Source organism: Streptococcus infantis (assembly GCF_047463655.1).
Classification (GTDB): domain Bacteria; phylum Bacillota; class Bacilli; order Lactobacillales; family Streptococcaceae; genus Streptococcus; species Streptococcus infantis_Z.
On sequence record NZ_JASHDM010000006.1, the window covers coordinates 1 to 57,671 of the forward strand.

The following is a 57,671-nucleotide window of genomic DNA, read 5'->3' on the forward strand; positions in this document are numbered from 1 at the left end:
ACAGTTTGATCTTTCGCTGTTGGAGTATTCTTGTCTGCATCTGTAGCTGGTGCACTTGGATCTTTTACAGTTACTTTAACTGGTACTTCATCCTTAGAACCATCTGGGTAAGTCACAACGACTGTAGCGTCTTTATCACCTGGGGTTGTTGTATCTACTGGTGTCTTGAAGTCTACGGTTGTTCCTTCTGGAAGATCACCTACATTACCGATTGAATCTTTGGCAGATGGTTTATCTCCTGGTTTAACAGTTTGATCTTTCGCTGTTGGAGTGTTCTTATCCGCATCTGTACTTGGATCTACTACTTTAACAGTTACTGGAACTTCATCCTTAGAACCATCTGGGTAAGTCACAACAACTGTTGGTGTTTTATCGCCTGGGATTGTTGTATCTACTGGTGTCTTGAACTCTACTGTTGTTCCTTTAGGAAGATCATCTACATTACCAATTGATTTCTTAGCGTCTGGAGTTTCACCTTTGTTTACAGCTTGCTCTTTCGCTGTTGGAGTGTTCTTATCCGCATCTGTGCTTGGATCTACTACTTTAACAGTTACTGGAACTTCATCCTTAGAACCATCTGGGTATGTTACAACGACTGTTGGTGTTTTATCACCTGGTGTTGTTGTATCCACTGGTGTCTTGAACTCTGCTTTTGTTCCTTCTGGAAGCTTGTCAAAGTTATCAATTGATTTCTTAGCGTCTGGAGTTTCACCTTTGTTTACAGTTTGCTCTTTCGCTGTTGGAGTGTTCTTATCCGCATCTGTGCTTGGATCTACTACTTTAACAGTTACTGGAACTTCATCCTTAGAACCATCTGGGTAAGTCACAACAACTGTTGGTGTTTTATCGCCTGGGGTTGTTGTATCTACTGGTGTCTTGAACTCTGCTTTTGTTCCTTCTGGAAGCTTGTCAAAGTTATCAATTGATTTCTTAGCGTCTGGAGTTTCACCTTTGTTTACAGTTTGCTCTTTCGCTGTTGGAGTGTTCTTATCCGCATCGGTTGGTTGTTTGGCTTCAACATTGATTTCTTTCCAACCAACTGGGCTTGAGTACTTGCCTTCAACGATGTTCGCGATAGCTTTGGCTTTACCTTCTTTGACTGGTTCTTTCATCTCAAGGACGATAGTATCTGTGAATCCGTCTGTCGCGTATGATTTCACAACAGCTTTTGATTCATCTTTCGCATACCATGGTCCATCGATTGAATCACGTTTAAGAGCAACTTCGCCAGCTTTATTGGTATCTTTATTCGTATAACCTAGATAAGCCATACCTGCATCGTGTGGTACTTTAACAGTGATTGTCTTAGTACCTTCAATCAAGCTTTGTTTGTCAGATGATTTTTCATCTGGTTGGATAGTCGTTTCACCTAGACCGACTGGTACTTCTGTTTCCGCACTTGGAACACCATTAAGCGTTTGAGTAACGGTAACTTTATCTTTTGGAGTCAACTGTGGTTGAGTAGTAATGTTACTGTTCAATCCTTTTGGAAGAGTCGCTGTCCAAGTTCCGTCTGCTCCAACAGGTACATTTTCAACAAGTGTGTTATCACCTGACTTGATGGTAACAGTTGCACCTGGTGTTCCTGTACCTGAAATGGTCTTATCAGTTGAACTTACTCCTGCTCCAGGCATATTATTTGCAGTTGCTGGAATAGTTGGAGTTACTACTGGGGCTGCTGGACGAATTTTAAAGACTGAGTCTTTTGGAAGTTCATCTGTACTTCCATCGTTATAAGTGACAATAACTTTATCACCATTCACAGCGACTGTCTTAATCTTATCGCTAAATGTAGGGTTAGCACTTTTAACTGCTTGTTCTAGTTCAGCAGCTGTTGGCGCATTATCTCCTACAAGTGGAGTTGTTGGCGCTGTTGCGGTGTATTTGAATGTTTGTGGTTTCCACATGAAGCGGATACGTCCAAGCGCACCTTTTTCCATTGGTGCTCCAACATGTTCATAAGCTGTGTTACCAGCTGCATCTTCTGCAAATAGGTAACGAGTAAACTGACCATTTTGTTCAGTGTAAGTATTTGCTGGGACTTCACCTGTCACATGGATAACAGCTGGGTTGGTTTCAGTTGCCTCCGTTTCTGTCTTGATGCGATCAGCTTTCAAATACAAGGCTGCTCTTGAACCACCACCAAGATAGGAAGTATCTTCAGTTCCTAGGCCTTGACGGTTATCAGCTGGCATAGCCAAGTAAGCTTTGACAATCTTACCTGAATTATCAGTCACCTTAAGTTCAATATTGTTTGTTTCACCTGAATAAACGTAGATTGCTTGATTATCAGCATCATCATAAGGAATGTTCAATACTGGACGAACTGTATCACTTACTGTCGCTTCCTTGGCAACACTTGGTTTTGATTCATTACCTGCTGCATCAGTTGCTTTGGCTGTTACAGGACCTGCTGGAATATCAACTTTTGGAGTAATCGTTGCTTTACCATTTTCTCCTGCAGTTGCTTCACCGATCTTGTTGTTGTCTTTATCGTAAAGGGCTACGGTTGAACCTTTTTCTGCAGTTACTTCAACTGGTGTCTTAGTGCCTGCTTTACCTGTAAGGTCTGTGTTCACAACTGGTTTGTCTGGAGCAGTTGTATCTTTTATAGGATTAACGAGATATGCTGCTGCAACCTTATCTGTTGACTTATCAGGATAAGTGATGGTAAGGTTCCCTTTTTCATCCACACTGTATGTCGCATTTGCTGGAAGACTTGGGTTAGCAGTTTTAACTGAGTTGATGATCTTGCTCTTTTCATCTTCACTAAGAGTGTTAGGATCTGCAACATCTACTTTTGTACCTGCAACTGGCTCATACTTCTTAGCTGACTCAAGAACAGTAACTTTAAGATCTCTCGTAACTACTGTTCCGTTTTTATTACGGAGATAGAAAGTGATTACCTTTTCAGTTGCAGGTTGATTCATAGAAACTGTTCCACCGTAACCATTTTCTTTAATCTTAACATTCGCAGTACCCATATTAGGGTTATAGACACCCGTTGGGGCCAGCCCCCCTATAGCCGTAGGATTTTTAGATGGATAAAAACTGGCAATGGCTGAAGCAGCAGCTGTTACCTTAACATCAACCTCATCTCCAGGATAAACGGTAATATGTGATTTAGAAATGAGAAGCCTAGTGTATGCATCACCACTAACACCACCATCCTCAACAGTCAATGGTGATTTTGTAACCGTAATCGGTGCACTCTTAGCTGACTCTTTACCACCTGCTGGTGTTGAAGTAGCTGTAATTTCTCCTTCTGGAAGGCTGTTTGTAGGGTGAACAGTTGCTACACCTTGATCGTTAGCTACCGCTTCACCGATCACAACGCCATCTTTGTTGTAAAGTTTAACAGTTGAACCTGCTGGTGCTTTCACTGTTACATCAGCTGGTGTACTTGCTTTACCTGCCAAGTCATTGACAATTTCTGGACCACTAGTTGCAGTTGCGCTATCCACTGCTGGAGTGTTTGGTTTTGATGGTTCTGGTTGTGGTTGTGGTTGTGGCTGTGGCTGTGGTGCTGGAGTCTCTTCTTTTGGAGCTTCTTCAACGTCACGTGATTGCCATCCTTGAAGACTTGAGTAGCTGCCTTCTTTCATGTTAGAGATAACTCGTGCTGTTGTTCCAGCTTTCATATCTTTGTTCAAGGTCAAGTTGATCGTTGAGTAGTGGGCTCCTTGATCACTTGAAGCAACACTTGCAAGTGCACTGTTTGTTACTTGCCAGTTGCCTGGAACAGCATCACGTTTAAGCACAACTTCTCGAGCATTGCCATCTGCGTCCGTAAATTGGAAATAAGCTGCTCCTGCATCATGCGGTACTTTCAAGGTAACGTTTCTATCATTTTCAACAAGATTATTTTGTTGTTTTGATTTAGATGATGGAACGATCTCTGAGTGACCTAGAGAGACGTTTACAGGTGTAGCAGCACTTTCTACTCCACCAACTGTTTGGCTAACGCTGATTTGACTCCCAGGAACCAGCTGTGCCCCACCAGTAACGTTACTATTCAAACCAATAGTAATTGGGAATGACCACTGTCCGTTCTGTCCAACTACGGTACTATCATTAACAGTTTTACCCTCACTCTTAATATTGATGCGGGCACCTGGTGTTCCTGTACCTGTCAAGACTGTATCTGTAGAAGCTATAGTAGGCACTGTAATCGTGTCATTTGTTTGGGTGTAGGTGTTGTTGACTCCTGGTTGTGGTGCAAGTCTTGATGAAAGATTGATACCGACTTCTGGGAAGTCTGAAGTACGATTTTTAACAGCTGATGAACCATTCATCCCACCATTTTCTAGTGAGTTTTTTACAATAGCTGTTGCAAAACGAGCAAACAGATTGTGACGGGTCCCTTTAGTCACTACACTATAGGTAAGCGAATCAGGAACTCCTCCACCAATGTATTTATAATGAGACGCCAAAGCTTTGTGATTGCTCATAGCAGGGAGCTTTCCAAAATCTTTCTCAACGTAATAATCCTCATTCAGACGTCCAGCATTAGGACCACGGTCTACGACAGTAATACTTTGAATTGTATCATCTGATGCGACCACCAAGCCAGCAGCTTGGTGATTCTTATGCTGCGGTACAACACTAATTGTCCAAGTTGTTCTGTCTCCATCCACACTGTAGCGAACTGACTGAAACTGCTTGACACCCGCACCAGCAAATTCACCTTCAGCGACTGATCCGTCAACTGAACGGTTTGCTGCACGTGAACTTAGATCACGTTTGCCTCTTGGACGAGCTACTTCAGTTTCCGCTACTGCTGTTTCAGCTTTATCCTCTGTCGCTTCAGCTTTAGCTTCAGTGGCTACTGCTGTTGCTTTTTCTTCTTTAGCAGCAAGTTGAGCTACTGCCTCTTTGAGACTAGCGACTGCTGCATCCACTTGGTCTTGGCTAGCTTCTGCATTTGCCAAAACATTTTGTGCTTGTTCAAGTGCTGTGTTCAAGCGAGAAAGAGAGTCTTCTGTCTTTCCTGCTTTGTCCAAGCCTTTTACTTCTTCGACCAACTGGGTCAAAGCTTCTTTGTTAGCTGTTTTAGCAGTAGTGTTTTCCGCTACCACTGCTTTTCAAACTGTTGCTGGCTGAGTCTCTGCCACAGCAGCAGGAGCTTCATAAGTCCCCATTTCTCCACCATATCCAGGCTTAGCCTCTTTAGCTTTTGAGCCACTCTCAACTGTAGATTCCGATGCTGTGTCTGCATGGACCGTTTGAATAGCTAAGCTAGCTCCGACCGCAAAAACAAGCGAACAACCAAAAAGGAAATGTTTTCCTTTTTTAATCATACGCCAGTTCTTCTGCTCTGCATTTTTACGATTAAAATACATTCTTATCTCCTATTTATTTTTTATTAGAGTCGCATGTGTTTTACATACGTTGCTATTATAAAATATGGTATCAACATAGTCAAGTTTTTTGCTCCTTTTAGAAAAAAAAAAAACATTTGATGCAAATAATTTCCAAGTTTTCGATTTTTTTAGTAAAATTATTATAAAAATTGATAATTTATAAACGAATTTTAAAAATTTTTTCCGAAAACATGCTATAATAGAAAAAAGCCCTGATAATTGTTTTTATCTTTTTTTGTTTATAAGACTTTATATTTCCAAGGAGTATTTCCCATGAGAGAACTATTATCTCACAAAGAACAGAGACAATTAAAAATTCTAGAATACTTATTTGAGAACCAAGAATGGATTCATATTGACACCTTGGCTGATATTCTAGATTTGAATGGACGCATCATCAAAAGCGATATCAAAGAAATGCGCGAGCAACTTTCGTGTTTTGATATTCTATCATCAACCGCTGGTATCATACTGAGGAACGAACATAATTTTGGTATTGAGCGAATTTATAGACACGTTTTGCAAGAGTCTGTTAATTTTCAGGTACTCAGAGCTTTCTTCCTATTAGAAGAACCATTTACTTTCGAGCACCTAGTTCAAACGCTTGACATTTCTCTTCCCTCACTTCGTAAGAAGGTTGCTGAAATCAATAATATTCTGCAGTCAAAATATAAATTCAAGCTCAAGGTGACGCCTATTTCAATTATTGGAGACGAAAGAGACATTCGCTTCTTTTTTGCCCAGTATTTCCATGAAGCCTATGGTTTCTTCAAATGGCCATTTCATCTGTCTTCTGAAGATGTAGAGGAAATTGTGACTTTTCTTGTCAAGATAACAGGCTATCCCATCACCTACCAAAATATGCTTCAGCTGAAGACACAAATTGCAGTCAATCTCCATCGAGTAAAGATTTTACCGAGACCTAAAGAGGAAATCGAGTTTGACCCTCTTCGCCCTATTTTTAGTCAACTTTCAAACTTCCAGCAGGAATTGCAATCTCTTGGTGATCGTCTTGGAATCACACTCGATTTTACAACTCTTGACCAAATTTTCAGCTCCTATACTCAAGAGGAGATTTTCTTCACGGTCGAGGATTTCCTAGAGGCGCGGAAAGACAATGAGAAAGTCGATCACTCCTATCACTCAGCTCGAGATGTCCTAGACAATCTTACCCGACAGTTTGATGTCCACTTTTCAAATACCGATCAATTGATTTGGCACTTGCATAACACTGCATTTCTAGAACGTCAAGAAATCAACTCAGAATCTATCATTTCTCATAATAAATCTTATGCAGTGAATAAGATTAAAAAGTTCTTCCCAGATTTTTACGAAGCAGCTAGTTTTGAAATGATGCGCTATAAGTCTAGCTTGGGACAAAAGGATAAACTTCACGCTGTAATCCATCTAGTCTATACTCTTTTAACCCACGCAACTGATCTAATGGAACAACTCCTAAAGCGCCAAACTAAGGTTCGTGTTCTTGTTTTGAGTGAGTTTGACTTTGCCCATCCTCAGGCCTTGATTTCACTTTATCAATTTTACACCTCTAAAAACATTCACTTTGAAACATGGGATAAAGAGACACTCAATGTTGATGAAATCATGGAAGCGGGTTACGATGCCATCATTACAAACTTTGATATTGAAGGATTGGTTCATCCGAAGCTCATGAACGTCGGTCGCATGGCTAATCTACAAGTCGTCAATGAACTCAATACTCTTTCCATTGGTAAACTTTAAAAATAGCCTCTGTTTTATGACCAAACAAGCAGGCTAAAACAGATATAAACGCATAATGTCAGGCATCTTAAAAACTTGATATTATGCGTTTTTACTTTCAAAAGTGTAGGGAAATGAAATAAAAGCCAAATCAATCGGGAAATTCATACTCAATGAAAATCAAAGAGCAAACTAGGAAGCGAGCCGCAGGCTGTACTTGAGTACGGCAAGACGCAGCTGACGTGGTTTGAAGAGATTTTTGAAGAGTATCAAATCAATTTCTTACAATTTTTAAGAACTACATCCTACTATTCTAAAATCAGTCAACTATAGATTCGCACTTGTCGATAAAATTTTGCTCATTTACAATAATTTTGTTGTATGATAGATTGAATATAAAACACTATAGTAGATTGAAATAAGGTATGAACAATTCGATTAGAAAAGTCAAACTAATTTCTAGAAATATTTTTAGCAGTCGTAATCTACTATTCTAGATTCAATCCACTATACATTGTGAATTCTAAAAAATTACTAGAAATTGACTTAAGTTCTCTAGTAAATTTGTTGAGATTTTATTTCTTTGAACAATGAGTCTGGGACAAAAGTCCTAGCCTCTCAATTGTCTTTGGATTGTCGGGCAAGACGCAGTGGTTGAGTGGGCTCTACTACGCTGATTTCATCAGCTTTTACAGCCCTACTCAACTGTGCGGAGGTGGGACGACGAAATCGAATTCTAACGAATTACCGATTTCTGTCCCACTCTCTAAAAACTTTTTCCTTGATTTGCTAAAATACAGTCAGATCCATTGATTAGTAGGCACATTTCAAAGTTTATGCTTAGACTATGATATTTCTTTAGTAGGCTATCAACAAAAAACCGTATTGATTTTACGTGAGTATGATTTTTCACAGAGTCACATTTCTTTTCTACAAAATCAAAGAAAACGATTGCATAAACTGTTACTACGTGCTATACTAAGATAGAAATAAATGATAGGAGAGTGTCTATGAAAAACACGTCATCTCAACCAGATAAAAAAATGATTTACAGCATCCGTTCTCTGAAAAACGGAACTGGCTCTGTCCTTATTGGAGCAAGCTTTATCCTCCTTGCCCTAACAGCACCTTCTGTATCTGCATCTGAAACTAGTCCTGGCACACAAGAAAATGTAAGCGCTATTAATGCGAACCCAGCTACTACAGAAACCAGCCAAGCTGAGGAAAAAACGCCTATTTTGGCCCCAAAAGATGCAAACGCTTCCCTAGAGTCTAAAACATCTGAACCAGTAGCAGTTTCTGAAACAACTACAACTGAAGCTACTCCAAGCCTTCCAAACAATAAAGACGATAAAACAGAAGTATCAAGTCTAGCCGCTGAGAAAGCTTCGCCAGCAGACACTGTATCTGAAACCCCAATCGCAGACAACTACTTCCGTATCCATGTCAAAAAACTTCCTCAAGAAAACCAAGATTCGCAAGGTCTTTGGACTTGGGATGATGTTGAAAAACCATCTGAGAACTGGCCAAATGGCGCCCAGTCTTTCAAGGATGCCAAGAAAGACGACTACGGCTACTACCTAGATGTCAAACTAAAAAATGAGCAAGCCAAGAAAATCAGCTTCCTCATTAACAACACCAAAGGGGACAACCTTACTGGAGATCGTTCAGTAGAGCGCCTCTCTCCAAAGATGAATGAAGCTTGGCTAGATGAGGACTACAAAGTCCACAACTACCAACCTCAGCCAGCGGGAACGATCCGCGTCAACTATTTCCGCACCGATGGCAACTATGACAAGAAATCCCTCTGGTACTGGGGAGATGTGAAGACTCCAAGCAATGGTGAATGGCCTGACGGTACAGACTTTACTGCAAGTGGAAAACACGGACGCTACATCGATATTCCGCTCAATGAAGCCGCAAGAGAATTTGGATTTTTACTATTAGATGAGAGCAAGAAAGGCGATGATGTGAAAATCAGAAAAGAAGATTATAAATTTACTGACCTGAAAAACCATAGTCAAATCTTCCTTAAGGATGATGACGAAACCATCTACACCAACCCTTACTATGTACACGATATCCGTATGACTGGTGCCCAACATGTAGCTAAATCTCGTATTGAAAGCAGTTTTTCTACCCTAGTTGGGGCTAAAAAAGAAGACATCCTTAAACATTCCAACATCACTGACCACCAAGGAAATAAAGTGACAATCACAGATGTTACAGTTGATGAAGCAGGTAAGAAAGTAACCTACATCGGTGATTTTTCTGACACTCAAAACCCTTACACCGTTGCCTATGATTCAGACCGTTTTACAACTCGTTCAAGCTGGCGTCTCAAAGACGAGACTTACAGTTACGACGGTCCACTCGGTGCAAATCTTAAAGAAGATGGCAAACTTGTTGATCTGACTCTTTGGTCTCCAAGTGCCGATAAGGTTTCAGTTGTCGTCTACGATAAGAAAGATCCTGAAAAAGTAGTCGGAACCGTCGCCCTTGAAAAAGGAGAAAAAGGAACCTGGAAACAAACTCTGAATGAAAACTCTGGTCTTGGCATCAGCAACTATACTGGCTACTACTACCAATATCAAATCGAGCGCCAAGGCAAGACTGTTCTCGCACTAGATCCTTATGCTAAATCTCTGGCAGCTTGGAACAGCGATCTAGCAAAAACAGATGCTGCCCATAAAGTTGCTAAAGCTGCTTTTGTAGACCCAGCAAAACTAGGGCCGCAAGACTTGACCTATGGTAAGATTCGCAATTTCAAATCTCGCGAAGATGCTGTTATCTACGAGGCTCACGTTCGTGACTTCACTTCAGATCCTGCCATCGCAAAAGATTTGACTAAGCCATTTGGTACTTTTGAAGCCTTTATCGAAAAACTAGACTACCTAAAAGACTTGGGCGTGACCCACATCCAGCTCCTTCCAGTCTTGTCATACTATTATGTCAATGAATTGAAGAACCAAGAACGCTTGTCCGCCTATGCTTCAAGCAATAGCAACTACAACTGGGGTTATGACCCTCAAAACTACTTCTCATTGACTGGTATGTACTCAAGCAATCCTAAGGATCCAGAAAAACGTATCGCAGAATTTAAGAACCTTGTCAACGAAATCCATAAACGTGGCATGGGTGCTATCTTAGACGTAGTTTACAACCATACTGCCAATGTCGATATCTTTGAAGATCTTGAGCCAAACTACTACCACTTCATGGATGCAGACGGGACACCTCGTACTAGCTTTGGTGGTGGTCGTCTAGGAACAACCCACTACATGTCTAAACGCGTCATGGTAGACTCTATCAAGTATCTAGTTGAAACCTATAAAGTAGATGGTTTCCGTTTCGATATGATGGGAGATCATGATGCAGCTTCTGTCGAAGAAGCTTACAAGGCTGCACGTGCCCTCAATCCAAATCTCATCATGCTTGGTGAAGGTTGGAGAACCTATTCTGGTGATGAAAATATGCCTACTAGACCTGCTGATCAGGATTGGATGAAACATACTGATACTGTTGCTGTATTTTCAGATGACATCCGTAACAACCTCAAGTCAGGTTATCCAAACGAAGGTCAACCTGCCTTTATCACAGGTGGTAAACGTGATATCAATACTATCTTTAAAAACCTCATTGCTCAACCAACCAACTTTGAAGCAGACAGTCCTGGAGATGTTATCCAGTATATCGCAGCCCATGATAACTTGACCCTCTTTGATATCATTGCCCAGTCTATCAAAAAAGACCCAAGCAAGGCTGAGAACTATGCTGAAATTCATCGTCGTTTACGACTTGGAAACCTCATGGTCTTGACAGCTCAAGGAACTCCATTTATCCACTCTGGGCAGGAATATGGACGTACCAAACAATTCCGTGACCCAGCCTACAAGACTCCAGTAGCAGAAGATAAGGTTCCAAACAAATCTCACTTGTTGCGTGATAAGGACGGCAATCCATTTGTCTATCCTTACTTCATCCATGACTCTTATGACTCTAGTGATGCTGTCAACAAGTTTGATTGGACCAAGGCTACAGATGGTAAAGCTTTCCCTGAAAATGTCAAGAGCCGTGACTACATGAAAGGTTTGATTGCTCTGCGTCAATCAACAGATGCCTTCCGACTCAAGAGTCTTGAAGATATCAAGGAACGTGTCCGCCTCATTACTGTCCCAGGACAAAATGGTGTGGAAAAAGAGGACGTAGTGATTGGCTACCAAATCACTGCTCCAAATGGAGATATCTACGCAGTCTTTGTCAATGCGGACGAAAAAACTCGTGAATTTAACTTGGGAACTGCCTTTGCCCACCTCAGAAATGCTGAAGTTTTAGCAGATGAAAACCAAGCAGGACCAGTCGGAATTGCCAACCCTCAAGGGCTTGAATGGACTGAAAAAGGATTGAAATTAAATGCCCTTACAGCTACTGTTCTTCGAATCGCTCAAGGCGGTGCCATCGTTGCCCCAGCTGTGGAAGAAAAACCTGAGTTTGATCTCTCTAGCTTGGAAACCGACCAAAGTCAAGCCCAAAATCTAGCTGCAAAACCTAAAACTCAAGAAACTGTTGTAGAGACTCTGTCTCAAAAAGTCCTGCCAAACACAGGTACTGAAAAACAATCTACTCTTGTTCTTGCAGGAATTGGTCTCCTCACTTTCCTAGGACTTGGAAGTTTCCTCAAGTCAAGAAAGGAACAATAAAAGCAAGGACTCTATAAATCCAGCAACTTGATAGAAAGACATGTAAAAAGCGGCTGGGATAAAAGTCTTTAAAATCAGAAAAACGCATATTATCAGATGTTAAAAAAACTTGATAATATGCGTTTTATTGTGGAAAGATTTATACTCAATATTCTACTAAAATTATGTTTGTATCTCGCCTCTTCAGATTTTAAAAAAGGTTCATTTTGATCAATTTGCTTCAATCTCTTTCTTTTACTAGAGAAAATAAAAAACTCTTAAAATAGCATTATGTCAACATTTCTAAGAATTTTTACTATATAGTATCCAACCTCTATAAGAGCAATTTTTTATTACTGATAGGGTATGTCTACGTTTTGCCTCTTTCTAGAAGCTCTTATTTCTCCATCCTTGCTTCTGCATCTGCCACCACTTGAGCAAGACTGGTTTGGCTCAGCTCCTGCTCCATGGCTAGCTGAATCTTTTGTAATTTCTCATCTAAAACCCCATGGATGTTAGCTCCTACTGGACAAGCTGGATTTGGATTGTCATGAAAACTAAAGAGTTGACCTGTCTTTCCTAGGCACTCAACTGCTTGGTAAACATCTAAAAGACTGATATCCTCTAGGTCTTTGATAATCTCTGCTCCACCAGTTCCACGCGCAACTGAGATCAACTCAGCTTTTTTTAATTGAGACAAGGTTTTACGGATAATAACTGGATTGACTCCAACACTACTAGCTAGAAAATCGCTAGTCACCTTGCTTTCCTTCCCTTTTAGAGCAATAATGATCAACATATGGGTCGCGATGGTAAATCGACTTGAAATTTGCATCCTCTTCTCCTTTTTTCATCAGATTAGTTCCTTCTTTTCTTAAGTTTATTATATCTCTTCTAGTTGTAATGTCAAGAGTTACCACTAAGCCAGTCGTCCAATTCAACATCATGTCCTTGACTCTGAGCGATTTCGTGCAACAAGTCCTGATTGTGGGTATGGTGAATCCCATTAACCAAACTTTCATAATAAACTTGGTAGTAGGGTAATTGTAAGTCTTTAGCTAGCTGTAATTCTGCCTCAATATCATAATCGACACGACGAAAATCAGCATCTTTTAAACCTTTTTCGTCAAATTCTAAGATCATGTATTGGGCCCGCAAGTCTTTGCGTAAATTCCCAGATAAAAAGAAGGGTTGCCCAATCGAACCTGGATTTAGGATAAGCTGGCCACCACTACCATAGCGAAGAAACTGCTGATGGATATGACCATAAATGGCAATATCGCAATCTGGATTGGTGACAAGACGATCAAAGTCTTCTTGCTTACCAAGATGAATCAGCTCTCTTCCCCAGTTTTTATCAGGCAAGTGATGGCTAATCCCTAGCTTCAGATCTCCAAACTGGCGGTGCACTTGCAAGGGATAGTTCTGCAGCGCCTCAATCTCCTCGATGCTGATCTCTTCCATAATATACTGACACTGGCGTAAGAGGTAACGATGGCTCGGTCTGCTTTCATCTAACTGACGATGGCAGGCGCGCCAAAGACTATCTTCCCAATTTCCCAGAACTCTAAGAGTAATGGGTAAAGTGTCCAATCTCTGGAGAATATTTTTTCGTCCTGTTCCAGGCATGAGGATATCTCCTAAGAGCCAATACTCATCAACCTCCGCCTTCTGGGCATCTGCCAGAACAGCCTCTAAGGCTGTTGTATTGCCATGTATATCTGATAATACTGCGATTTTTGTCATATCTTTTCCTCTTAGCTTTTCTATTTTTATTATAACAAACTCCAAGTCAAAGTCAAAAAGCACTTATCTTTTCTATCGTTTTTTACTTTACTTTTTTAGTGAAAAGGATTACAATGAAGGTAATAAGAATGAGGAGGTTTTTGCTATGACACAACGCTATGAAAATATCATGGTAGCAGTTGACGGTTCTAAGGAAGCTGACTTGGCTTTCATCAAAGGGGTTCATTCAGCACTGCGTAACCAAGCAAAACTAACGATTGCCCATGTTATTGACACACGTGCTCTTCAAAGCATCTCAACATTTGATGCCGAAGTTTACGAAGAATTGCAAGTAGAGGCCAACGATTTGATGGCGGAATACGAAAAACGTGCAAAAGATGCTGGGCTCACAGACATTAAAGTAGTTATTGAGATGGGAAATCCTAAAACTCTCTTAGCTAAAACAATTCCAGACAAAGAAAAGGTTGATTTGATTTTAGTTGGGGCAACAGGACTCAATGCCTTTGAGCGCCTACTAGTTGGTTCTTCATCAGAATATATCCTACGCCATACCAGCGTTGACCTTCTCGTCGTTAGAGATAAGGATAAAACTTTGTAATAAAAACAGAAATGAGGTTGGGATTTTTCTCCTAACCTCATTTTTTTATAAATTGTTGATGTCGTAGTTAGAGCTAGGAACTCAAAATATCATTCCAGGCTTCCTCTGCGATCGCCTATTTTTTATCTTCTCTTTCCTTGTGGCGTTCATAGGCCTTTATCTGGCGCTCAATCTCCTTTTTAATAGCAGGCTCTGGAGCGTATTTTTCTTCCCAGTCATCTGGTTTTAGGATCTTGTGGGTCACTGGATCAAAATGAGCTTTTCCATCAGGGAACATTTTACCCATATTTGCTTGATGGACAATGTCAAAAATCCGTTCTGGATCCACCCCCATCAAAACAAAGCTACCATAGGTGAAGTATAGGGTGTCAATCAAGGCATCCACTTGCCCTACCAAATCTTGCTTCGCAGGTGTCTTCTTGACTACTTTCTCTGCTGCCTGATCCAGCGCTTGGTGTAGCTGTCCAACTGCCTGTTCAAAATCTTCTTCAGAAGAGCTAGCAGCTCGAACAAACTCCACCAATTCTTCTATCTTAAATCCTGCTCTATGGGTGGCACCTTCTAAGTCCCAAGCTTGTGGCTCTTCTTGAGTTCGTTCATCCATCATGTGGTGGAAGGTCTTGACCTTATTAAAATGGTAATCACGACTGACAAAGACTTTTTCTGAAGCCAGAACACCAAAATGCTCTAAAGCTTTGTGAATCCCATCTTGCTGGTTGCTGGTTGTGATATGCTTAGCGACTTCCTTGACACTGCTACTACCATTGCCCATAGCGACTGACATCCCAACACCCGCCAGCATCTCTAGGTCATTGTCCGAGTCACCAAAGGCCATGACTTGATTGAGATCAAAACCATACTCTTTTCCGACACGGCGAATGCCTTCTAGCTTGGAATTTCCTTGGTTGATGACATCAGCTGCAAAAGGATTACTACGAGTCAATTTCAAGTCTTGAAAATCAGCTGCTGCTTTCTCAGATTCTTCTGGCGTCATTAGCATCAAAACTTGATAAATAGGCTGATTCATCAACTGGAGCAAGTCTTCTTCCTTCTGAGGAACAACCTTACTCACCATTCGATTAAAGGAATGACTAACCGTACGAGTCAACATAGAGGGGACAAAACGACTCACTCTTTGTGAAAAAGAACCTAGGCCAAAAGACATGATTTTTGAACCCAGCATGGCATCCTTGGTCCCCAAAGCAATTTCCTTGCCCTCTTTTTTAGCATAGGCTATCAACTGCCGTAAATGAGATTTGGAAAGAGGACTTGTAAACAAGACTCTGTCTTTATTAAAGATATATTGGCCGTTATAGGTTACAGCAAAATCCAGATCTAACTCTTCCATTAAATCCTTAACAAAAAAAGGTCCTCGACCTGTCGCTACTCCAACAAGCACTCCCTGTTCCTTTACAATCTTAATCGCATCCTTAGTGGATTTCAAAACACTCTTGCGATCGTTGACCAGTGTTCCATCGATATCAAAAAAAACAGCTTTGACTTCCATCCTACCTCAATCTCCCCTTTTTGTGATACAATGATTATACCACATTTCAGAAAGAGTGAGTAAATCATGCCTAAGAAAATCCTTGTTTTACATACGGGTGGTACTATTTCCATGCAAGCCGATGACTCTGGTGCTGTTGTGACTAGTCAAGACAACCCTATGAATCATGTATCCAATCCACTTGAGGGAGTTGAAGTCCATGCTCTCGACTTTTTTAATCTGCCAAGTCCCCATATTAAACCCAAACATATGCTGTCCCTCTATCAAAAGATCAAAGAGGAGTCTGAACATTATGACGGTTTCGTGATTACACATGGGACAGATACCTTGGAGGAAACTGCCTATTTCCTTGACACTATGGAGGTTCCTCACAAACCAATCGTGCTAACAGGGGCCATGCGTAGCTCTAACGAACTTGGAAGCGACGGCGTCTACAATTATCTTAGTGCCCTACGCGTCGCGAGTGACGATAAGGCTGCTGATAAGGGTGTCTTGGTCGTGATGAATGACGAGATTCACGCTGCTAAGTATGTGACCAAGACGCACACGACAAATGTTAGCACCTTTCAAACGCCAACCCACGGCCCTCTTGGGCTCATCATGAAACACGAGATTCTCTACTTTAAAACAGCTGAACCCCGTGTTCGTTTTGACCTAGATAAGATTCAAGGCTTGGTCCCTATTATCCCTGTCTATGCCGGTATGACAGAAGAACTCCTCGATTTACTTCCCGTTGATCAACTGGATGGACTTATTATTCAGGCTTTTGGTGCTGGAAATGTTCCCAAGGAAACAGCACAAAAATTGAACGCCCTTATCCAAGAAGGACTCCCAATCGCCTTGGTCTCTCGTTGTTTTAACGGGATTGCCGAACCTGTCTATGCCTACGAGGGAGGTGGCGTTTGTCTACAAAAGGCTGGTGTCTTCTTTGTCAAAGAGCTCAATGCTCAAAAGGCTCGTCTCAAACTCCTCATTGCTATCAATGCTGGCCTTAGAGGGGATGAATTACGAGCCTATATGGAAGGATAATACTCTTCGAAAATCAAATTCAAACCTCGTCAACGTCGCCTTGCCGTACTCAAGTACAGCCTGCGGCTAGTTTCCTAGTTTGCTCTTTGATTTTCATTGAGTATAAAAAAGTCGGTGAGATAGAAATTACTAGATCAAGTCTTGTTTTCTAGTTCACTCCGAGAGCTTCCAACCACCAACTTAATGCTTGAACTATTGACCAAAAAGTTTCTGCTACTAAAAAGCGAGGTCGGGATTTTTATCCCGACCTCTTCTTGTTAATCTTTACGAGTTGAATGACGTTCTACCAAACCATGTGGCAAAAGAACTTCACGCTCTTCTAACTCTTCCTTATGCATAATCTTTGTCAACATACGCATACTAATAGCACCGAGGTCATACAAAGGTTGCGCAATGGTGGTTAGGTTTGGACGAGTGTAACGCGCGATTTGCGAATCATCACTGGTGATAATTTCAAAGTCTTCTGGTACAGAAACTCCCTTGTCAGCAAGTCCGTTCAACACACCTGCTGCCAGTTCATCTCCTGTTACAATCGCTGCTGTTGCTTTAGAAGAAATCAAACGTTCTGCCAAGGCATAGCCATCGTCATAACGGTATTTTGATTCGAAAACAAGACCTTCACTGTAGTTGATTCCCGCTTCTTTTAAGGCATCTTTGTAGCCAGCTAAGCGAATCTTGCCATTAATATCATCCACTAATGGTCCACTAACGAAGGCAATTTTTTTGTTTCGCTTCAAAAGATGACGGACTGCATCAACTGTAGCATGTTTATAGTCAATATTGACACTTGGAAGTTGGTGTTCTACGTCTACTGTTCCTGCAAGAACGACAGGTGTGCGTGAGCGTGAAAACTCTGAGCGAATCTTCTCAGTTAAATGATAACCCATGAAGATAACGCCATCCACCTGTTTAGAAAAGAGAGTATTGACCACAGATACTTCCTTTTCATCATCCTCATCACTATTGGCAAGGACGATGTTGTATTTGTACATCTCCGCGATATCGTCAATCCCTTTAGCAAGGGCAGAGAAATAAGTATTTGTGATATCTGGAATGACGACTCCAACTGTTGTCGTTTTCTTGCTTGCTAGACCACGTGCTACTGCATTAGGACGATAATCTAGACGTTCAATAACCTCTAAGACTTTCTTTCGAGTATTTTCTTTAACATTTTTATTGCCATTGACAACACGGCTGACAGTCGCCATTGACACTCCCGCTTCTCGGGCAACGTCATAAATTGTTACTGTATCATCTGTGTTCATTCCGTTTCCTTTCTACTTTGAAAATTTTGTTTTCATGATTCCACTGTTCTCATTTTACCACTAATTGTAAGCATTTTCAAGCGTTTGATGAAGATTCGTTGAAAAAATTTCAAAATCATTCTCATATTTTTAAAGGTAGTTGACTTTTCTTGATTTTTCTAGCAGTTTGCAGTATGATAATAAAAAAATCAATTAGGAGATAGGGATGGCTTTTACAGATTCTCATAGACGATGTGCCAGTTTCGGTGTGGTGACCAATTTACCCGACGATGTTATCGATTCAATCTGGTTTATAATCGATCATTTTTTAAAGCATGTTTTTGAGCTAGAAGATGAATTGGAATTTCGACTTTTGAATCATGAAGGCTCCATCACTTTTCGTTTTTCTAGTCAACATCTACCAACTACGATTGACTTCGACTTCAATCATCCCTTTGACCCACTCTATCCACCTAAAGTTCTGGTCATGGATATGGATGGGAAGGAAACCATTCTCCTACCAGAAGAAAATGACCTATTTTAAAAACTCTAGTCTCCTCTATCTACTTAGGAAACTAGAGTTTTCTTTTTGTTAATAAATGGAACGACTGACTACTATACCACTTGGTTTGGTGTATTCTAAGTCAAGATAATCCTGATAAGTTCCTGGGACGATAAATCCTTGGGGGCTGAGAATGTCTATTCCAGCTTTACCCACGATAGAGTCAGCCAATAAGACACAATTTGTACTGAGAACAAAATAGGTCTTAAACTTGGACGAACTGAACTTATAAAGAGTGGCATCAGCCTCGTGTTTCAGCTGATAAGAGTAGGTATGCTTGATTTCCCCTTCTCTTCTTTTCATGAGTTGAGAACTTGGTTCCCAAGGAATTAAGAGTCCTTCAATTTCTCTCAGTTGTTCTTCTATAGCTTTTTTCTGTTGCTCAGACAAGCTTAAGCCATAGGCAAATAGAGTTTTCTGACTTTCTCTCTTACAGAGTTCGATATACTTTTCTCGATTAGCCTTAAATAGAACCCCATCCCCAATCATCCCAAATAAGCGCTCCGAGTGAGGATCATAAGAACCATAGGAAATAACCTGACCTTGATAGCAGATATCCACATGACCCATGGCTAAAAAGAAAGACGATTCTGAAGTATGGATAAAAATTTCCATATCAACTGTCTGGTCATTTTTTCTCTCTGAATGTACTTCCCTTTCTTCCGTCTGATGAGTAGATAACATTTCATTCCATCGTCGTAAGGTACTAATAGGAATTAAAGCTGTTACAAAAATAGGCAGTGTCATTCTCATTCTGCGCTTCAGCTTGGGATTACTTCTCCCTTTTTCAAAATAGAAACCATCCCTGACACTACTCGCTCCCAACATGTTTAAGTAAAAACCTAACAGGAGCAACTCAAAATTTGTCGCATCATGAAAAGGGGAGATACTATAGAAACCAAATCCCATCATCCACAAAGCATCAAATAAGTAATTGAGCCTCGGATGGATATGATTATTTCGGTAAATCAACCAAGTAATCAGACTGATCAGACCTGTAAACAGTTGATAACCTCCGATAATCATAACAAGGAGATAGAGGGCTATCCCTTGCAGGATGACTGAATCAAATAGGATGACTGCAAGAAAGAGCTTGGCTATGGTTACAAAAATATTTTCTCTACGGGACTTTTCCTGAAACCATCGTGTCAATAAATGCCAAACAGCCGACAAGGAAAAATAACCCATCAAGAGTTGATAACCAAGTCTCGGTACAATCTGCCCAAAACAAATCAAGAGAAGACCTAGGACAATAGCTAGCGCTCCCTCCCCTAGACTTTTCCATTTACTATAAGTTTCGGAAAACTTAGGCATTTTCTTTCTCCAATTGACGATACAAGTGGCGAATCGGTTGTTTCAGTGTTGGATGAATAAAATGCGGAGCTATTTCCTGTAAAGACTCTAAAACAAAGAGGCGCTCAGCAATATAAGGATGAGGCAAGATGAGGTCGTCTGTATAGATGACCTGGTCCTCTACAAAAAGCAAATCCAGGTCAATCAAGCGAGGTCCCCAATGAACCTCTCTAACCCTTCCCATCTCTGATTCAATCTCTAACAAGGTTTCTAACAAGATTGGAGCTGGCAACCAGGTTTCCACTTCAATGACTTGATTGGCAAAGCTATCCTGCTCCACACCACCCCAAGGTTCGGTTCTAATCACACTAGACTCTTTGAGAATGTGGATGCCACGAGCTTGCATTTTGTCAATCGCTTGCTGGAGATTAGCCGTCTTATCCCCCATATTGCTTCCTAAAGCGATAAAGGCACGCTGTTTGCTACGGTGGATGGTTACTGAACAAGTATCCAGTGGAAGATGGATAGGTGCCCAAGGTTTTTTTAGTTCTAGCTCAATCTCTTGAACGAGAGGGTAGGTTTCAAAAGTACGCTCTACTAGTTTGTAGGCTACTGTTTCAATCAGGTCTTCGCTTTCTTCCTGAAACCAAGTCGTCCATTGCTGGCAAAGTTCTCCGTAATGGACAGAAGCAGTTAAATCCAAGTCTGTCGCAGCCTTGGTCATATCATAGGATAAGGTAGCTGAAACGACAAACTTCTGCCCCAGTTCCTTCTCACTAGGAAAGAGTCCATGAAAGGCGAAAATTTCTAGGTCTTTAATTCGCAGTTGATCCATAACTAGTCCTTTCTAGAAAAATCCGCTTGACGCGGATTTTTTATAGTCCCATCAGACGATAAGCCTGATCCCGAAGATCCTTATCTGTCTCAAATAGACCACGAGCTACTGTAGTCAAGGTCGCAGTTCCTGGTTTTCGAACACCACGCATACTCATACACATATGCTCTGCTTCAATAACAACAAAAGCTCCCTTAGCACCCAAATACTCCATCAAGGCATCAGCAACTTCGATATTCAAACGCTCTTGAATCTGTGGCTTTTTAGAGTAAACTTCCACAGTACGAGCTAACTTTGATAAACCTGCAACACGCCCATCTGGGATATAGGCAATGTGGGCACGACCATAAAATGGCAAGAAGTGATGTTCACACATGGTATGGAAAAAGATATCCTTTTCCACTACCATATTGTCATCGATAATCTCAAAGGACTTTGATAGGTGATCTTCAGCAGTTTGCCCAAGACCTGAAAAAATCTCTTGGTACATACGAGCGACACGGGCTGGTGTTTCCTGCAAGCCTTCGCGATTTGCATCCTCACCAACTGCCTCGATAATCATTTTTACAGCTTCTTCAATCTTTTGTGTATCCATTCTAATTTTTCCCCTCCATTAGGTAGGCTCTCACTTGGGCTAAAAAGTATAATGAGCCCGTGATAATCCTAACTGTTTTTTTCTCTTCATTTTCTGATAATTTTTGGTCTAGAAATTCTTGCCAATCTTGGTAGTTGAAATTTCTAGAATCAGCCATCTCTTTCAAGACTGTTTCATCCGTCGCCCGACTATCCTCAAAATGAGTTAGCGTAATCTTAGTATCGGGCAAGGTTTCTAGCAAGTCCAACATATCCTCCAAGGCCTTGGTTTTGATACAAGTAAAGAGAATTTCCTTCTGATAGTCCGCAAAGCGCTCCTTTAAAGTAGCTATCAAAGCCTTGATGGCATGGGGATTATGGGCCCCATCTAAAATCATCAAAGGTTCTCTAGAAACAACTTCCAAACGTCCAGGCCATCTTGTTTCTTCTAAAGCTTGAGCCACTAAAGCATTATCTGGCAATTCTCGACCAGTCGCTTGGCAATAGCTATCTAACAAGGCCAGCGCCATCCCAGCATTTTCTATCTGGTGCAAACCCAGCAATCCTGTCTGGAAGCGACCTTGTCTAACAGCACTTGTATAGCCAAAGGTCTCGCCAGTCACAATACTCTCATAATGACTGACTTGATAGGCATCTCCATAGGCGATTCTGGTAGCTTGTTTCGCTTTTGCAATCTGGTCAATAACCGCCAAGGCTTCTGGGACAATGCGACCAGTCACTAGAGGAACTCCTTGCTTGATAATCCCTGCTTTCTGCTCTGCGATGGCTTCCAAGCTATCTCCTAAAAGCGCTACATGATCCAACCCAATGGTAGTGATGCCTGTTAGGATGGGTTGACAGACATTGGTACTATCCAAAAGTCCGCCCATACCAACTTCCATAATAGCCACATCGACTTGCTCAGATGCAAAATAGTCATAGGCTATGGCAGTGATAATCTCGAATTCTGTCGTTCCTTGCAAGGCATGAGCATGTTCCCCTTCAAGTAGTAAACGATAATCCGCCATCAAGGACTCTAATCTTGCTTCTGGGATAGATTCCCCATTAATGGCAATCTGGTCGGTATAATGAATCAGATAGGGTGAGCTAAAGACTCCAACTCTTAGCCCCATCTTTTCCAGCATATTTTTCAAAAAGGCTATAGTAGAGCCCTTGCCATTGGTTCCTCCGATATGGATAACCTTAAGCTTAAGATGGGGATTGCCTCGTAAAGCTAAAAGCTCTACCATTCTTTCCAAACCAAAGTGTGGTTGGTCTGTCCGGTAGTGGGCAATCCACTGATTCGTTTCGTTTTTATTCATCTTACTTATATTGTTTCAAATCTAAATTTTCCGCATGGTCTGCCAGACGGATAGCAGACGCAATTTCGACTGCCATCTTGTGGCTGGCTACATCGTGCACGCGCACCACTTCAACACCTTGTCTGGCAGCAATACTGGTTACATGAGCCGAAGCCTTATCACGATTTCGGAAGCCAGCTTCAGTATCTGGATTGACTTCAAATCCATTTTCTTCAAGGATATTAATGACAAAGCGCTTGCGAGAGACTCCTAAAAAGATAGGATAGCCCATCTCGTGAAGCTTATCAAGGTCACGTAGGAGGATGAGATTTTCCTTTTTGGTCAAACCAAAGCCAATTCCTGGATCCAGCATGATGTTTTCTTTTGCAATAGCAGCTTCCTTCGCTCTTGCTAGGGCACGATCAAAGAAAACTGTCATCAAATCTTCTACTGGCAGTTGTTCAAATTCAGCCAAGTCTTCCTTTGTAAAAGTCTCTCCAAATCCGAAATGAGGAAATATGAGTGAACTAGGGTGCTGAGGACGTGCCATGACTGGATTGAACATGATGACCACCTGAGCTTCAGTCTTAGCAACCACCTCTGCCATTTTCTCATCACCCATGAGACCGGTAATGTCATTAACTATATTGGCACCAGCCTTTAAAGCTGCTTCTGCCACCTGACTCTTCCAAGTATCGACCGAAATCAGAACATCACTTTCTTGACGAATAGCCTGAATAACTGGAACCACACGCTGGATTTCCTCTTCAATCTCAACATAGCTACTTCCTGGTCGAGTAGATTCTCCACCGATATCTAAGATAGTGGCACCTTCAGCTATCAATTTTCGAGCCTGTTTTAAGGCTTCTTCAATAGCAAAAAATTGGCCCCCGTCAGAAAAAGAATCTGGGGTGACATTGATAATACCGCAAATAGCTGTTTTTGTAAGATTCTCTCTTTTTTCCACGTTCATCACTCAAATTTCATTTAGATTGGTATTCCTCTATTTTACTGTTTTTTTTGGATTCTGTCCAATTATCCCTCAGTACTCTTTAACTTTAAAAGAGCGCAAAAAAAGGAGAACCTGAGTCCTCCTTTTTCTATATTCTTATTTTTCAGTCAATGCTGCAAGTCCTGGAAGAACTTTACCTTCGAGAAGTTCCATTGAAGCGCCTCCGCCCGTACTAATCCATGAGAACTTGTCTGCACGTCCAAGGTTGATAGCTGCGGCAGCTGAGTCACCACCACCGATGATTGATTTAACGCCTGGTTGTTTCACGATAGCGTCCATCACACCGATTGTACCAGCTTGGAAGTCAGGGTTTTCAAATACACCCATTGGTCCGTTCCATACAACTGTTTTAGCACCAGTCAAAGCTTCGTCAAATTTAGCGATAGATTTTGGACCGATGTCAAGACCAAGGAAACCTGGGTCAACTGCTTCACCTTCAGTGTCTTTCACTTCAGTGTAGTCAGCAAATGCGTTTGCTTCTTTTGAGTCAACTGGCAAGATCAATTTGCCGTTTGCTTTTTCAAGAAGAGCTTTAGCGACATCCAATTTGTCTTCTTCTACAAGTGAGTTACCGATTTCGATACCTTGTGCTTTGTAGAATGTGTAAGTCATACCACCACCGATAAGAACTTTATCAGCTTTTTCAAGCAAGTTTTCGATAACACCGATCTTGTCTGAAACTTTTGAACCACCAAGGATAGCCACGAATGGACGTTCTGGAGCTTCAACAGCTTCTTGGATGTAAGCAATTTCGTTTTCAAGAAGGAATCCAGCAACTGCTTTTTCAACGTTTGCTGAGATACCAACGTTAGATGCGTGTGCACGGTGAGCTGTACCGAATGCATCGTTTACGAAGATACCATCTCCAAGTGATGCCCAGTATTTACCAAGTTCAGGATCGTTTTTAGATTCTTTCTTACCGTCAACATCTTCAAAACGAGTGTTTTCAACCAAAAGAACTTGTCCATCTTCAAGAGCGTTGATCGCTGCTTCCAATTCAGCACCACGAGTAACACCTGGAAGGAATGTAACTTCTTGACCCAATTTAGCAGCCAAGTCAGCAGCTACAGGAGCAAGTGATTTACCAGCTTTGTCTGCTTCTTCTTTTACACGTCCAAGGTGAGAGAAAAGAATCGCACGTCCACCTTGTTCAAGGATGTACTTGATAGTTGGAAGAGCTGCAGTGATACGATTGTCATTAGTAATCACGCCATCTTTTACAGGAACGTTGAAGTCAACACGAACGAGAACTTTTTTCCCTTTCAACTCAACGTCTTTAACAGTCAATTTTGCCATTTGGAAAGACTCCTTAATTTTTTTTACGTGTTAATTATATCACAAAATCAATAAAAGAGATAGCAAAACCTTAAACTTTTCCAGTTCTTTATTGTTCTTTTATCTCTGTACAAGCTTTATTCCAGTTCCAAAAATATGGTAGAAAAAGTAGAGGCTATGATAACATTTAGAATTGTAAAATTCACTTAATCAAACTTAATACCTAGTTTTAAAAATATAGTTTTATTGATAGAAAAGGATAGTCAATTAATTCTCAGATTACTTTATTTTGTATCTTGAAAGAGTCGGTTCCGTTCAAGTTATCTTATCTAATATTCCTTACTCTCCCACTTTTGACCATTACTCCTTAATTTAAAAAGATCAGATCCTTTCAATTCTATCTTCTTGTTTTCAAGTATATAACTCTCAATATATTTTACTTCTTTATCGTTAATTTCTTTACACCTGAACCCACTCCCACCACGTGGTGAATGCTCAAACATATCAAGGATATATTTATCTTTTATTTCAATTAATTCTTTATGTTCAGTCTGTGCTTGATAACTCTCCTTGGAAGCAACTATAGTAAATCGTCTCTTTGGTCTACTACTTGTTTTAGGATGATCAATTCCAGCCCACTGATAATGGTCTTCATAAGAAAAATCATCAAATTTTATTGTTGAAAGTTTAACATCATTATAGTGTTCAAAAGGGTAATCAACTGCTTCCCCTGCTTTATCACTTTTTTCCCAGTAGCTGATCTCATCAACAATAAATACTAAATCAACAAACCACCTATCCTCTGATGGATTTCCCTGTCTTGAAAACCAAAACAAGGTATCTCCCTTTTTAAGTTGAGATGCTTTAATTTGAGTAGTTTTACAAAATGTATTCAAAAATCTTTCACTCCAAACATATGGATCTTGATTTCCTTTAAAATTATCACAGTATACAATAGTATCATCAATTTTTACTTCAATTCTATTTTGATGTAGCATAATATAATTTGCCATAATATACACTCTCCTATGTCATTTTCTATTTTAAAAGAAAAAATCTCTGTGATTCGTAAATTAAACTATAAAAATATTATTATATCTAAATAACATTCTAGTTAGATTATACAATTTACATTATTAATCGTCAATAAATCTTGTGATAAAGTTTTATTAGAGTTAATGAGTTCAAAGTCTTTCATGATTTTTCTAAAGAATACAAAAAGGCAGGAACCAAAAATAATGTCCCTTACCTTTTAAACTATTGTTGTTTCAAACTTTTGGATGTATTATCCCGTTTTGAATTCATCTACCATAAACATGTTTGTCCTATCAGACAGTAAATTAAGAAGTTTCACTTAATCTTCTTTTTTCTTTTGAGCTAGCAAGCCAAAACCACTTAAAACTCCGACCAAGCCAAGGGCAAGAAGATTTGCATCTACTTCTGTACCTGTACTTGGAAGTTGTTTTCCTTCAGGTTTTTCAGCTTGTGCTTCTGCTTGTGCTACTGGAGCAGGTGCAAGAGGTTTGTCATCTTGGGTATCCACTTTTGGCCCAATCTCAACAATCTCAGTAACAGTTTCTTTGATAAGCTCTGTTCCCTTAATACTGCGGTTGCCTTCTGTGTCAACTTCTACAAGATTTTGACGAAGTCCTTCAACTCCTGCTTGAACCAAGCGACGTTCTCCTGATTTTAGACTAGGATTTACTCGTTCTTCATGGCCGTATGCAAGCTTTTCTTCTTCAATCACCAATGTTGGATTGCTGATAGTCAAATCTTTGACTCCGTCTAGCGGTTGAACACGACTTTCTACCTTGGTACCAACTTCAGTGATTTCTGCAACTGCTTCCTTGACGACTTCCGTTTCCTTAAGACTGCGATATCCTTCTGAATCAACCTCTACAAGATTTCTACGAAGTCCTTCCATTCCAGCTTGAACTAGACGGCGTTCACCTGCTGAAAGGTTTGCGTTTTCTCGTTCTTCATGTCCATAGGCAAGAACTTCTTCTTCCATAACCAAGCTTGGTTTTTTAACATCCAGGACTTTTGGTCCTTCTAGTAGCTGAACACGGCTTTCTACCTTCGTACCAACTTCAGTAATCTCAGTCACTGCTTCCTTGACTACCTCTGTCTGAAGAAGTGTGCGACTGCCTTTAGCATCTACCTCAATCAAGTGACGGATTTGACCAGCCTCACCTGCTTGAACCAGACGGCGTTCACCTAGTAAAAGATCTGCTGTCGGACGCTCTTGGTGTTTGAAGGCTACGGCTTCTTCCTTCACTTCCAATTCCGGTTTTTCGAGAACAAGATCTCCAAAACCGTCTAGCGGTTGAACACGACTTTCTACTTTAGTACCAACCTCAGTAATCTCTGCCACTGCTTCCTTGACGACTTCTGTCTGAAGAAGAGTACGGTTGCCTTTGGCATCCACTTCAATCAAATGACGGATTTGCCCTTCTGCACCAGCCTGAACGACTCGACGTTCACCCAACAAGAGGTCTCCTGACGGACGTTCTTGACGCTCGAATGCTTGAGTTTCTGTTTCAACCACTAACTCAGGTAGCGCTTCAACTGTTGGCGCAGTTTCTCCTTCTTCTAAGCTACCCACATGATGACTTTCTTCTGCAGAAGCTAGTTTCTTATTCAGCTTTTCTTTCATGTCAGCAAAGGCTTCTGGAGTTGGTGTTTGTGAAGATAATAAAGCTTCAGCTTGCGCAATCAACTCAGATTTAGGATCTTTTTCAAGGACAGATTCGAGCAAGTTTTCCAATTCTTCTCTAGCAGTTTGATAACGTTGATTGCCATCCAATTCAGTACCAGCTTGTTTCAAGTCATTCAAGGCCTGGTTGACTGCTTCTTGACTAGCATCATGATTTTCTAAGATAGCTTTTGCTGCAGCAAGCTTCTCAGCAAGAGCTACTTGTTTTTCTGCATCAGCAAATGTATAAGCTATTGTTTCTTTGCGTCCTTGAGCAGACGTGATTTCTTGTTTCAGATATTCGTCGTTAATGGCTGCCTTAGGTGATACTAAAACATCAAAGTCGACAGTTTGTCCTTGATAGTGCAACTGAAGTTTTTGACGGCCTATTTTTTGAGAATCATAGCCTGTAATTTCGACTCCTTGGTCTGTAAAGCTATGTTCAGTCTCCGTCTCATCATCATACAAGACCTTGAAACGTCCTTCTGATAAGTCTAGAGCATCACCTACCAAGTAGTCAATTTTCGGTTGCTTGCTAATATACAAGGCTGCGACTTCTTTTGGACCAGCTTCTTCACCAGTCACTTGAACCTTGAAACTTCCTGCAACTGGAAGACCAAGATAGGTTACTGTTAACTCTTGTTCACCATGATGGTGAGCATCGTAGCCGTTAACAACTACACCTGCATGACTGAGGTTGATGACTTCGTCTGCTTCTTCACCCTCATATTTGACACGGAGAAGACCACCTTTAAGATTCAATTCCTCATCAACTTGATAAGTTGTCTTTTTAGGTGCTGCTTCTAGACTGACAACCCTAATCTTTCTCTCATCCTGAGGAATCGTCACAGCAAGAGTATTACTGATTTCTTTCCCTGGCAATTGTGTTCGGTAGTAAAGAAGACTTGGACGTTTTTCAAAGCTCAATGGTTCTGTCGCCAAATCCCCTCCAACTACTGTATTTAAGGTAGCGATTGGAGTTTGTGAATCTGCCTTGTCGTAGACTGTGATGGTTGCCCCAGCAGGAACTTCTGAGAAGCCGAGCTGAACCTTATTGTCTGTTAGAACACGCGCTGCAACTTTACTCATTGGAATGTTTTGGCTTTCCGTATCTAGGGTTTCGTACATCTTCCAGTTATAGATACGAATGGCTTTCCATGGTGTTCCATTGTCAGACGTGATGACGTTCAAGCGCCAGTCTTGCGCAGTGATTGGGCTATCAAGAGTGATATCCGAAACATGGGCTTTATTGCCACGAACAGCTTTAGCTAGTTTCCATTCGCCTGCTTCATCTTTGTAGTAAAGGTCAAAGTCTTTGGTGTTCATCAAGCCATCATTAACAGACTCTCCACCCGCACCGGCATGATCCATGACCCATCTAACAACACGGCGTGGTTGTGTCAAACGGATATCAACGCTACCACTCAACTGAGCAGAAGACCATTTGTCAGATAAGCTGGTGATGGTACCATTCAACATACCTTCGATACCTTCTCCACCTTCTGTATTTGGGAAGGTACTTCCGATAACAGTCGCTCCTGGAACGATGTTTGCTGCTAATGGTCTTGGAAGGCTTGTATCTTGGACAGTCATTCCCCACTCGAGGTTTGTAGTTGCTGCTTCAGAACGAAGGCCATTCTTCCCAACTGCGACAACCTTCAACTCCTGACTAGTACCAGTTGCACTAGCTGAACGGCTAACTTTTGGTAGGTAGATCGTAGTTGCAGATGAGCCTGTCAATAGGCGCCAAGCATCGCCATCCTTCTCATAAACTTCATAGAAATCAGCATCTTTATTACCTGTAAATTGGACAATGGCTTCTGCTTCTTGGGCATTTTTCAGAGATTGTTTGGTTACTTTAAGAGCAGTTGGTGCTTGAGGTGCCTCTTGATTATCTGACACTGTCAACTCACCCAAGTTAAATTGGTAATCCTTAAGAGCAGCAGTATTTTCAAAAGTAAGTTTGATACCGTAAATGGTCTGACCTGCCAAGGCACTCAAGTCAAATTCATCTTTTGTCCAATCGTCAGATAGAGTCAGCTCTTTACGAGCATTCTCGCCACCATAGGTATAGTTTTTCTGAGTTGCAAACTCTACATAGACCTTGCTTCCCTTACCACCTTTATGAGCAACACGGAGTTTTGTTTTATCTGTTACTTCCAGTTTTGTAGAGTAAAGGCGAACATCTTGATTTGTATTTTCAGCTAAATCACCCGCAAACTTAAGTGAGTTACCACCATTGTAGGCATCTTCAAAGTCATAGTCAGCTTGGAGTTTAGCAGCTGATGATGTTTGCCACCAGCGCCATGTAGGCAAGATGCCTGATACAGAACGGTAGTTCCATTCAGAATCCTTAGAGACTTTACCGTCTACAAACCATTTTTTACCATGTCCAGTGTTAAAGGATGTTGTGAAGCTACGACCCACTGCTGGTGTGCGGTCAGCTACGAGGTTGGCAATCCCGTACCAGTCCCTGTCCTCTGGTTTTTGACCAGTTGGATCTCCTTGATAACCTGTAAAGAAGATGTTTTCATTCTTATGATAGTCTTCGCCTGTCTTACCAAGGCTCGTGATAGTATCTGGGGCAAAGAGGCCAAGTGATAAGCGGAGCTTGCCATTTTCATCTAGAAGGGCATCCCATTTCACTTTTGTCTTGTAGGAACCACCTTGTTGCAATTCCAAACCTGCAAAAACATCATACTGACTACGTCCAAGCCATTTTGCCATAGCTACAGAGTAATCATTTTTCTCTTTGGTCCAGTTAAAGTTGGCAAAGAAATGATCCGCAGGAACCTTGTCTCCCTCTTTTTGCATGAATGGGTAGTTGTATTCACCAAGTCCATCTTCATGATAACGACCATATTCATAGGTCATGGCATCGTACCAAGAATACTTGACTGGGTGGTTGACTTGAGCTGCGTACTCCTTGGTATAAAGCATGAAGTCACGCATTTTCTTACCAAGAGGCGTCACGATATCACCTGTTGTTTCTTGGTTGATAAAGTAGCCATCAAAACCATAGTATTTAGCCAAATCAACCAACTTACGGGCGATAGGGAAAGTTCCGTCTTCGTCTTGTTGAAGGGCTGCAGCAAATTTTTCTTGGTCTGCAATGCTATTTGACCAGTTGAAGAAGAGTGTACCCAATACAGGAACACCATTACGGTGACCAGCATCAATCACGTCTGGAGTTGGGACGAGCCCTTCCCAGAAGACCATGGAATTCAGGTATTGCCAGTAGTCAAAAGCATAGGCTTTAAACTCTTCACCACCTACAGAAGCATGGTCTTTAGCCTTAGAGTTAGTGTTAGCAAGAGCTTCAACCTTAGCGTCCTTATTAGCTTTTTCGTTAACCACATGTCCACGATAGCGCTTGGCTAGTTCTACTGAGGAACGATTAATAGCGTCGTCTTCACGGGCACCCGGTTCCCATTTCAACAAATCTTCCCATGTGTCAAACTTAATTTCTTTTGGTCGAAGACTTTTTTCTTCTTTCTTAGGAACGTCAGAGACTGTTGCTTTTTCTTCTGGCTTATTTTCTGTGGTAGCAGGCGCTTCTTCCACCTTAGGAGTTTCAGCAGCTGGACTAGTTGCTTCCTTATCACCTGCAGTCAACTGATCCAAGGTTGGTTTTTCTTCTGAAACTGGTTGCTCACTTGCCTTGTCTTCCCTCGATTCTAGCTCTTTCAATACTTCTGGTGCTGGTGTAGTTGCTTCTGCTGGAGTAGTGGTTGACGGTTGCTCTGAAGCTACTGCTGTAGTTGTTGTCCCATTTTCTGGAACGACAGACTCTTCAGCCAAAGCTGGACCTGCAAATAGAACTGAACCAATCATCAATGAGCAGGCACCCACTGACAATTTTCGAATACTATAGCGACAACGTTTTTCAAAAAATGGATTCTTCATCTTTTTCTCCTTTGACTTTCTCCTGAAAGTAAGCGCTTTATTTTTGAATTAAAAAAGTAGCTGTTCCAAAAATAAACAGAACAGGTCATTTTTATTTTACGATATTTAGAAAAAGAGTCAACACTAGCCCTTCAAGAACTATAAAGAAGTGAAGAATTAATATAAATTAGACAATCATCTGCCATTTTTCGAATTAAAACAACATTTTTCTCAAAAAAAGAGCATTTACTACTTGTTAGATTTACTTTTATCCTTTAAAATAGAATGGGAGAAATTCCGCGATTATTTTTCGGAGGAAAAAGAAAATGTCCATTAATTGGCAGGAAATTATTTTTCACTTTTTAGGTGGTCTGGGACTGTTTTTGTATAGTATCAAGACCATGGGAGACGGTTTGCAACAAGCTGCTGGAGACCGCCTTCGTTATTACATTGACAAATACACAAGTAATCCCTTCTTAGGGGTCTTAGTGGGGATTGTCGTCACTGCCCTCATCCAGTCAAGTACAGGTGTAACGGTTATTACAGTTGGACTGGTCAGTGCAAGTCTCCTCACCCTTAGACAGGCCATCGGGATTATCATGGGAGCCAATATTGGAACGACCGTAACGTCCTTTATCATCGGTTTCAAACTTGGCGAGTATGCCCTACCCTTGATTTTCCTTGGAACCATGTGCTTATTCTTTACAAAAAACCGTACTGCAAATAATATTGGACGTATCCTTTTTGGTGTGGGTGGTATCTTCTATGCCCTCAACCTCATTAGTGCTGGGATGAGCCCTCTTAAAGACTTGCCTCAGTTTAAGGAATACATGGTTACCTTGGGTCAAAATCCTATCTTGGGAGTTGTGGCTGGTGCAGTCATTACAGTTCTGATTCAGGCATCTTCTGCAACCATCGGGATCCTACAAGGTCTTTATGCAGGTGGATTCCTCGACCTCAAAGGGGCACTACCAGTCCTATTCGGAGATAATATTGGTACAACCTTAACAGTTATCATCGCAGCAGCCGGAGCAAACATCTCTGCTAAACGAGTTGCAGCAACACACGTTACCTTTAACGTTTTAGGAACCATCCTCTGCTTAATCTTGTTAGGCCCATTCACTTCGATGATCGAGTACTTCCAGGCACTACTTCACCTCTCACCTGAGATGACGATTGCCTTCTCACACGGTGCCTTTAACGTAAGTAACACCATTGTACAATTCCCATTCATCGGTGCTTTGGCTTACTTTGTTACTAAGCTAATCCCTGGTGAAGACGAAGTTGTTAAATACGAACCACTTTACCTGGATGAACAACTCATCAAGCAAGCTCCTTCTATCGCCCTAGGAAATGCCAAGAAAGAACTCTTGCACCTAGGAAACTATGCGGTTAAAGCATTTGACCTTTCTTACGACTACATCATCAATTCTAACGAAAAAGTCGCAGAAAAAGGACACAAGACGGAAGAAGCTATCAACACAATCGATGAGAAATTAACTCGCTACCTTATTAGTCTATCTAGTGAAGCATTGAGCCAAAAAGAGAGTGAAGTCTTAACCAACATCCTTGACTCTTCTCGAGACTTGGAACGTATCGGTGATCACGCTGAAGCTTTGATTAATCTTAACGACTACTTGCAACGCAAGAATGTTCAATTCTCTAACTCAGCCCTAGAAGAGTTGGAAGAGATTTACCGTCAAACAAGCGATTTCGTTAAAGATGCTCTTGAAAGTGTTGAAAATAATGACCTTGAAAAAGCTCAAGCTCTTATTGAACGCCATGAAGCCATCAACAAGATGGAACGTGTCCTTCGTAAGACTCACATCAAGCGCCTAAACAATGGTGAATGTTCTACCCAAGCAGGTGTCAACTTTATCGATATCATTTCACACTATACTCGTGTGTCAGACCACGCTATGAACCTTGCTGAAAAGGTTTTGGCTGAACAAATTTAATATAAAAAAATGCTTTGATTCTTTCGAATCAAAGCATTTTAAATAGCTCTCCAATCATAATGGAAGAGGCAGCTGCACCCTTGTACCTTGCTTCTTCCTTTTGGATAAAACTGGCCAGATTGACTAACTCTGGCGCAGGTGTTCTAGGATTCTTGAGAAGTTCAAGTGTGACTAGCCCTGAAAGTCGAACTGCAAGCAAGCGCTCATTGGTGCTGGGCAACTGCTTAGCAGTTTCTAGGAGTGCAACCACTAAATCTTCACTCAAGTTTTGACGGGCATGATTGTAAAGGTCCCGTATCAAGGTTTCTAGGTTTGATTCTTCCATACCTATCACCTCCATCTTTTTAGTTTAATAATTTTTGATCAAATCTACAGTAGAGCGATCTAATTTTTTAACCAAGGCTTGTAGAAAAGCTTGGGCTTCAAGGAAATCATCCATGGCATAAAGTGTTTGATGAGAGTGGATATAACGAGCACAGACACCGATTGTTGTTGATGGGACACCACCATTTTTCAGATGAGCTGCACCTGCGTCAGTTCCACCTTTTCCACAATAGTATTGGTATTTGATTCCAGCTTCTTCAGCAGTTGTCAAAAGGAAGTCCTTCATGCCTGGGAGAAGCAAGTGACCTGGATCATAGAAACGAATCAAGGTTCCATCACCAATCTTACCTTGACCACCATAAACATCACCTGCTGGTGAGCAATCCACAGCAAGGAATACTTCTGGATCAAATTTTGTTGTAGATGCATGGGCACCACGAAGTCCAACTTCTTCTTGGACGTTAGCCCCAAGGTAAAGTTCATTTCCTAGTTTTTGGCCTGACAAGTTTTCAGCCAACTCGCTAACCATGAGAACACCATAACGGTTATCCCATGCTTTTGAGATGATATTTTTTTCATTAGCAGTTAGGATTGCGCTACTATCTGGAACGATGGTGTCTCCAGGACGGATACCAAAACTTTCAGCCTCAGCCTTATCTGCAAAACCACCGTCAAAAACGATATCAGAAATAGCTGGCATGGTTGGTCCACCTGTGCCTCGAGTCAAATGTGGAGGTACTGAACCTGATATGACTGGAATTTCACGTCCTTGGTGCGTAAAGAGTTTAAATCGTTGGCTGCTGACAACCATCGGGTTCCAACCACCGATTTCAACTACTCGGAAGGTCCCGTCTGGCTTGATTTCACTTACCATAAAACCAACTTCATCCATGTGAGAGGCTACCAAAACACGAGGGGCATTTTCAACTTCTGAGTGTTTAACCCCAAAAATACCACCCAAGCCATCAGTCACTACTTCATCTACGTGAGGTGTAATTTTTTCACGAAGATAAGCGCGAACAGGTGCTTCATGACCTGAGATAGCGGAAAGTTCAGTTACTTCTTTGATTTTAGAAAATAATGTTGTCATTTCTATCCCTTCTTTCTTTCAACCATTTTACCACTTTTTATAGGAGAAGGGTAGTGGGAATCAACATTTTACCAAGTTTATAACAATAAAAGAATCACAAATGTGATCCTTCTTCTCTTGTATTTCGCTTTAATGAAAAGTGGTCTGGCACTGGATCTTTACCCGTTTCAGACCAAGGATGGCAACGTAATATCCTAGCTAAACCCATCAAAACTCCCTTAAAGCCATGCTTTTCAATAGCCTGAATCATATAGTTTGAACAACTAGGTTCAAATCTGCAAGACGGTGGAAAGGCTGGCGAGATAAAGCGTTGGTAAAAGCGCACAGGCGCAATTAAGATTTTTTTCATTATTTATTATTTGTTACAGCCATGGTGTGTAGTTGGCTGATTTCTTTTTTATTGAGACGACGTGCTTCTCCTGGACGAAGTCCTGTCAAGTCTAAATGTCCAAAACGTGTCCGAGACAACTTATCCACTTGAAGCCCAACTGCTTCAAACATCTTTTTAACCTGGTGATTGCGTCCTTCATGAATGGTTAGCTGGACAACCGAACGGTTTTTAACAGGATCTACTTTGAGAATTTCGTAGATGGCTGGCTTAGTCTTCTTGCCATCAATTTCAACTCCACGAGTCAAAGGACGAAGATTTTCCTTGTTAGCCACACCTTTTACACGCGCCACATAAACCTTATCGATTTCATTACGTGGGTGAATCATCTCGTCTGTAAAGTCCCCATCGTTGGTCAAAATCAAGACACCTGATGTATCCCAGTCCAAACGTCCTACAGGGTAGATACGCTCTTTCACATTAGGCAAAAGATCGACAACCGTCTTACGTCCCTTATCATCTGTTACACTGGAAATTACACCACGTGGTTTATTGAGCAGATAATAGACCTTTTCTTCGTTGTAGATGGGTTGACCTTCAACTTCGACCTTATCGCCTGATTTGATAGTCGTCGCTAATTCACGTACCACTTGGCCGTTAACCGTCACCAAGCCTTGCTTGATCAACTCTTCTGCTTTTCTCCTACTGGCCACACCTGCGTGGGCAATATATTTATTGATTCTCATCTTCTTCTATCCTTTCACCAAATAATTGGCTTTCTTGTGCTTGAATATCAAGCTCATCTATCACTGGCAATTCTTCCAAATGATTAATACCCATGTAATCCAGGAAATAATCCGTCGTTACATAGAGATTAGGGCGTCCAAGAACTTCTTTTTTCCCGTCTTCTTTTATCAAGTCAAAGGCTTGCAACTTAGCTAGCGCTCCACTTGAATTAACCCCCCGAATAGCATCGATCTCTATCCGTGTGATAGGCTGCTTGTAAGCAATGATGGACAGGGTTTCAAGGGCAGCCCGAGACAGGCTCTGATTGATAGGTGCCTTAGAGTATTCTTTCAAAACGGTTGCAAATTGAGGCTTGGTTACCAATCTGTAGGCACCACCTGTCTCAATCAAGTCTAAACTGGAATCCTGGTCTTTTTCATACTTTTGGGCTAATTTTTCTAGACTCTGCTGAATTCCAGTCGGTGGCAAAGAAAGGAGCTCAGCCAACTGGCGAATCCTAATCCCCTCTTCACCCGCTACAAACAAGAGCGCTTCTATTTCTGCTAAAGTACTCATATTTCCCCTCTATCAAGATCGACTCTGCTCTACTTGATTTTCCTCATTCTTTTTCAGGAGATAGATATCTCCAAAGCTCTCTTTTTGAATTAAGAGAATTTCTTGGGTTTTAATCAACTCCAAGGTTGCTAAAAAGAGTGTGATGACCTCTTGTAAATCCTTGGTTTCTTTAAACAAATCTTGCAAGCATAATTGCTCACCTTCAACCAAGGATTCTCGAACGATAACCATCATATCCTCAATCTTATACTCATCTCGTAAGATTGTTGTGTGACTTTTCGAGAATTCTTCCTTTTTCTTGGTCAGTAAGGTTGAAAAGGCTAAGAAAAGATCAATCGTCGTTTTATCATGCACAAGTTCTGCATCCTCATAGATCAACTCTGTAGGTGCTTTTGAGTAATATTGAGCTCGTTCCTGGTGCTTCACTTCCAACTGCTCTCCCAAAAGTTTAAATTTACGGTATTCTTCGATTTGAGAAAGGAGGTCCTGCTCCAGATCATCCTCTAGGTCCGTCACTTCTGCAACCTTCGGCAAGAGCTTGCGACTCTTAATCAGCATCAGTTGGCTAGCCATGACCATGTATTCGCCCGCAACTTCTAAACGCATGGCTTGTAATGTCGAGATATAGGCTAGATATTGCTCGATAACCTCTGTGATCGGCACATCATAGATATCCATCTGATACTTTGAAACCAAGTGTAGGAGCAAGTCCAAAGGCCCTTCAAAATCTTTTAATTTAATATCCATTATCTATATTTTTCTAAGGTCATGACTGTCTTTAATCCTAATTTTTTAGCAATTTCGTACAAGTCAATCTTTTCTTCGATTTGTCTTAATATAAACTGTTCTCTCAATCCTTGGGCAGATAAATCTGAAAATCCTTTTTCCTTTAAAAAAGCTTCCAACTGACGAAAAGCCCATTGACGAGAGTAGGGTTTCCCAGCTTTTTCAAAGAGATAGGTCTGCCCCATCAAGGGCTCTAACTCCGCAAGCAAATTTGTGGGAAGGCTCAAGATTCTCTGTTGAGAAGCTTTATTGACTCTCAAAACTTGAAAATCCAGGTTCACATCACCTGTTTTTAAGGCTAGAATTTCACTCGGCAAGAGCCCCAATTCTACTATTAACAAGGCTAGCAAGCGTCCTTCTGGATAAACACTTTCTTGCCAGAAAGAACTGAGGTCTAAAAGTTCCGACTTCCCTTGTTTTTTCTCAGCCTGTTTCGGCAATTCCAAACGGTAAAAGGTGCCAATCTTTCCTTTTTGGTATAAAAAGTAAAGAAATTGGTTGCAAGCAGAAACTTTGCGCTTTTGGGCACTCATTTTAAAATTTGATAATTGAGCTTGGTAGATTTTTAAACTTGTCTCTGAAATTTGTTTTCCAACAAAATCCAAAAACTGCTCCAAATCATACTTATAAGACTGCTTAGAATTACTAGATAGATTTTGTTTTTCTTCTAAAAATACTGAAATCCATTCTCTCATTTGCTTCGAATCTCATATTCCTTACTAAAATCATGCAGAAGGGCATTGACAGCCTTAAGGATTGATTTCCGTGTGATAATGCCTTGGAAAATACCTTCCTTATCAACGACTGGTAGGAAAGACTCATCCACTAACTTATGTAAAACATCCGTCAGTGTATAGTCTGGACTAACAACTGCTACGTCCTTCTTGGTCATGTGTACGATATCCGTATCTGACATGGCTTCCTGACTCAAGCCCTGCTCCATCTGGTAGGCCAGAATGTCTCTAAGTCCAATGGTTCCGACAAATTCTTTCTCATCAGTCACTACTGGCACTCTGGTATAGGTCATCTGGCTAAGGAGGAGAATTGCATGATCTGCATTGTGGGTATCAATGAGCACAGCCAAATTTTCAGCAGGAGTTAAAAAGGTTTCCTCTTGCTCCAGTAAAAACTGTTCAAACTCTTTGGCAATCATCGAGCGAACTCCTTGGATAAGCCTGGATAGACCTCATGGTTCCGTGTCAAAAAGTCCACTTTAAAGTAGCTATCATCAATCTCTACACGGGCATAGAGACATTCTCTGATGGTCCCACGTGGTTGACTAATAGAACCAGGATTTAGGAAAAGGGTCTTCCCTTCCATCCAAGCATTTGGAACATGCAAGTGCCCATAAAGACAGATATCTGCATCTTCCTCTTGAGCCCAAAAATCAAGCTTTTGGAAATTGAAATTAATATCAAACAAATGTCCATGAGTCTGGATAATCTTGGTAGGACCCAGTTGAGTCACCAAACGTTCTGGGTAATCTGAGTAAAAATCCATGTTTCCTCTGACTACTTGGATTCCTTCCCAGAGTGGTGAGTCTGGGCGAAGTTCCGAGTCACCATCGTGAAAAATAGCATCAACTTTCCCAAGATAGCGGTCACGGATTTCTTCTACAATTAAGCTATCTCCATGAGAATCGCTCATTACAATGATGGTTTGCTTTGCCATGATGGAAATACCTCCAAAAGTTTCTTAACGGCTAAGGCACGGTGGGATTGACTATTTTTTTCTTCGAGGGTTAATTCAGCTGAGGATTTGCCAGTTTCTCCTACTAGGAAAAGTGGATCATAACCAAAACCATTTTCACCCTTAGGTTCAAAGTTAATGTAACCTGGCCAATCAGCTTCGACAACCAAGCTTTCCTTATTTGGACTTGCTACGACTAGGGTTGTATGGAATTGAGCTGAACGGTCCTTAAGTTCAAAGACCATAGCTAGTTCGTGCAAGAGTTTGGCGTTATTTTCTTGATCAGTTGCCCCTACTCCGGCGAAACGAGCTGACCAGACACCTGGTAGACCACCAAGCACATCGACTTTGAGTCCAGAATCATCAGCTAGAACCATCTTGCCTGTTAATTTAGAAATAGTTTCTGCCTTAAGGCGGGCATTTTCTTCAAAGGTCATACCTGTTTCAGCTACTTCAGGTAGGTCTGGATAATCATTTAGATTTTCTACGTCATAGCCCAGTTTGTCAAAGATAGCACGGAATTCCTTGGTCTTGCCCTCGTTACGAGTCGCAATCAATAAGGTTTCTCTGACCTTATTTGTCTCAAAGAAATCTTGAACGTTGACTCCTTCTTTAGGCAATTCGACATGCAGAAGTTGTCCATTTTCAACTAAGAGCAAGGCACCTTGACGTTGAATGACTTCCAAGTTTCGGTCCGCTTCTTGGTTGAGAATATCTACCACAAAAGAGAGTAAGCGATAGGCTGAACCATATCGTAAAACAGTGACTGAAAGCGGAAATCCTCGCTCCTCATCTCGAAAGATTTTGGCTAAATCAAACAAAGGAAACTCTAAGTCATCATCCGTCAAAGTCCGAATGCCACCAAAAACACTGTAGGACCCGACATACCAGTCCTGGTCGTCCTTGTATTCATAAATTTTGTTTGTCATAATGTTACATGCTCCACATGAATCTCTTTTTCCAGCCATTCTGCTCCTATCTGGGCAAAACTTTGGCTATTTGCAGTTGTATAAAAACGGTGTTGAAGGGGCGCCGCATCTCGGCTACGGTTAATCTCAAAGTAATTGAGCAAGACTGAGATATCACGTACACACTCAGCTCCACTATCGATCAGCTGAACCTTAGGCCCCATGACATTTTGGATGATAGGTCTAAGGAGCGGATAATGGGTACAGCCTAAAATCAAGCTATCTACTTTTCCGACCAAGGGACGCAAGGTTTCATAGACAACTTTCTTGGTCACACTGGTCGATAGAGCACCTGACTCGACCAAGGGAGCAAACTTAGGGCAGGCCAAGCTTTCCACTTGTAAATTTGGGTCTAGATCATGAATCTTTTGTCGATAAATATCTGATTTTACCGTCATCGGAGTTCCAATCACACCGATTTTCCCACCCTGACTCGCTTTGATAGCTGCTGATGCACCAGGCAAAATCACACCCAGCACCGGAATATCCAACTTAGCTTTAATCTCTTCCCAGACGACTGCCGTTGCTGTATTACAAGCAATGACAATCATCTTAACATCCTTGGTCAAAAGAAAGTTGACCAGCTGCCAAGTATATTCACGAATCTGCTCAGCAGGCCGGGGACCATAGGGAGCCCGTGCCGAATCTCCAATATAGACGATTTCTTCATGGGGAAGCTGGCGCATGAGTTCACGCACAACCGTCAAGCCCCCGACACCCGAATCCAAAAAACCAATTGGTCGATTATCCATACAGTCTTCTTTCTAGTATTTTTTCTGATTGATAGTTCATTATGATTACATCTCTTAGTGAAAGTGCTGACAGACTGGCAAATTTCCAACTGTCTCCCTCTTAATCATAATCAAATATCAATAGAATGCAAGGAAAAAGTCTTGTCTCTAAATATCAGTCAAACATAGTGAGAAGTCTGGAACTTTCATCCCAGACTTTTCCTATTTATTTCTTTTTATTGTTAGCAAGGGCTGCTTTTTGTTGGCGAATGATTTGGTGGTAAACTTGTTGTACTTTAGCTTCGCTTGGCTTTTGACCATTTGCACTCAAAAGAGTACGAACTGCTTCTGCATTCAAACGTGGGTTATCCGCAAATTCTTTTTCGATTTGCTTGCGCACCAAGTACATACCTCCAAGAGCTCCTCCTAGAAAAGCTAAAAGAATCAATACAATTGCTAAAATAAGGTTCATAACATTTCTCCTGTTTCTTTTTGAATCTTCTATATTATACCATAAAGTCCCCCGCCTGACTAGTTTGATTTACGCTTTCAAAAAAATGGATTCTAGCTAAAAAATAGCCCTTTTATTCCTTAGAAGAAGGCTCTTTCTTGATTTTAATCTACATAAATCGCTAGCGTTTGGTATGGTTTAAGAATTACTTTTTCAGCAAGTTCCACATTCTCATAGTTTGATAAAAGCACGCGCCCTGCTTGATATTCTGCTGGAATTGTCACTTCAGCTTCGTTTCCATAGAAATGATTGAGCACCAAGAGTTTTTGACCGTCTAAGTGGCGTTCAAAGGCGTAGACCTGCTTGCTATCTTCAAGTGCTGGCTGATAGCTCCCTTCTGAAATGATGGGCATTGCTTTACGCAAGCGAATCAATTCTTTATAGAATTTAAAGATTGGTCCGTTGATTTCATTTTCAACGTTGATCTCTTTGTAAGATTTACCAACCTTCAACCATGGAGTGCCTGCTGAAAAACCTGCATTTTCAGAAGCATCCCATTGCATTGGCGTACGAGAATTATCACGTGACTTAGCTTGGATAATTCGAAAGGCTTGCTGAGGTGACTTGCCTTGATCCAAAAGCATCTGGTAGGCATTGATGGATTCCACATCTACATAGTCTTTCATAGAATCATAGTCTGGATCAATCATGCCGATTTCTTCGCCCATGTAGATATAAGGGGTCCCACGTGACAAGTGAATGCTGGCTGCCAGCATAGTCGCTCCTTCATTGCGGAAGTTCTTGATATCCACAAAGCGATTCAGAGCACGAGGTTGGTCATGGTTATTCCAGAAAAGGGCGCTCCAACCACCACGTTCACTCATTTCCTTGCCCCATGTATGATAGAGACGTTTGAGCTCTTCAAAATCAAAGGGAGCAATGGTCCATTTTTGTCCATCTTCGTAGTCTACTTTAAGATGATGGAAGTTAAAGGTCATAGACAACTCGTGACGCTCTGGCGCTGAATAAAGAACACAGTTATCAATCGTTGTGGACGACATCTCTCCAACTGTCATAAAACTATCATCAGAACCGAAGGTCGCTTCATTCATCATGTGAAGATAGTCATGGACAATTGGTTTATCCGTATAAGCTGGTTTTCCTTCATTTTCAGGGCAATCCACTAAAACTTCATCTTTGCCGATCAAATTAATCACGTCAAAACGGAATCCTTTGACACCCTTGTCACGCCAGAAGTTGACCACCTGGAACAATTCCTTGCGGACATTGGGATTACGCCAATTGAGGTCTGCCTGTGTCACGTCAAAGAGGTGGAGATAGTATTTCCCCGTCTCTCCAAAAGGTGACCAGGCAGAACCACCAAATTTAGATAACCAATCGGTTGGTTGGTCCTGAATGAAGAAGAAATCTTGGTAGTACTTGTCTCCAGCCAATGCTTTTTGGAACCACTCATGCTCCGTTGAGCAATGGTTAAGTACCATGTCTAGCATGAAGTCAATCTTGTGCTCTTTACCGACACGTACCATCTCTTCAAAATCAGCCATGTCCCCAAAGATAGGGTTAACGGCTGTATAGTCTGAAATATCGTAGCCATTATCCCGCTGAGGGCTTGGGTAGAAAGGATTGAGCCAAACCATATCCACGCCCAACTCTGCTAGATAAGGAATTTTTTCAATGATGCCTCTGAAATCACCGATTCCATTTCCTGTCGTGTCCTTATATGATTTTGGATAGATTTGATAGACAACTTTTCTTTTATCAAGAGTCATAGTTTCTCCTTTTTGATAAAAGGGAGGGAGCTATATCCCAACCCTATACATTTTAAAACTTATACTCTTCGAAAATCTCTTCAAACCACGTCAGCGTCGCCTTACCGTAGGTATGGTTACTGACTTCGTCAGTTCTATCCGCAACCTCAAAACAGTGTTTTGAGCTGACTTCGTCAGTTCCATCTACAACCTCAAAACGGTGTTTTGAGCAACCTGCGGCTAGCTTCCTAGTTTGCTCTTTGATTTTCATTGAGTATTAGATTCGTTTAGCAACCATCAAGTCTTCCCCGTTTTTAATCACTCTAGGATAAGTTCCTTCGATTGTCGCTGTGTACGCATCTTGGTTAGTGATGATGACTGGAGTTTCAGTCACAAGTCCTGCATCCTTGATCACTTTCATATCAAAGCTAATCAATTTTTGTCCTACAGTAACATGGTCTCCTTGAGACACATGACTTTCAAAGCCACGACCTTCTAGACCAACAGTATCCATGCCAACGTGCATCAATAACTCAACACCTTCATCAGATACAATACCGATGGCGTGCTTAGTTGAAAATAGGACTGTAACTGTACCATTTACTGGCGAAGTCAACTCACCTTGACTTGGTTCAATCACTAGACCTTGTCCCATGACACCTGATGCAAAGACTGGGTCTGTTGCTTGACTTAGTTCTTTTACTTGTCCTTCCAGTGGACTGACAATTTTTGTTGAAGCAACAGGAGTTGATTCTTGATGAACAAATTCAGCTTCTTCTTGTGCCTCAAATTCTGCTTTTAATTCTGTGTCATCTTCTGTTTTTGTAAAGAGTCCTGCCTTACGGAAGAAGAAGGTCAATAGCATTGGCACGACGATTGCAACTAGCATGGTCCCTGCAAATGGAAGCATGTATTGTGGTTGAATAGAAAGAATACCTGGTAATCCACCGATACCGATAGAAGCAGCAGTCACGTTAAATGTCACAGAAAGCATACCTGCAAGAGCTGAACCAATCATCCCAGCCACAAATGGATAGATGTATTTGACGTTAACCCCAAAGAGGGCCGGCTCTGTTACACCGAGATAGGCTGAAATAGTTGCTGGAAGTGATACCTGAGCTTCACGCTCATCACGACGGTGCATCAAATAGTAAGCAAAAACTGCTGAACCTTGGGCAATATTTGAAAGAGCAATCATAGGCCAGAGAGAAGTTCCACCAGCATCTGCAATCAACTGCGTATCAATGGCATTGGTCATGTGGTGAAGACCAGTGATAACAAATGGAGCATAGAGGGCACCAAAGATCGCACCGAAGAGCCACTTAACTGGACCAGTTAACCCTGCCAACACAACTGCTGAGAGTCCTTGACCAATTCTCCATCCGATTGGTCCCAAAACAGTATGAGCCAAAATCAAGGCCGGAATCAATGATAAAAATGGTACAAAAATCATGGAAATGACTTCTGGAATATGCTTACGCCAGAAAATTTCAAGATAAGCCAAACTCAATCCTGCAAGTAAGGCTGGGATAACTTGAGCTTGGTAACCAATACGGTTAACCGTGAAGTAACCAAAATTCCAGACCCAGTTGGCTGCAATTTCGGATGCAGGTGTCGAAGCAACCGCATAGGCATTCAGCAACTGAGGTGAAACCAAACAGATCCCGAGAACAATACCCAAGATTTGGCTGGTTCCCATCTTACGAGAAACAGACCAAGTAATCCCTACTGGCAAGAACTGGAAGATAGCCTCACCTGGCAACCAGAGAAAGTGATTGACTCCTGACCAAAACTGAGAGGATTCTGTGATGGTCTTGCCATCCAACATTGACCAATGCACGCCCTCAAGAACATTACGGAAACCGAGGATCAATCCTCCGACGATCAAGGCTGGAATAATCGGTGTAAAGATTTCAGCCAGAGTTGTCATCACACGTTGAACTGGATTTTGATTACTCTTAGCAGCTGACTTAGCCGCTTCTTTAGAAACTCCTTCGATCCCAGAAACAGCTGTAAAATCATTATAAAAAATGGGCACATCATTTCCGATGATTACCTGGAATTGACCAGCGTTTGTAAAAGTCCCCTTAACTGCTGAGATGGATTCGATAGCCTTGATATCAGCTTTCTGATCATCTCCTAGAACAAACCGCATCCGTGTTGCACAGTGGGTTACTGCCTTGATATTATCTTTGCCTCCGATTGCTTGTAGCAAATCTTTAGCTTCTTGTTCAAATTTTCCCATTTGAATCTCCTTATATTTTTCAAGATTTCCTTGACTTGATAATCCAATTGTAATCGATACCAAACTTGTATGCAAGTTGTTTGTTAAAAATAATGGATTTTTTCTGTATATTTCGGCGACTTGTATGGTAAAATAAATACAAGAAACCCTTGTAGAGCTCATCAATCGATTTTTTTAAAGGAAGAAATGTGAAAAAATATCAACAATTATTCAAACGAATAGAAAAAGCAATTCATGAAGAAACCTATGCTATTGGAGATTTTCTCCCTAGTGAACACGAACTCATGGACCAGTATCAGGTGAGTCGTGACACTGTTCGGAAAGCCTTAGCCCTTCTCCAAGAAGAAGGATTGATTAAAAAAATCAGAGGTCAGGGTTCTCAAGTTATTAAAGAAGAAACTGTGAATTTCCCAGTGTCTAACCTAACTAGCTACCAAGAATTGGTCCAAGAGTTAGGACTTCGCTCAAAAACGAATGTCGTGAGCCTAGATAAGATTATCATCGATAAAAAGACTTCCCAATTAACTGGCTTTCCAGAATTTCGGATGGTTTGGAAGGTCGTTCGTCAACGAGTTGTAGATGATCTGGTATCCGTACTGGACATTGACTATCTAGATATGGAGCTCATCCCTAAACTAACCAGAGAAATCACCGAACAATCTATCTACTCCTATATCGAAAATGATTTGAAGTTAATCATCGACTATGCTCAAAAGGAAATCACCATTGACCATAGTAACGATAGAGATAAGATTCTCATGGATATTGGTAAAGATCCCTATGTTGTTTCCATTAAGTCAAAAGTCTATCTCCAAGACGGACGCCAGTTCCAGTTCACCGAAAGCCGACACAAATTGGAGAAGTTTCGTTTTGTAGATTTTGCTAAAAGAAAATAAAGAGGAAAAGGCGTATAGTTATCAAGTTTTAAAATAATGGAAGGTTTAAAATGGTGAAATAAGATGTTAGAGATACGAGAAGAAATTAGAACGAGCAAGGGTTATCAAGTCTTAATTGAAATGCTTGATAGTTACTTCGGTCAAGATTATATTATCCGTAAAATCACTTATGATGATTTGGATCCAACAAGTTTCGACTTTCGCTTATCTGTGGACTTTCCTAAACTAAAGGGAGTGGATGTAGGTATTGCTAATAGTGGTCCACGCCAGATGTTTCGTATGGGAGGAGATGGTGATATTAGCATAGGTATTCCTAAAATTGATGGCTTGGGGATGCTGACTTCAGGTGAAAGAGGAGATGGTCTATTTTGGATTTTAGGAGATAAAAAATTAGAGTGGGGTGGTCAAGTAAATAAAGCTGAAGAAGTTAAGTATTATTTTGATGCTTTCAAAAAATACTATGATAATCTTTAGAGAGTGATAGTGATGAAGATACGAGAAGAAATTAGAACGAGCAAAGGTTATCAAGTCTTAATTGAAATGCTTGATAGTTACTTCGGTCAAGATTATATTATTCGTAAAATCACTTATGATGATTTGGAACCGGCAAGTTTTGACTTTCGCTTATCTGTAGATTTTCCCAAATTAAAGGGAGTGGATGTAGGTGTCGCTCATAGCGGTCCACGCCAGATGTTTCGTATGGGTGGTACTGGTGTTATTGGCATAGCGGTTCCTAAAGATGGAGGTGATGCAAAGTTAACCTCAGGTGAAAGAGGAGATGGTTTATTTTGGATTTTAGGAGATAAAAAATTAGAGTGGGGTGGTCAAGTAAATAAAGCTGAAGAAGTTAAGTATTATTTTGATGCTTTCAAAAAATACTATGATAATCTTTAGAGAGTGATAGTGATGAAGATACGAGAAGAAATTAGAACGAGTAGAAACCTTTAACATTATGTATATTTCAAAATTAGTATAATTTTATCTGATTTAATTTTCTGAATTTATCTAAAAGATACTATGCAGAAAATACGAATATAATAAGGTGATAAGATTCATAACTTCGATACATGCAGAACAATTTATGTAGATTTAAAAAATTAGAGAAACTATTTGGTAAAATACTAAAAAAACTATAAATTAGTTGACCACCTTACCTACTATTATCTTTAATTAATTCTACTCGAAATTATCTCTACTAAATAAAAAGACTCTTTATTAACTACATAAAATAGTAGGTGATAAAGAGTCTTTTTAGTAGTAATACTAGACTAAAATCAAAAACCATCTTATAATAGTAGTTATGAAACTCACAAACGAAGAAATACAGAAAATTGAAAAACTCCTGAGAGATTCATCGTACGCCAAATATCACAAACGTCTACAGATTATTTATTTTCGCTCAAAAGGAACGAGTTATAAGGAAATCATGGATCTGCTAGATTGTAATAAAACAACTGTTTGGAGGAATTTGAAAAAATATAAGGAGTTTGGTTTAGAAGCTCTTCTTCAAGAGACTCGTGGTGGACGTCATCGAGAATATATGACTTACGAAGAAGAACAAGCATTTCTAAAACGTCATATAGAAGCTGCTCAGGCTGGAGAATTTGTGACTGTCAATCAGTTATTCGAAGCCTATCAAAAAGAGATTGGTCGCACTTCTACACGTGATGGTTTTTATTATCTCTTGAAACGCCATGGTTGGCGAACGGTCACTCCCAGACCTGAACATCCCAAGAAGGCAGACGCTCAAATAATTGAGACGTCTAAAAATAAAATCTACATTCGAGACCTTAAGTAAGCGCTTTAAAGAGAAGGGGACTTATAACAAAGTACGTTTGATGTACCAAGATGAAGCCGGTTTCGGGAGAATCAGTAAGATGAGTTCTTGTTGGGCTCCTCAAGGAATCCGACCTAACATTCATAGTCATTATATGCGAGAATATCGCTATTGTTATGGGGCAGTAGATGCTCAGACAGGAGATTCCTTCTTCCTTATTTCTGGAGGATGCAATACTGAGTGGATGAATGAATTTCTACGGCAAGTCTCACAAGCTTATCCGGATGATTATATTTTACTTGTCATGGATAATGCTATATGGCATAAATCAAGTACCTTAGAGATTCCAAGTAGTAATATTGAGTTAGCTTTTATCCCACCTTATACACCAGAAATGAACCCTGTTGAACAAGTCTGGAAAGAAATTCGAAAACGAGGCTTTAAAAATAAGGCGTTCCAAACATTAGAAGCCGCCTTTTTCTAGTCCTTCAAGAAGTTATTCAAGGACTAGAAAAAGGCGTTTTAAAGTCCACTGTCAGCAGACAATGGACAAGGTTGCTTTTTGAAAACAATTGAGTATTAGTAAAACTTAGTAAAATAAGGCCATTTCTCTTGAAAGCCCTTGCAATAGTTCCATTTATTTGTTATATTAAAATTATCTGAAAAATCACACATATTTCTGCAAGACTTATTTTTTTAAAAGAGAATGTATGCGCTTACAGATTTAAGAAAGGAGAATTTTGTGGATAAGAGATATTGGGAAAAATCCTGTAAGTATAGCATCCGCAAGCTAAGTGTCGGAGCTGCCTCTGTTTTACTTGGAGCTGTGTTTTTAGCAGCACAGGGTGTGGCTGCTGATGGTGTCGAGATTACGGAAAGTGAGGCAACAATTACTGAAACCTCTGCTAAACCGGATACGAAAGTAGAGGAAGTTGTTGCTTCTAACACAGAGACTCAACCTATAGCTGAATCAGCTGAAAAGCAAACAAACCCTGAGGCAGAACTACCTCAAACTAGTAGTCAGTCAGAGACAAGTGCTACTACCGCCCCTGCTGACAATAAGGAGAGCGAGAAACCAGAACTTCCTGTGAACAAGCAAGAACATTACGAATTACATTACAACCAACCAACTGCTCCTTCCTATGATGGATGGGAAAAACAAGCCCTCCCAGTCGGAAATGGGGAAATGGGTGCCAAGGTTTTCGGACTCATCGGTGAAGAAAGAATCCAGTACAACGAAAAAACACTTTGGTCTGGAGGCCCACAACCTGATAGTCAAGACTACAACGGAGGAAACTACAAGGACCGCTACAAAGTCTTAGCCGAAATTCGTAAGGCCTTAGAAGACGGTGACCGTCAAAAAGCCAAACAACTAGCAGAGAGAAATTTGGTTGGACCAAACAATGCCCAATACGGTCGCTACCTAGCCTTCGGTGATATCTTCATGGTCTTTAATAACCAGAAGAAGGGCTTGGAAAATGTTACTGACTATCACCGTGGCTTAGATATTTCTGAAGCTATCACAACCACCTCCTATACTCAAGACGGGACAAGTTTCAAACGAGAGACCTTCTCTAGTTACCCAGATGACGTCACTGTTACCCATTTGACCAAAAAGGGAGATAAGACGCTTGATTTTACCCTTTGGAATAGCTTGACTGAAGATTTGATTGCTAATGGAGATTATTCTTGGGAGAATTCTAAATACAAACAAGGGACTGTTAGCGTTGATTCTAATGGTATTTTACTCAAGGGAACTGTCAAAGACAACGGTCTGAAATTTGCCTCTTATCTTGGTATCAAGACAGATGGACAAGTCACTGCTCAAGATGGTTATTTGACAGTTACGGGAGCAAGTTATGCAACACTGCTACTCAGTGCCAAGACTAATTTTGCTCAAAATCCGAAAACCAACTACCGCAAGGATATTGATGTAGAAAAGACTGTCAAATCTATCGTCGAAGCTGCTAAAGCCAAAGACTATGAGACTCTGAAAAATGACCACATCAAGGATTACCAGAGTCTTTTCAATCGTGTTCAATTAAACCTAGGTGGTAGCAAGTCTAATCAAACTACAAAAGAAGCTCTCCAAACCTATAATCCAACAAAAGGGCAAAAACTAGAAGAACTCTTCTTCCAATACGGACGTTACCTACTGATCAGTTCTTCTCGTAACCGGACAGATGCCCTCCCTGCCAACTTGCAAGGAGTCTGGAATGCTGTAGATAATCCACCTTGGAACTCAGACTACCACCTCAATGTCAACCTACAAATGAACTATTGGCCTGCCTACATGAGTAATCTCGCAGAAACAGCTAAGCCAATGATTAATTATATTGACGACATGCGCTATTATGGTCGTATCGCTGCTAAAGAATACGCAGGTATCGAATCCAAAGAAGGTCAAGAAAACGGTTGGTTGGTTCATACTCAGGCGACACCATTTGGCTGGACTACTCCTGGTTGGAACTACTATTGGGGTTGGTCTCCTGCTGCCAATGCTTGGATGATGCAGAACGTCTATGACTACTACAAATTCACCAAGGATGAAACTTATCTTAAGGAAAAGATTTATCCAATGCTCAAGGAAACTGCTAAGTTCTGGAATTCCTTCTTGCACTACGACAAGGCTAGTGACCGTTGGGTTTCTTCTCCATCCTACTCGCCAGAACATGGAACTATCACGATTGGGAATACCTTTGACCAATCTCTAGTTTGGCAGTTATTCCACGACTATATGGAAGCAGCCAATCATCTGAAGGTCGACCAAGATTTGGTGACAGAAGTGAAGGCTAAATTTGACAAGCTCAAACCACTTCATATCAACCAAGACGGCCGTATCAAGGAATGGTACGAAGAAGACAGCCCGCAATTCACTAACGAAGGCATCGAAAACCATCACCGCCACGTTTCTCATTTGGTTGGACTCTTCCCAGGTACTCTATTTGGCAAGGATCAGCCTGAATATCTAGAAGCTGCACGCGCAACCCTAAACCACCGTGGAGATGGTGGAACTGGTTGGTCTAAAGCCAATAAAATCAACCTCTGGGCTCGTCTCTTAGATGGAAATCGTGCCCACCGTTTGTTGGCAGAACAGCTCAGATCTTCAACTCTAGAAAACCTCTGGGATACGCACGCGCCTTTCCAAATCGATGGGAACTTTGGTGCAACCAGCGGTATGGCAGAAATGCTCCTTCAGTCTCACACAGGCTACATTGCCCCATTACCAGCCCTTCCAGATGCATGGAAAGACGGGCAAGTCTCAGGCTTAGTCGCTCGTGGTAACTTTGAAGTCAGCATGAAATGGAAAGAGAAAAATCTTGAAACGCTGTCCTTCCTTTCTAATGTTGGTGGAGACTTAGTCGTAGACTATCCAAATATCGAATCTAGTATTATCAAGATTAATGGCAAGGAAGTTCAAGCTAGTCGCCTCAAAGATAACCGTATTCAGCTTGCTACTCAAAAAGGCGACGTCATTACATTTGAAAACTTCCCTGGACGTGTGACTCGTTTGACAGCTGTTCGAAAAGATGCCATGACAGCTGAACTTGACTTTAACCCAGTCAAGGGAGCAAGTCATTATGTCATCCAACGAGAAAGCAAGGATGAAAATAGCCAAGCTTCTAGCCTACGTGAGTTTATCACCAACCGAACTCACTTTATCGATCGCTCAATTGATTCTAGCCATGCCTATACCTATACTGTTAAAGCTATGATGGGCGAACGTTCAACACCAGTTTCAGATCCTGCTTCTATTGATGCCTTTAGTGAGTTGGTAGATGACCGTGACAAACGCATCCAGTACGGCTCTGCCTTTGGAAATTGGTCTGACACAGAACTATTTGGTGGAACAGAGAAATACGCTGATATCTCAAATGGAAATTATTCTGATAAAGATGCGACTGCAACCATTTCATTCAATGGACCTGGTATTGAAATCTACGGTCTCAAGTCATCTCAATTGGGACTTGCCGATGTTAAAATTGATGGCAAATCTGTTGGAGAACTTGACTTCTATACAGGAGGAGCAACTGAAAAAGGTGTACTAATAGGTCGTTACACAAATCTTTCTTCAGGTTCTCACCTCATGACCATCACTGTTAAACGCGAGCACAAAGGACGTACAAACGAGCGTGCAAAAATTTCTCTCGACTACTTCAAGGTTTTTCCAGGACAAGGAGAAACCGTTGAAAAAATAGACGACCGTGACCCTCGTATCCAGTATGGTTCCATGTTTAAGGATTGGAGCGATGCAGAACTATATGCTTCTACAGAAAAATACGCTGACATCAACGCTGATGCTAGTCTCGCTTCTGAAGCCACTGCAACCATTCCATTCTCTGGAACAGGTATCCGAATCTATGGATTAAAAACGGCATCACTAGGCAAGGCACTTGTCACACTGGATGGAAAAGAGATGCCAGCTCTTGACTTCTACACTCCAGGAGCGACTGAAAAAGGTGCATTAATTGGTGAATTCACCAATCTAGCTGATGGTGATCACGTCCTAACTTTGAAAGTAGATCCAGATTCTCCAGAAGGGCGAAAGAAAATCTCTCTTGATTCCTTTGATATCTTAAAGGCACCATCTGTGTCTCTCGATAGTCCAAGCCTTGATCCTATTAAGTCCAAAGATAAGACTGTTACCTTAACCCTACCAACTGGTAATTGGGATGGAATCGCTGTAACCTTCCCTGGTATCAAAGATCCTCTTCTACTCAGAAAAGTCGATGATGATCATCTTGTCACATCAGGTGAACAAACTGTTCTAACCATTAAGGATAACAAGGTCCAACTAGACATTCCTGAAACTACAGATCGTAAAGCTGGCAATCCGATAGAAGCTTATGCTATCCAAGGAAAAACAATAAGCAGCTCTGTTGTAACAGTATTTCCTAAGGATGAAACCAGTCCAGTGGAAGAAAAAATTCAAACAAGTAAAGGGGATGAGTCTGCTCCAGTAGTAACCATACCTGAGTACACAAATCCTATTGGTACAGCTGGAGATCAGGAGGCACCTACTGTGGAAAGACCTGAATACACTGGTCCTGTCGGAACTGCTGGGGATCAAGAAGCACCTACTGTGGAAAAACCTGAATACACTGACCCTATCGGAACTGCTGGGGATCAGGAGGCACCTTCTGTGGAAATTCCTGAATACACCGGTCCTATCGGAACTGCTGGGGATCAAGAAGCACCTTCCGTGGAAAGACCTGAATACACTGGTCCTATCGGAACTGCTGGGGATCAGAAAGCACCTACTGTGGAAAGACCTGAATATACCAAACCTATTGGAACTGTGGGAAATCAGGAAGCACCTACTGTGGAAATCCCCGAATACACTGAGCCTATCGGCACAGCGGGAGATCAAGAAGCGCCTTCCCTTGTAATTCCTGAATATACCAAACCTATCGGGACTGCAGGAGACCAAGAAGCACCTTCCGTGATAATCCCTGAATATACTGAATCTATCGGGACTGCAGGAGACCAAGAAGCACCTTCCGTTGTAATTCCTGAATACACTGAGCCTATTGGAACTGCAGGAGATCAAGAAGCGCCTTCTGTGGTTATCCCTGAATACACTGAGCCTATAGGGACTGCAGGAGACCAAGAAGCACCAAGCATCACACTTCCTGAGTTTAAACTCAAAGTAATGAAAGATAAGACCACAAGAGCTCAAGTTATTAGTGGAACAACTGAACTCGAAGGAGCAAGTTATCTTGACAGTCAAAAAGTTGAAAACAAAGAACTCTTAGGCAAGATATACGATGCTTATGCCCTTCAACTCAAGGATAAAGATGGCAAATTAGTTCAACCAAAAGGTGCTGTACTCGTTCGTTTACCAGTTTCAGGTGCTGTCCAAGAACTCTATCAGTTGACTCCGACAAAAGACTTAAAATCACAAGAGTTCACCATCCGAGATGGGTATCTTGAGTTTATCGCTCTTGACCTGAACACCTATGCTATTGTTTACAAGACAGAAGGATCAACTATTAAACCTATCCCAGTTCATATGGAAGAAAGAAACCTAGAAACTACAAAACCATTGGTTGAAAGTAATGATGTCAATGACAAAGCCTCTACGAATGAAAAACAACTTCCAGCTACTGGTGAACAGACTAGTCCCCTCCTCTTTATGGCGAGCCTCAGCCTAGCCCTCTCGGCTGCCTTCTTACTAAAAGGTAAGAAAGATTAAACATTGTCCCCCCAGGAATAAAAATTTATTCCTAGATAAAAAAGGATGGAAAATCATTCCATCCTTTTTCTGTTTTAACCTTATCAATAAAGTCACTGACAATCAAACACCTAGAAATCAAGCCCCAGAATAATCCATTCATCTACATAATCCCAAAAAGGGATTGGGTAAATGGGTAACTCATCCTTTGACCAGAACACTCCACCTTGACTCATTGGTTTAGATAAGTCTAATACGAGATACTTTCCCATACCATTGCTAAAAAAATTGTAATAACTGGAAATGTCATTTGTTAACTGTTCCTCAAATTCCCAGTCATAATCGGCTATTGGTTCAATCATATCTAGATCGTCTAATCCCATGCTTTTACTGGTATAGTCATTAAACCCTGCATGAATATGTGTATAGAAATCACGGATACTCCCGTCAAGTTCTAGTTTTGACTGATTAAAGTGGTCTGTAAACTCTCGGTCCGAAATCGGTATTTTACCCTCATAAAATACTAGACTCTTGCTCTGATAAGTTCTAATGGAATAAAGCAAGGAATAGGTAGGTCCAATTTTGATAAGGTCTATAGCCTCCAGAAACTCTTCTAGATAAGAGATCGTATTGCTGAGTTCTTCAGCTAGATATTTTTTCCATTCTCCTAGGATGATTTGTTTTCTTTTAGAAAAATCTGATGTTTGAAACGCATCCCGCCAATATTGTGGAATAGGATGATTAGACAGATTTTCAAAATTAGATAAAATCTCGACCATCTCTCCAGATGGCACATATTTCTTTAAAAAATTTAATTTTTCATTCATACACTACCTCTATTAATTTTTGTAAAATTCCCTTGACCCTACTATCCTTCAACTCTTAAGTCCTAGATAGGTATAGTTTCGGGTCCCTGGACAATCTTTTTCCATCCTCACCCTAAAATAAAACCGATGTTCTCCAAATTCTTAATCCTTGCTTTTTAACTCAAGATCAAATTAGCGATAATAGGACTGACAAATACATAGAGAACACCTGTAACACCGATAGCTAATCCTCCCATAGCACCTGCAACTGGTCCATAGCGAAAGGCCGTTCCAGTTCCAACGGCGTGACCTGTTCCACCCAGGGACAAACCAACCGCTACTGGATCGTCTATTTTTAGCCATTTTAGAAGCGTTGGTCCGATTACACTAGTCAAAATCCCCGTCGCTACGACAACTACTAGGGTCACAGTTGTCAAGCCCTGCAACTTTTCTGTAATCCCTACTGCCATAGCAGTCGTTACTGACTTAGGAAAGAGGGAAATAGCTAGGAAAAAGTCCATACCAAAGATTTTGGCCACAAGGGCTGTGAAAGAGGTATTAACCACCACAGCTAACAGACTACCAAAGAGAATACTGCGAGCATGGTGCTTCATCAAGTGGAAACTCTTATAAAGGGGAATTCCTAGAGCCACTGTTGAAGGAACAATTAAGTTATTAAGATAAACCCCACCTTGGTAGTAATCTTGGTAGGAAATGCCAGTCACCTTTAGAAAGATAATTATAAAAATAGCTGACAGCAACAAGGGAGTCGTTAAGGGATGAGGATAGCGTCTGAAAATCATCATTCCCCCAAGATAGGCTAAGATTGATAAAGCAATCCCAAATAGGGGATTAGATACAAATTCGCTCATTTGGTACCTCTTTCTTCGTAGTCACCTTCATAGCGTTTTTTGATAAATTGAACCACAAGCGCAATCAAGATGATATTAATCACTGCTGCAAACAAGACAATCAAAACAATGGGCAGAAGATAGGGAGCAATCACATCAAATTTTTCCATAATTCCAACCGCAGGAGGTAGAAAGAGGATGGTCATGTTGGCCAGCAAAAAGTTCCCCACCATATTAACATGGCGGATACGCAGCCACTTGAACTGCAAGGCTAGAAACAGAATAATCAAGCCGATGATACTTCCTGGTATGGGCAAATGAAAAAAACTGGAGATTCCTTCACCGATTAAAGAAATCACAAAGAGAATCATTAACTGAACATATAACTTCATTGTAAACTCCACAAATAGACTTTCTGCATACCAGTTTACTCTTTTTTCAGAAAATTTCAAGGAAATATATAAGAAACATCCTTCTTGCTATTCAAGCCAAAAAGGTGTATACTAATTGCGTGCGCAAGCATCATAGATGAACTAGTATGATTACACTATTATAGAGGGAAAGGAGATGGGCATGACTTACTTAGAAAAATGGTTTAACTTCAACCGTAGGCAAGTAGAGCTAGAAGCTATTTTAGAAGAGACCATCGCTGAGCAGAGTGAACAAACCTTGACACTCAAGGAATTTTACCTCTTGCACTTTCTAAATCAGGCTGAAGGCAAATCCCTACGACAAATCGACTTGCCAGACAAACTCCACCTGAGCCCTAGTGCTGTTTCACGGATGGTGGCTCGCTTAGAAGCAAAAAACTGCGGTTTACTTAGTCGGAGATGCTGCGACCAGGACAAGCGAGCTAGTTTTATCTGCCTGACAAGCGAAGGACAGACTACCTTGGCTTATTTACAAACAGCTGTTGAAGAAAGCTTAGCAACAAAATCAAACTGGTTGGCCTAACATATTTTTTTGAAAAAAACTTGCGTGCGCAATCATTTTTCTTGACATTCCTTTTTTCAAGGAGTAAAATGAAAACATGATTTAGCAAAGGAGAATCCTATGATTGAAATCACTTATTTAGACGCCAGCAAGCAAGAGAGAACAATGACCTTCGATTCATACGAAGAATTTGAACGTTCTCAACATGCCTGCCTGATTGGTGTCGCCGACTATTACCCTGTCCAAAAACTAACCTACAAGGGGCATGATTTGGACTACCATGGGACTTACGGAGATGTTTTCTTCTATCTCATGAAACAAGATTTAAGCCAATATAACTAAAAAGGAGAAATACTATGGCAAAAGCAATTACAGATGCAACATTTGAACAAGAAACTAAAGACGGATTGGTCTTGGTAGACTTCTGGGCTACTTGGTGTGGTCCATGTCGTATGCAAGGTCCAATCTTGGACAAATTGTCTGAAGAACTTTCAGAAGATGTCTTGAAGATCGTTAAAATGGACGTTGACGAAAATCCAAACACAGCTCGTGCATTTGGAATCATGTCTATCCCTACTCTTCTTTTCAAGAAAGATGGACAAGTGGTTAAACAAGTGGCAGGTGTCCACACTGCTGAACAAATCAAAGCCATCGTTGCTGAATTGAGCTAATCACACGAGAGACCAAGTGCTTTATTTGGTCTCTTTTTTCTTGCCCTTTGCCATTTTTCAAAAAATATGCTAGACTGTATGTAGAATATTACGATGTTTGGGACATGCCATCGCTAAAAAAAACCTCTACTTGGTATTTTTTAGCTCCCCTCAAGGGAGCTTTTTGCGTGCTCTGAACATTTCCCATTTTGGAAGGAGTACTATGAAACATCAATCAGCCTTGGTCGTCTTTAGTGGCGGTCAAGATTCAACAACCTGCCTTTTCTGGGCCAAGCAACACTATGAAAAGGTCGAAGCCGTTACCTTTGCCTATGGCCAACGCCACCATCTCGAAATTCAAGTCGCCAAAGAAATCGCTGAGGAACAAGGAATTCGTCATCATATCCTAGATATGTCTCTGCTAGGACAAATTACTGAAAATGCCTTGACTTCAGATTTAGAAATTGAGCAAAATGAAGGAGAGGTTCCTAATACCTTCGTTGACGGTCGCAATCATCTCTTTCTGTCCTTTGCGGCAGTCCTTGCCAAGCAGCGGGGAATCACAGATATCGTAACAGGAGTGTGCGAAACAGACTTCTCAGGTTATCCTGACTGTCGGGATG

At 41.1% G+C, this 57,671-nt stretch carries 46 protein-coding genes and 1 pseudogene (1 of these 47 running past the window's edge); 15 read left to right on the forward strand and 32 right to left on the reverse strand.

The features are described 5' to 3' along the window. On the reverse strand, positions 1–5,078 hold a 5,078-nt coding region (locus tag QM877_RS05970), incomplete at its 3' end, for a Rib/alpha-like domain-containing protein (RefSeq protein WP_414317853.1). Between the two features lie 6 nt (positions 5,079–5,084). Beyond that, positions 5,085–5,342, reverse strand: coding sequence for a KxYKxGKxW signal peptide domain-containing protein (locus QM877_RS05975; RefSeq protein WP_414317854.1), 258 nt, complete (start codon positions 5,340–5,342; stop codon positions 5,085–5,087). Positions 5,343–5,636: 294 nt separating this feature from the next. On the opposite strand from QM877_RS05975, the gene QM877_RS05980 reads away from it, so the two are divergent. Together QM877_RS05980 and QM877_RS05985 are read left to right on the forward strand one after the other, a co-directional pair. Beyond that, complete coding sequence (locus QM877_RS05980) at positions 5,637–7,106, forward strand: M protein trans-acting positive regulator PRD domain-containing protein (RefSeq protein WP_414273913.1); 1,470 nt, start codon at positions 5,637–5,639, stop codon at positions 7,104–7,106. Positions 7,107–8,095: 989 nt separating this feature from the next. Next, complete coding sequence (locus QM877_RS05985) at positions 8,096–11,785, forward strand: pullulanase (RefSeq protein ID WP_414317855.1); 3,690 nt, start codon at positions 8,096–8,098, stop codon at positions 11,783–11,785. A gap of 376 nt (positions 11,786–12,161) precedes the next feature. Here the strand turns inward: QM877_RS05985 and QM877_RS05990 are convergent, their stop codons facing one another. Together QM877_RS05990 and QM877_RS05995 are read right to left on the reverse strand one after the other, a co-directional pair. Further along, on the reverse strand, positions 12,162–12,599 hold the full coding sequence (locus QM877_RS05990; protein ID WP_414317856.1) for an Rrf2 family transcriptional regulator: 438 nt from the start codon (positions 12,597–12,599) through the stop codon (positions 12,162–12,164). Positions 12,600–12,670: 71 nt separating this feature from the next. Next, positions 12,671–13,510 (reverse strand): metallophosphoesterase family protein, encoded by an 840-nt coding sequence (locus tag QM877_RS05995; protein WP_414317857.1) that lies wholly within the window; start codon positions 13,508–13,510, stop codon positions 12,671–12,673. Between the two features lie 145 nt (positions 13,511–13,655). Here QM877_RS05995 and QM877_RS06000 point away from each other — a divergent pair, with 145 nt between their 5' ends. Next, the gene (locus tag QM877_RS06000) at positions 13,656–14,108 is read left to right on the forward strand and encodes a universal stress protein (RefSeq protein WP_000194258.1); all 453 of its coding nucleotides are present in this window, start codon (positions 13,656–13,658) and stop codon (positions 14,106–14,108) included. Between the two features lie 115 nt (positions 14,109–14,223). On the opposite strand, the gene QM877_RS06005 is transcribed toward QM877_RS06000, so the two are convergent. Continuing rightward, entirely contained in the window at positions 14,224–15,615 is a 1,392-nt protein-coding gene (locus QM877_RS06005) for a Cof-type HAD-IIB family hydrolase (RefSeq protein WP_371560954.1), read from the reverse strand. Positions 15,616–15,681: 66 nt separating this feature from the next. Here QM877_RS06005 and QM877_RS06010 point away from each other — a divergent pair, with 66 nt between their 5' ends. Continuing rightward, positions 15,682–16,644: an asparaginase gene (locus tag QM877_RS06010; RefSeq protein ID WP_414317858.1), complete on the forward strand. Its 963-nt coding sequence runs from the start codon at positions 15,682–15,684 to the stop codon at positions 16,642–16,644. A 257-nt stretch (positions 16,645–16,901) separates the two neighbouring features. Here the strand turns inward: QM877_RS06010 and ccpA are convergent, their stop codons facing one another. Next, positions 16,902–17,909 carry a catabolite control protein A gene (gene ccpA, locus QM877_RS06015; protein WP_248034848.1) on the reverse strand — a complete coding sequence of 336 codons (1,008 nt, stop codon included), beginning with the start codon at positions 17,907–17,909 and terminating at the stop codon, positions 16,902–16,904. A 205-nt stretch (positions 17,910–18,114) separates the two neighbouring features. Between ccpA and QM877_RS06020 the strand changes: the two genes are divergently transcribed. Then, the gene (locus QM877_RS06020) at positions 18,115–18,432 is read left to right on the forward strand and encodes a DUF960 domain-containing protein (protein WP_153224893.1); all 318 of its coding nucleotides are present in this window, start codon (positions 18,115–18,117) and stop codon (positions 18,430–18,432) included. A gap of 48 nt (positions 18,433–18,480) precedes the next feature. On the opposite strand, the gene QM877_RS06025 is transcribed toward QM877_RS06020, so the two are convergent. The 8 genes from QM877_RS06025 to QM877_RS06060 form a co-directional block, all read right to left on the reverse strand. Then, entirely contained in the window at positions 18,481–19,764 is a 1,284-nt protein-coding gene (locus QM877_RS06025) for a DUF308 domain-containing protein (protein WP_414317859.1), read from the reverse strand. Next, a complete protein-coding gene (gene folK, locus QM877_RS06030) occupies positions 19,757–20,578 on the reverse strand; it encodes a 2-amino-4-hydroxy-6-hydroxymethyldihydropteridine diphosphokinase (RefSeq protein ID WP_414317860.1) in 822 nt (273 codons plus the stop codon). The genes QM877_RS06025 and folK overlap by 8 nt, the downstream gene beginning before the upstream one ends. A gap of 40 nt (positions 20,579–20,618) precedes the next feature. Continuing rightward, the gene (gene folE, locus QM877_RS06035; RefSeq protein WP_414317861.1) at positions 20,619–21,173 is read right to left on the reverse strand and encodes a GTP cyclohydrolase I FolE; all 555 of its coding nucleotides are present in this window, start codon (positions 21,171–21,173) and stop codon (positions 20,619–20,621) included. Between the two features lies 1 nt (position 21,174). Beyond that, positions 21,175–22,473 (reverse strand): bifunctional folylpolyglutamate synthase/dihydrofolate synthase, encoded by a 1,299-nt coding sequence (locus QM877_RS06040; protein WP_414317862.1) that lies wholly within the window; start codon positions 22,471–22,473, stop codon positions 21,175–21,177. Between the two features lies 1 nt (position 22,474). After that, on the reverse strand, positions 22,475–23,425 hold the full coding sequence (gene folP, locus QM877_RS06045; protein WP_414317863.1) for a dihydropteroate synthase: 951 nt from the start codon (positions 23,423–23,425) through the stop codon (positions 22,475–22,477). A 135-nt stretch (positions 23,426–23,560) separates the two neighbouring features. Beyond that, entirely contained in the window at positions 23,561–24,760 is a 1,200-nt protein-coding gene (locus tag QM877_RS06050; protein ID WP_001096781.1) for a phosphoglycerate kinase, read from the reverse strand. Between the two features lie 308 nt (positions 24,761–25,068). Next, the gene (locus tag QM877_RS06055) at positions 25,069–25,752 is read right to left on the reverse strand and encodes a hypothetical protein (protein ID WP_414317864.1); all 684 of its coding nucleotides are present in this window, start codon (positions 25,750–25,752) and stop codon (positions 25,069–25,071) included. 341 nt (positions 25,753–26,093) lie between these two features. Then, the gene (locus QM877_RS06060; protein ID WP_414317865.1) at positions 26,094–31,340 is read right to left on the reverse strand and encodes an endo-beta-N-acetylglucosaminidase; all 5,247 of its coding nucleotides are present in this window, start codon (positions 31,338–31,340) and stop codon (positions 26,094–26,096) included. A gap of 305 nt (positions 31,341–31,645) precedes the next feature. On the opposite strand from QM877_RS06060, the gene QM877_RS06065 reads away from it, so the two are divergent. Then, entirely contained in the window at positions 31,646–33,277 is a 1,632-nt protein-coding gene (locus QM877_RS06065; RefSeq protein WP_075231973.1) for a Na/Pi cotransporter family protein, read from the forward strand. Positions 33,278–33,305: 28 nt separating this feature from the next. Here QM877_RS06065 and QM877_RS06070 read toward each other — a convergent pair whose 3' ends face one another. From QM877_RS06070 to treP, 15 genes are all read right to left on the reverse strand, one after another. Beyond that, positions 33,306–33,602: a bacteriocin immunity protein gene (locus QM877_RS06070; protein WP_075231972.1), complete on the reverse strand. Its 297-nt coding sequence runs from the start codon at positions 33,600–33,602 to the stop codon at positions 33,306–33,308. A gap of 24 nt (positions 33,603–33,626) precedes the next feature. Further along, complete coding sequence (pepA, locus tag QM877_RS06075) at positions 33,627–34,691, reverse strand: glutamyl aminopeptidase (protein WP_414317866.1); 1,065 nt, start codon at positions 34,689–34,691, stop codon at positions 33,627–33,629. A 94-nt stretch (positions 34,692–34,785) separates the two neighbouring features. Next, positions 34,786–35,040: a membrane protein insertion efficiency factor YidD gene (gene yidD / locus QM877_RS06080; protein ID WP_414273924.1), complete on the reverse strand. Its 255-nt coding sequence runs from the start codon at positions 35,038–35,040 to the stop codon at positions 34,786–34,788. Beyond that, a complete protein-coding gene (locus QM877_RS06085) occupies positions 35,040–35,765 on the reverse strand; it encodes a pseudouridine synthase (protein ID WP_414317867.1) in 726 nt (241 codons plus the stop codon). Before QM877_RS06085 ends, yidD begins: the two co-directional genes overlap by 1 nt. Continuing rightward, complete coding sequence (gene scpB / locus QM877_RS06090) at positions 35,752–36,321, reverse strand: SMC-Scp complex subunit ScpB (protein ID WP_414317868.1); 570 nt, start codon at positions 36,319–36,321, stop codon at positions 35,752–35,754. The genes QM877_RS06085 and scpB overlap by 14 nt, the downstream gene beginning before the upstream one ends. Positions 36,322–36,333: 12 nt before the next feature. Next, positions 36,334–37,068: a segregation/condensation protein A gene (locus tag QM877_RS06095; protein WP_414317869.1), complete on the reverse strand. Its 735-nt coding sequence runs from the start codon at positions 37,066–37,068 to the stop codon at positions 36,334–36,336. Beyond that, positions 37,068–37,802 (reverse strand): site-specific tyrosine recombinase XerD, encoded by a 735-nt coding sequence (xerD, locus tag QM877_RS06100; RefSeq protein ID WP_414317870.1) that lies wholly within the window; start codon positions 37,800–37,802, stop codon positions 37,068–37,070. The genes QM877_RS06095 and xerD overlap by 1 nt, the downstream gene beginning before the upstream one ends. After that, positions 37,799–38,260, reverse strand: a complete 462-nt coding sequence (gene cbpB / locus QM877_RS06105; RefSeq protein ID WP_414317871.1) for a cyclic-di-AMP-binding protein CbpB — start codon at positions 38,258–38,260, stop codon at positions 37,799–37,801. Before cbpB ends, xerD begins: the two co-directional genes overlap by 4 nt. Continuing rightward, positions 38,257–38,778, reverse strand: a complete 522-nt coding sequence (locus QM877_RS06110; protein WP_004251713.1) for a metallophosphoesterase — start codon at positions 38,776–38,778, stop codon at positions 38,257–38,259. The genes cbpB and QM877_RS06110 overlap by 4 nt, the downstream gene beginning before the upstream one ends. After that, the gene (locus QM877_RS06115; RefSeq protein WP_414317872.1) at positions 38,754–39,725 is read right to left on the reverse strand and encodes a nucleoside-triphosphate diphosphatase; all 972 of its coding nucleotides are present in this window, start codon (positions 39,723–39,725) and stop codon (positions 38,754–38,756) included. The genes QM877_RS06110 and QM877_RS06115 overlap by 25 nt, the downstream gene beginning before the upstream one ends. Then, complete coding sequence (gene racE, locus QM877_RS06120; protein ID WP_414317873.1) at positions 39,722–40,516, reverse strand: glutamate racemase; 795 nt, start codon at positions 40,514–40,516, stop codon at positions 39,722–39,724. Before racE ends, QM877_RS06115 begins: the two co-directional genes overlap by 4 nt. A gap of 205 nt (positions 40,517–40,721) precedes the next feature. Further along, positions 40,722–40,967 carry a YneF family protein gene (locus QM877_RS06125; protein WP_001048970.1) on the reverse strand — a complete coding sequence of 82 codons (246 nt, stop codon included), beginning with the start codon at positions 40,965–40,967 and terminating at the stop codon, positions 40,722–40,724. Positions 40,968–41,110: 143 nt separating this feature from the next. Then, positions 41,111–42,736: an alpha,alpha-phosphotrehalase gene (treC, locus tag QM877_RS06130; protein WP_414317874.1), complete on the reverse strand. Its 1,626-nt coding sequence runs from the start codon at positions 42,734–42,736 to the stop codon at positions 41,111–41,113. Positions 42,737–42,788: 52 nt separating this feature from the next. Then, on the reverse strand, positions 42,789–42,986 hold the full coding sequence (locus tag QM877_RS06135; RefSeq protein WP_248034835.1) for a hypothetical protein: 198 nt from the start codon (positions 42,984–42,986) through the stop codon (positions 42,789–42,791). Positions 42,987–42,992: 6 nt separating this feature from the next. After that, on the reverse strand, positions 42,993–44,960 hold the full coding sequence (gene treP / locus QM877_RS06140; RefSeq protein WP_414317875.1) for a PTS system trehalose-specific EIIBC component: 1,968 nt from the start codon (positions 44,958–44,960) through the stop codon (positions 42,993–42,995). Positions 44,961–45,148: 188 nt separating this feature from the next. On the opposite strand from treP, the gene treR reads away from it, so the two are divergent. The 5 genes and pseudogenes from treR to QM877_RS06165 all read left to right on the forward strand — a co-directional run bounded on the left by treR (position 45,149) and on the right by QM877_RS06165 (position 53,829). Next, positions 45,149–45,856, forward strand: coding sequence for a trehalose operon repressor (gene treR, locus QM877_RS06145; protein ID WP_414317876.1), 708 nt, complete (start codon positions 45,149–45,151; stop codon positions 45,854–45,856). A 63-nt stretch (positions 45,857–45,919) separates the two neighbouring features. After that, positions 45,920–46,330 (forward strand): hypothetical protein, encoded by a 411-nt coding sequence (locus tag QM877_RS06150; RefSeq protein WP_261086045.1) that lies wholly within the window; start codon positions 45,920–45,922, stop codon positions 46,328–46,330. Between the two features lie 12 nt (positions 46,331–46,342). Further along, entirely contained in the window at positions 46,343–46,750 is a 408-nt protein-coding gene (locus tag QM877_RS06155) for a hypothetical protein (RefSeq protein ID WP_414317877.1), read from the forward strand. 406 nt (positions 46,751–47,156) lie between these two features. Then, a pseudogene (locus QM877_RS06160) lies at positions 47,157–48,209 on the forward strand (IS630 family transposase). Between the two features lie 166 nt (positions 48,210–48,375). Then, positions 48,376–53,829 (forward strand): SIALI-17 repeat-containing surface protein, encoded by a 5,454-nt coding sequence (locus tag QM877_RS06165; RefSeq protein ID WP_414317878.1) that lies wholly within the window; start codon positions 48,376–48,378, stop codon positions 53,827–53,829. A gap of 110 nt (positions 53,830–53,939) precedes the next feature. Here QM877_RS06165 and QM877_RS06170 read toward each other — a convergent pair whose 3' ends face one another. The 3 genes from QM877_RS06170 to QM877_RS06180 form a co-directional block, all read right to left on the reverse strand. Next, positions 53,940–54,635, reverse strand: coding sequence for a hypothetical protein (locus QM877_RS06170; RefSeq protein WP_414317879.1), 696 nt, complete (start codon positions 54,633–54,635; stop codon positions 53,940–53,942). Positions 54,636–54,790: 155 nt separating this feature from the next. Then, a complete protein-coding gene (locus QM877_RS06175) occupies positions 54,791–55,486 on the reverse strand; it encodes an LrgB family protein (protein ID WP_414317880.1) in 696 nt (231 codons plus the stop codon). Next, positions 55,483–55,857 (reverse strand): CidA/LrgA family protein, encoded by a 375-nt coding sequence (locus tag QM877_RS06180; protein WP_414317881.1) that lies wholly within the window; start codon positions 55,855–55,857, stop codon positions 55,483–55,485. The genes QM877_RS06175 and QM877_RS06180 overlap by 4 nt, the downstream gene beginning before the upstream one ends. 181 nt (positions 55,858–56,038) lie before the next feature. Here QM877_RS06180 and QM877_RS06185 point away from each other — a divergent pair, with 181 nt between their 5' ends. The 4 genes from QM877_RS06185 to queC all read left to right on the forward strand — a co-directional run. Further along, entirely contained in the window at positions 56,039–56,419 is a 381-nt protein-coding gene (locus tag QM877_RS06185) for a MarR family winged helix-turn-helix transcriptional regulator (RefSeq protein WP_414317882.1), read from the forward strand. Between the two features lie 99 nt (positions 56,420–56,518). After that, positions 56,519–56,740: a DUF4649 family protein gene (locus QM877_RS06190; protein WP_414317883.1), complete on the forward strand. Its 222-nt coding sequence runs from the start codon at positions 56,519–56,521 to the stop codon at positions 56,738–56,740. Between the two features lie 14 nt (positions 56,741–56,754). Next, positions 56,755–57,069: a thioredoxin gene (gene trxA, locus QM877_RS06195; protein WP_001029581.1), complete on the forward strand. Its 315-nt coding sequence runs from the start codon at positions 56,755–56,757 to the stop codon at positions 57,067–57,069. Between the two features lie 202 nt (positions 57,070–57,271). After that, on the forward strand, positions 57,272–57,671 hold the 5' portion of the coding sequence (queC, locus tag QM877_RS06200; RefSeq protein WP_414317884.1) for a 7-cyano-7-deazaguanine synthase QueC. Its footprint extends 254 nt past the window's final position; only the first 400 of its 654 coding nucleotides appear in the window; its start codon is at positions 57,272–57,274; its stop codon lies beyond the right edge, outside the window.

Bases quoted from the DNA above. Each gene is read 5' to 3' on its own strand.
- QM877_RS05975 (WP_414317854.1), bottom strand. From the start codon at position 5,342: ATGTATTTTAATCGTAAAAATGCAGAGCAGAAGAACTGGCGTATGATT.
- QM877_RS05980 (WP_414273913.1), top strand. From the start codon at position 5,637: ATGAGAGAACTATTATCTCACAAAGAACAGAGACAATTAAAAATTCTA.
- QM877_RS05985 (WP_414317855.1), top strand. From the start codon at position 8,096: ATGAAAAACACGTCATCTCAACCAGATAAAAAAATGATTTACAGCATC.
- QM877_RS05990 (WP_414317856.1), bottom strand. From the start codon at position 12,599: ATGCAAATTTCAAGTCGATTTACCATCGCGACCCATATGTTGATCATT.
- QM877_RS05995 (WP_414317857.1), bottom strand. From the start codon at position 13,510: ATGACAAAAATCGCAGTATTATCAGATATACATGGCAATACAACAGCC.
- QM877_RS06000 (WP_000194258.1), top strand. From the start codon at position 13,656: ATGACACAACGCTATGAAAATATCATGGTAGCAGTTGACGGTTCTAAG.
- QM877_RS06005 (WP_371560954.1), bottom strand. From the start codon at position 15,615: ATGGAAGTCAAAGCTGTTTTTTTTGATATCGATGGAACACTGGTCAAC.
- QM877_RS06010 (WP_414317858.1), top strand. From the start codon at position 15,682: ATGCCTAAGAAAATCCTTGTTTTACATACGGGTGGTACTATTTCCATG.
- ccpA (WP_248034848.1), bottom strand. From the start codon at position 17,909: ATGAACACAGATGATACAGTAACAATTTATGACGTTGCCCGAGAAGCG.
- QM877_RS06020 (WP_153224893.1), top strand. From the start codon at position 18,115: ATGGCTTTTACAGATTCTCATAGACGATGTGCCAGTTTCGGTGTGGTG.
- QM877_RS06025 (WP_414317859.1), bottom strand. From the start codon at position 19,764: ATGCCTAAGTTTTCCGAAACTTATAGTAAATGGAAAAGTCTAGGGGAG.
- folK (WP_414317860.1), bottom strand. From the start codon at position 20,578: ATGGATCAACTGCGAATTAAAGACCTAGAAATTTTCGCCTTTCATGGA.
- folE (WP_414317861.1), bottom strand. From the start codon at position 21,173: ATGGATACACAAAAGATTGAAGAAGCTGTAAAAATGATTATCGAGGCA.
- QM877_RS06040 (WP_414317862.1), bottom strand. From the start codon at position 22,473: ATGAATAAAAACGAAACGAATCAGTGGATTGCCCACTACCGGACAGAC.
- folP (WP_414317863.1), bottom strand. From the start codon at position 23,425: ATGAACGTGGAAAAAAGAGAGAATCTTACAAAAACAGCTATTTGCGGT.
- QM877_RS06050 (WP_001096781.1), bottom strand. From the start codon at position 24,760: ATGGCAAAATTGACTGTTAAAGACGTTGAGTTGAAAGGGAAAAAAGTT.
- QM877_RS06055 (WP_414317864.1), bottom strand. From the start codon at position 25,752: ATGGCAAATTATATTATGCTACATCAAAATAGAATTGAAGTAAAAATT.
- QM877_RS06060 (WP_414317865.1), bottom strand. From the start codon at position 31,340: ATGAAGAATCCATTTTTTGAAAAACGTTGTCGCTATAGTATTCGAAAA.
- QM877_RS06065 (WP_075231973.1), top strand. From the start codon at position 31,646: ATGTCCATTAATTGGCAGGAAATTATTTTTCACTTTTTAGGTGGTCTG.
- QM877_RS06070 (WP_075231972.1), bottom strand. From the start codon at position 33,602: ATGGAAGAATCAAACCTAGAAACCTTGATACGGGACCTTTACAATCAT.
- pepA (WP_414317866.1), bottom strand. From the start codon at position 34,691: ATGACAACATTATTTTCTAAAATCAAAGAAGTAACTGAACTTTCCGCT.
- yidD (WP_414273924.1), bottom strand. From the start codon at position 35,040: ATGAAAAAAATCTTAATTGCGCCTGTGCGCTTTTACCAACGCTTTATC.
- QM877_RS06085 (WP_414317867.1), bottom strand. From the start codon at position 35,765: ATGAGAATCAATAAATATATTGCCCACGCAGGTGTGGCCAGTAGGAGA.
- scpB (WP_414317868.1), bottom strand. From the start codon at position 36,321: ATGAGTACTTTAGCAGAAATAGAAGCGCTCTTGTTTGTAGCGGGTGAA.
- QM877_RS06095 (WP_414317869.1), bottom strand. From the start codon at position 37,068: ATGGATATTAAATTAAAAGATTTTGAAGGGCCTTTGGACTTGCTCCTA.
- xerD (WP_414317870.1), bottom strand. From the start codon at position 37,802: ATGAGAGAATGGATTTCAGTATTTTTAGAAGAAAAACAAAATCTATCT.
- cbpB (WP_414317871.1), bottom strand. From the start codon at position 38,260: ATGATTGCCAAAGAGTTTGAACAGTTTTTACTGGAGCAAGAGGAAACC.
- QM877_RS06110 (WP_004251713.1), bottom strand. From the start codon at position 38,778: ATGGCAAAGCAAACCATCATTGTAATGAGCGATTCTCATGGAGATAGC.
- QM877_RS06115 (WP_414317872.1), bottom strand. From the start codon at position 39,725: ATGACAAACAAAATTTATGAATACAAGGACGACCAGGACTGGTATGTC.
- racE (WP_414317873.1), bottom strand. From the start codon at position 40,516: ATGGATAATCGACCAATTGGTTTTTTGGATTCGGGTGTCGGGGGCTTG.
- QM877_RS06125 (WP_001048970.1), bottom strand. From the start codon at position 40,967: ATGAACCTTATTTTAGCAATTGTATTGATTCTTTTAGCTTTTCTAGGA.
- treC (WP_414317874.1), bottom strand. From the start codon at position 42,736: ATGACTCTTGATAAAAGAAAAGTTGTCTATCAAATCTATCCAAAATCA.
- QM877_RS06135 (WP_248034835.1), bottom strand. From the start codon at position 42,986: ATGAAAATCAAAGAGCAAACTAGGAAGCTAGCCGCAGGTTGCTCAAAA.
- treP (WP_414317875.1), bottom strand. From the start codon at position 44,960: ATGGGAAAATTTGAACAAGAAGCTAAAGATTTGCTACAAGCAATCGGA.
- QM877_RS06150 (WP_261086045.1), top strand. From the start codon at position 45,920: ATGTTAGAGATACGAGAAGAAATTAGAACGAGCAAGGGTTATCAAGTC.
- QM877_RS06155 (WP_414317877.1), top strand. From the start codon at position 46,343: ATGAAGATACGAGAAGAAATTAGAACGAGCAAAGGTTATCAAGTCTTA.
- QM877_RS06170 (WP_414317879.1), bottom strand. From the start codon at position 54,635: ATGAATGAAAAATTAAATTTTTTAAAGAAATATGTGCCATCTGGAGAG.
- QM877_RS06175 (WP_414317880.1), bottom strand. From the start codon at position 55,486: ATGAGCGAATTTGTATCTAATCCCCTATTTGGGATTGCTTTATCAATC.
- QM877_RS06180 (WP_414317881.1), bottom strand. From the start codon at position 55,857: ATGAAGTTATATGTTCAGTTAATGATTCTCTTTGTGATTTCTTTAATC.
- QM877_RS06185 (WP_414317882.1), top strand. From the start codon at position 56,039: ATGACTTACTTAGAAAAATGGTTTAACTTCAACCGTAGGCAAGTAGAG.
- QM877_RS06190 (WP_414317883.1), top strand. From the start codon at position 56,519: ATGATTGAAATCACTTATTTAGACGCCAGCAAGCAAGAGAGAACAATG.
- trxA (WP_001029581.1), top strand. From the start codon at position 56,755: ATGGCAAAAGCAATTACAGATGCAACATTTGAACAAGAAACTAAAGAC.